Origin of the sequence: Halorubrum sp. SP3 (assembly GCF_005435195.1) — an archaeon.
GTDB classification, from domain to species: domain Archaea; phylum Halobacteriota; class Halobacteria; order Halobacteriales; family Haloferacaceae; genus Halorubrum; species Halorubrum sodomense.
This window is the reverse complement of the sequence record NZ_SGTU01000005.1, coordinates 56,826-112,591: the sequence shown is the minus strand read 5'-3', so window position 1 is coordinate 112,591 and position 55,766 is coordinate 56,826. Positions and strand designations below refer to the sequence as shown.

Here is a 55,766-nt window from a genome sequence, read left to right as displayed (position 1 = left end):
GCGTCGCCGTCGCGGTCGGCTTTCACCTCGTTCAGCCGGTCGCGCTGGTTCTGCTCCTGGTCGGGGTCGACCTCTTCGAGGTCCATCTCCGGCTCCTCGTCCACCTCGAACTCGTTGACGCCGACGATGATCCGCTCGCCCGCCTCGATCTCCCGCTGGCGCTCGAAGGCGACATCCTGGATCTGCCGCTGGACCCAGCCGCTCTCGACGGCCTCCAGCATCCCGCCGCGGCGGTCCACCTCCTCGATGATCTCGAAGGCGTCCTCCTCGATCCCGTCGGTGAGGCTCTCGACGTAGTACGACCCCGCGAGCGGGTCGATCGTGTCGGCCGCGCCCGACTCGTGAGCGAGGATCTGCTGGGTGCGGAGCGCGGTGCGGACGGACTTCTCGGTCGGGAGCGCGAGCGCCTCGTCTTTCCCGTTCGTGTGGAGGCTCTGGGTCCCGCCGAGGACGGCCGCGAGCGCCTGATAGGAGACGCGGACGACGTTGTTCTCGATCTGCTGGGCGGTGAGCGTCGAGCCGCCGGTCTGGGTGTGGAACTTGAGCTGTTTCGACTTGGGGTTCTCGGCGCCGAACCGCTCCTCCATGATCTGGGCCCACATCCGGCGGGCGGCGCGGAACTTCGCGGCCTCCTCGAAGATGTTGTTGTGGGCGTTGAAGAAGAAGGAGAGCTGGGGGGCGAACTCGTCGACGTCGAGCCCGGCGTCGAGGGCCGCCTCGACGTACTCGATGCCGTCACCGAGGGTGAAGGCGATCTCCTGGGCCGCGGTCGAGCCCGCCTCGCGGATGTGGTACCCCGAGATGGAGATGGTGTTGAAGTTCGGCGTCTCGGCCGCGCAGAACTCGAAGATGTCCGTGATCAGCCGCATCGACTGCTTCGGCGGATAGATGTAGAGGTTCCGCGCGATGTACTCCTTCATGATGTCGTTCTGGATCGTCCCGCGGAGCTGCTCCCGCGGGACCCCCTGCTCGTCGCCCATCGCGACGTACATCGCGAGGAGGACGGCGGCGGGCGCGTTGATCGTCATCGACGTGGACACCTCGTCGAGCGGGATGCCGTCGAAGACGGTCTCGAAGTCGTCGAGCGTGTCGATGGCGACGCCCGAGCGGCCGACCTCGCCCTCGGCCATCGCGGCGTCGGAGTCGTATCCCATCTGCGTCGGGAGGTCGAACGCCATCGAGAGGCCCGACGAGCCCTCGTCGATGAGGTACTGGAAGCGCTCGTTGGTCTCCGCGGCGGTGCCCATTCCGGCGTACTGGCGCATCGTCCACAGGCGCCCGCGGTGCATCGTCGAGTAGACGCCGCGGGTGTACGGCTCCTCGCCGGGGTAGCCGAGGTCCTCGCGGTAGTCGGTCTCCACGTCGGCGGGGGTGTAGAGGGGGTCGACCTCCTGCCCGCCGGTGTCGGTGGTGAACGTCTCCTCGCGCTCCCCGAACCGGTCGACCGTCTCGCCATAGGTTCCGTCCTCCCACGACTCCTTGGCCTCCCGGATCGCGGCGAGTTCCTCAGGGTCGTACATTACTGAATCGGTCGACCGAACGGGACTTAACGCTTTTCAGGGCGGACCCGGTCGACCGCGGGTCACCGCGCCGCTTCCCCGCCGACCCGATTTAAGTGTCGCGCGTCCGAGGCGCGGGCATGGACGTGCTCACAGATCCCGCGCGCCGGTTTCTGACCGCGACGGCGCCGGAGCACACCCGGATCCAGTCGGAGATGGCCGACCTCGCCGCCGAGTGGGGATTCCCGATCATCGGCCCCGAGGCGGGGGCGGTCCTCCGCCTGCTCGCGCGGCTGACGGACGCGGAGCGCGTCTTCGAGTTCGGGTCCGGGTTCGGCTACTCCGCCACGTGGTTCCTCCGCGGCGGGGCCGAGCGCGTGATCTGCACCGAGTTCGACGCCGACGAGGCCGAGCGGGGCGTGGCGTTCGCCGCCGATTACGGCTACGCGGACCGCGTCACCTTCGAGGTCGGCGACGCGATGGAGACGATAGACCGCTACGAGGGCCCCTTCGACGTGGTCCTGATCGACCACCAGAAGGGGCGGTACGCCGACGCCTACCGGGCGGTCCTCCCGAAGGTCCGGACCGGGGGCGTGATCGTCGCCGACAACGTCACCCGCGGCCCCATCGACTTCGAGGCCCTCGTCGCGCACTTCGAGGCGGGCGAGCCGCTCCCGGACGCGGCCGTGGACGCCGAGACCCGCGGCATCGGCGAGTACCTCGGCACCGTCCGCTCGGACGACGCGGTGGAGACCGCGGTCCTCCCGGTCGGCTCCGGGATCGCCGTTTCGACGGTCGTCCGGTGAAACCGAACGAAACGGTTATCATGTCGAATTGAAAACATCAACTCGGATGGAGGGACCGGACGGAACCGACGACGGCGAGGGACCGCGAGCGGCGTCGCTCGTGCGCGTCCTCGCCGTCGACGACGAGTCGGGGTTCGCCGACGCGGCGGCCTCGCGCCTCGAGGCGCGCGACGACCGGACCGAGGTGGTGGCGGTCGAGGGCGCCGAGGCGGCGCTGGACGCGCTGTCGTCGGCCTCGTTCGACTGCGTGGTGTCCGGCTACGAACTGGCCGAGGCCGACGGCGTCGGGCTGCTGGAGACCGTCCGCGACCGACACGGCGACGTGCCGTTCGTGCTGTTCACCGGGTCCGGGTCGGAGGCGGTCGCCAGCGAGGCGATCTCCGCCGGCGTCGACGAGTACGTCCGGCGGGACGAGCCCGCGGACCCGTACGCGCAGCTCGCGAGCGCGGTCGAGGGCGTGGTCTCGCAGGCGCGCGGCGACCGCCGCCTGGCCGCGCACCTGGAGCGCACCACCGACGCGTTCTGTCAGGTCGACTCGGAGTGGCGGCTGACCTACCTCAACGAGCGGGCGGCGAGGTTCCTGGAGCGCGACGCGGAGACGGTGCTCGGCGAGCGGATCTGGGAGCTGTTCCCGGAGGTCGTCGGCACCGAGGCCGAGGCGGCGCTCCGCGAGGTCGCCGAGACCGGTGAGGCGAGCCGGCTGGAACACCACGTCGACCGCCTCGGCGCCGACCTCGTCGTGAACGCGTACCCGACCGCCGGCGGCCTGGCGCTGTACTTCCGCGACGTGACGGAGCGCCGGGAGCGCGAACGGGAGCTCCGGGAGCTCTCCGAGCGGCTTCAGCTGGCCGTCGAGGGGGCCGACGTCGGCGTCTGGGACTGGAACGTACGGACCGACGAGGTGCGGTTCGACGACCGGTGGGCCGCGATGCTCGGCCACGACACCGACGAGATCGACTTCGACCTGTCGACGTGGGAGGACCGCGTCCACCCCGACGACATCGGCGACGCCTGGGACGCCATCGAGGCCCACTTCGCCGGCGAGACGGACCTCTATCAGTGCGACTTCCGGATGCGGACGAAGTCGGGCGACTGGAAGTGGATCCGGGACCGGGGTCGGGTCGTCGAGCGGACGGACGACGGCGAGCCGCTCCGGGCCGTCGGCATCCACATCGACGTCACCGAGGAGAAGGCCCGCCAGCGCGACCTCGAGCGGTACCGTCGCATCGTCGACGAACTGCCGGAGTCCGTGTGTATCTACGACGCCGACGGCCGCATCGCGCTCGCGAACGACCACACCGGTGACGTGCTCGAGGCCGATCCGGAGGCGCTCGTCGGCCGCGAGAGCCGGCTCGTCGACCGCATTCGAGCCGCGGGCGACGGCGACCGGTACGACGCGCTCGTCGACGGCGACCGCAAGTCGATGACCGGGACGGTCGAGGTCGACCTGCCGAGGCAGTCCGGGGCGATCGTCGACTACGGGCTGACCCGGCTCGTCATCGACGGGGAGTTCGACGGCGTGGTCGGCATCTCCCGCGACGTGACGGACGAGCGCCGGCGGCAGCGGCGGCTCGAACGCACCACGGCCCGGCTGGAGGCGCTGTTCGAGCGCTCGCCGGACATGATCGACATCCACGACGAGTCCGGGGAGATCGTCGACGCCAACCGGGCGATGACGGAGGCGCTCAGCTACGACCGCGAGGAGCTCGTCGGGATGGACGTCTGGGAGGTCGACGCCGAGCTCGAGCCGGAGGAGGGCGTGCGGCTCTGGGAGGACCTGGAAATGGACGAGACGGTCCGGCTGGAGACGACGTTCGCCCGCGCCGACGGCTCGACGTTCCCGGCCGAGGTCCACGTGCGGCGCATCGACGTCCAGGGCGAGGACCGGTTCCTGGCGAGCAGCCGCGACATCTCCGAGCGCAGGGCGTACGAGCGCCGCATCGAGCGGGAGAACGAGCGGCTCGACGAGTTCGCCTCGATCGTCTCCCACGACCTCCGGAACCCCCTCAACGTCCTCTCTGGGTACCTCCGGCTCGCCCGTGAGACGGGGACCGACTCCTACTTCGACCGCTGCGAGCGCGCGCTCGACGAGATGGAGGGGCTCATCGAGGACGTGCTCGCGCTCGCCAGGCAGGGCGAAGCGGTCGGCTCGTTCGAGCGCGTCCACCTCGGCGAACTGGCCGCCCGCTACGGCGACGACGCGTTCGGATCGACCGACGGCGAGGACCCGTTCGGCGGCGACGCGGGCGGCGGCGGAGCGGAGACCGCGCCGATCGAGGTCGCGGTGGAGGCCGACGGCGAGATCTGCGCCGACCCCGGCCGGGTCCGGCAGCTCTTCGGGAACTTGTTCCGGAACGCCGCCGAACACGGCGGCGAGCGCGTCGTCGTCGGCGACCTCTCCGACGGCTTCTACGTCGCGGACGACGGGCCCGGGATCGACCCGGACGAACGGGACACGGTGTTCGAGAGCGGCTACACCACCTCCGAGACGGGCACCGGCTTCGGGCTCGCCATCGTCCAGCGCATCGTCGAGGCGCACGGCTGGGCGGTCGAGGTCACGGCGGGCGAACGCGGCGGCGCCCGGTTCGAATTCACCGGAGTCGACCGGCCTGAATCGAGCGCCGAGGAGACGGAGCCGCCGGGCGCCGAGGAGACGGAGCCGCCGGCCGACGCGTCCGGCCGGTCCGCGGAGGAGGCGGGGTCGCAGGACTGACCGGCCGGAGCGCGGATACGACCGTGTGCGGCGACGAACGAGCGCGAAAAGCGAAGTACCGGAGAGGGTGAGGACCGACTCAGAACGCGCCGGGGTAGACGCTCACGTCGGCGTGGAGCCCCTCGCGGAGCGCGCTGTGGACGTGACAGATGCCCTCGGCGCGCTCGGCGATGTCGGCGGCGGTCTCGTCGTCGAGGTCGGCCTCGACGTGGACGTCGAACGCGATCGATTCGAGGTCGTCGTCCTCGTCGAGTTCGGCGCTCGCGTCGATCTGGACCTTCCCGAGTTCCTCCTCGCCGCGCTGGCTTCCGCCGACGCGGAGCGCGGGGAGATAACAGGAAGCGTACGTCGCGACGAGCGCCGCGTTCGGGTTCGGCCCCGTCTCGTCCGTCGCGTCGATCCGGAGGTCGAACTCGCCGACCTGACTGGTACTGGCGTACCCCGCTTCGGAAACCGTGGACGTCTCGATGTCTGCCATAGTCGAGTGTCGATCAGTCCCCCCGCCGCTAAAGGCTGCCGACACGGGGCGTCGCTGCCGGCGAGGAGAGCGGTCGACATCGTCGGACGAAAGTCGGAGAACCGCCGAGTCGGACCGTCGACGCCGGGCCCGTCAGTCCAGCGTGTACGTCTCGTCGCCGTCGAGCACGACGGGTTCGGCGGCGGCGCCCGCGGCCTTCACCTCGTTGACGAACTCGCGGGTCTCGATCTCGATCGGCCCGAACGAGTCGTAGTGCATCGGGAAGACGACGTCGGCGCCTACCCAGTCGGCAGCGATGCCGGCGCCCGCGGGCCCCATCGTGAAGTGGTCGCCGGCGGGCAGAGCGGCCGCGTCCGGTTCGAGGTACGGCGCGATCACGTCGACCATCTCGGACATGAGTCCGGTGTCGCCGGCGTGATAGAACGTGGTACAGTCCGGGTCGGACTCCTGGGTCGGCTTCTTGTCGCCGATCACGAACCCGGTCGGCATGCCGGCCGAGTAGTCGGGGTCGTTCTCGATCCCGTTCGAGTGGTCCGCGCGGACCATCGTCACCCACGCGTCGCCGCACTCGACGGTGCCGCCGATGTTCATCCCGCCGGCCGGGAGGGCGTGTTCGAGGCCGAAGTTCTCCTGGACGTACGCGGTCAGCTCCGGGGTCGCGACCACGGTGGCGTCCTCGAACTCGGCCGCGTCCGAGATATGGTCCGCGTGCCCGTGAGTCAGGAGGAGGTAATCGGGGTCGATGTCCGCGGGGTCGACGTCGGTCTTCGGGTTGTCGAAGAACGGGTCGATGAGCAGCTCCGTGTCCTCGACGACGACGTGCCACGTGGAGTGGCCGTGCCAGGTGAGTTCCATGGTACGTTCGGTACATCTCGGCGCGGCGTAATAAAACTCGACGCCGCGGAACTCGTCGCCCGCCGGCGAAAGCAATTAACATGGACGAACGCGAACGCCGATCAGATGCCCTCCGAGACCAGCGACCCAGGCGACCCGCCGGCCGCCTGCCCCGCCTGCGGCGAGGCGGTGCCGGCCGGGGCGAGTTTCTGCCCCGACTGCGGTGCCGACCTCGGCGACCCGGACGACCCCGCGTACTGTTCCGCGTGCGGCGAGGCGTTCGACGACGGCGACCGGTTCTGTTCGAACTGCGGCGCGTCGCGGTCGGGCGGTGAACGCCTCGCGTCCGAGCCGACGGGCCGCACGCCCGAGGAGTCGGACGGGCCGGACTCGTCCACGTCGCGCTCGGCGTCGACCCCGGTCGAGAGCGAGCGCGCCTTCCGCCGTCGGGTTCAGGACCACCTCGACGCCGGGTGGGATGTCGAGCGGGACGACGGCGACCGCGTCGTCCTCGTCGACCGCGGTATCGGCTCCGTCGGCGTCCACGTCCTGCTGTTCATCTTCACTAGCGGTATCGGGAACGTGCTGTACGGCTGGTGGCACTACTCGAAGCTGGCGGAGCGGCGCCGGCTCGTCCGCGGCGACGAGGCGCCGGCGCTCGCCCCGTCGAGCGTCGAGGACGCGGGGCGGACGGAGGCGGCTACCGCCTACGTCCTGACCGGGCTGCTGTTGCTTATCGGCGGCCTGATCGGCTACTTCGCCGCGACGAGCGGTTCCCCGCCCGCCGCGCTGGTCGGACTCGCGTTCGCCGGTCTCGGCCTCGGCGTCGCCCCGCCGGTCCGCCGGCGCCTCGACCGTCGCCACGGAATCACGGCGTTCGGCCGGCAGAAGACGGTCGACCACCGGATCGTCCGGCCGCCCGAGTCCGTCGACGAGCCCTGCGTCGTCTGCGGCGAGGCGTTCGAGCGCGGCCTCGTCAGGCGGCGCCGCGACGAGACGGTCGCCGCGGGCGTTCCGGTTCGCACCCACTCGATCCGCCACAACCACTACTGCGTCGACTGCGCGCGGTCGGAGGTGTTCGGCGGGGACGGCGGGGCACCGCCGCTCGACGACCTCGCGATCGGTGACGGACGCCTGAGCGACTTCGACGTCGCGGAGGGCGACACCCCGGACGACGAGAAAGCCGCGGAGACGACCGGCTCGGCGGAGTGACTCGGCGGGATCCACCCGTCGCGGTCGTCGCTTGCCTCTCCGGGAACGCTTTTCGGGCGGCCGCCCGTTCGCTCGCGTATGTACCGCGCACGGTTCCGCGACCCGGCCGGATCGATCCGCGAGGGAGAGTACGACCCGGCGACGGACACCGTCGCCTTCGGCGGCGACGAGTACGCGTTTTCCGACCCCGACGTCGACGTGCTCGCCCCGACCGACCCCTCCAAGATCGTCTGTATCGGGCGCAACTACGCCGACCACGCCGCCGAACTCGGCAACGACGTGCCGGACCGCCCGCTGCTCTTCCTGAAGCCGCCGAACGCGGTGGCGAGCCACGGCGACACCGTGACCGTCCCCGCCGGCAAAGAGCGGATCGACTGGGAGGCGGAGTTCGCGGTCGTGATCGGCGAGCAGTGTAAGGCGGTCGACGCCGCCGACGCGATGGACGTCGTCGCCGGGTTCACCTGTATGAACGACGTGTCGAACCGCGACGACCAGAACCGCGAGCAGAACTGGGTGCGCGGGAAGGCGTTCGACGGCGCCGCGCCGCTGGGCCCCGTCCTCGCCACGCCGGACGAGGTGCCGGACGACGCGGGCGTCGAGCTCCGCGTCAACGGCGAGACGAAGCAGTCGAGCGACCGCGAGCACATGATCTTCGACGTGCCGACGCTGATCGAGGAGATCACGACGTACCTCACGCTCGAGCCGGGCGACGTCATCGCGACGGGGACGCCCGAGGGGGTCGGCGCGCTCTCCGACGGCGACACCGTCGAGGTCGAAATCGAGGGCGTCGGCACCCTCGAACACGACGTTCGGATCCCCTGAGCACCGCTCGCCGTTCGGAGGACTCCCAGTTGTTGCGGCTCGGTACCACACCTCGTTTCCGGTGAACGCTTATGTGGCAGCCCCCAGAGTCGGAGGTATGGAGACCTGTTCGTTCGTCGCCGGTTCGTGACGGTACCGCCGCGGCGCGACGCGGCCGCCCCGCTTCGCGAGGCGGAGCCCGTCGCCCGCGCCGCAGAGCCGCGACCGGAGCGCGAGACGCTCCCCTCTCCGGGCCGACGCGAGCGCCCGACCGAATGTCACGAGACGACGCTACGACGAACGAGACCGCCGAATCGATCGAAACCGACGCTCACGCGGACGACGACGCGCACACAGACGACTCCGGCTCCTCCGTCCTCGAGTCCGCCGCTCCGGACGCGTCCCCCGCCGTCGTCGCGGCGCGGGCCGACGACGACCTCCCGGACACGGCCGAGATCCGGGACCTCGCCGCCGCGGCCGGCTACGCGGTGGTCGGCGAAGTGACCCAGCGGCGCCGCGAGGACCCGACCTACGACCTCGGCCGCGGGAAGGCAGAGGATCTGATGCGGCTCGCGGCCGAGACCGACGCCGAGGCCGTGGTCTACGACGGGAGCCTCTCGCCGGGACAGACGTTCTCGCTCGGCGACCTGCTCCCGACCGGGACCGCGGTGATCGACCGCCCTCGGCTCGTCTTGGAGCTGTTCGCCGACGCCGCCGACTCCCGGGCGGCCAACCGCCAGCTGGAGCTGGCGCGCCTGCGCTACGAGCTGCCCCGGCTCCGGGAGGCGATCGCCCGCGACTCCGGCGAGGACGTGCGCCTCCGGCCGGAGGGCGACAGCCGCGTCCTTGACGTCGAGAAGCGGATCGAGTCCGCCGAGCGCGCGCTCGACGAGATCGCCGACGACCGCGCCGGCCGGCGGGCGGAGCGCCGCGACGCCGGGTTCGACCTCGTCGCGCTGGCGGGGTACACCAACGCCGGGAAGTCGGCGCTCGCGCGCCGGCTCGCCGACGAGTCGGACGACCCCGAGTTCGGGGACGAAGCCGCGCCTCGCGACGCCGACCTCACCGACGCCAGCGAGGGAGGCCCGGCGGACGGGGACGGAGCGCTCGCGGTCGCGGACCGCCCGTTCGAGACGCTCGCCACGACGACGCGGCGGGCGACGGTCGGCGGGCGACGCGCCCTCGTCACCGACACCGTCGGCTTCCTCGACGGGCTCCCCCACGAGGCGGTGCGCTCGTTCCGGACGACCATCGACGCGATCCGAGCGGCCGACTGCGCGCTGCTCGTCGCCGACGCGAGCGACGACCCCGCGGACCTCCGCCGGAAGCTCCGCGCGTCGCTGTCCGCGATCGAGGCGACCGAGGGGCCGGTGATCCCCGTGCTGTCGAAGGCCGACGAGGTCGGACCCGACGGGCTCGCGGCCGCGGTGGCGGCCTACGAGGGCGCGGTCGCCGACTTGGACCCGCGGGGCGCCCCCGTCGTCAACGCCCTCCGGTCGCCGATTCCGGTCAGCGTCCGCGACGGGACGGGGCTCGGCGACCTCGCCGACGCGGTCGCGGACGCGCTCCCGACCGCGACGGCGTCCGTCGAGGCCCCGAACGGCGGCGCCGCGCAGGCCGCGCTCTCGTGGGCGTACGACCGCGGCGTCGTCGCGGACGTCGGCTACGGGAGCGAGACCATCGCCGTCGAGCTCGCGGGCCGCCCCGCCGTCGTCGCCGAGGCGGAGCGGCGGCTAGCGGGGGGCGAGAGGGACCGCGGCGAGGGCGGGCGCGTCGACGGCGAGAGGGACCGCGGCGAGGGCGGGCGCGTCGACGGCGAGAGGGACCGCGGCGAGGGCGACGACGGCGGCCCGTCCGGCGGTCAAGACCACGCTTAAGCCCGCCCGTCCCCGACCCGGTGGCATGGAACCACGGGATCTCTCCGATCACTCGCCGTACGTGCCCGGGCGGGGCGTCGAGGAGGTCGCCCGCGAGCGCGGGCTCGACCCCGACGACCTGATCAAGCTCTCCTCGAACGAGAACCCGCACGGGCCGAGCCCGGCGGCCGTCGAGGCGATCCGCGAACACGCCGACCGGGTGAACCAGTACCCGAAGTCCTCGCACACGGACCTCACCGCGAAGATCGCCGAGCGGTGGGGCGTCGACGACGAGCAGGTGTGGGTGTCGCCGGGCGCCGACGGCTCGATCGACTACCTCTCGCGCGCCGCCCTCGAGCCGGGCGACGAGGCGCTGGTGCCCAGCCCCGGCTTCGCCTACTACGCGATGTCCACCCGATACCACCACGGCGAGGTAACGGAGTACGCACTCACCCCCGACGACGGCTTCGCGCAGGACGCGGAGACCGTCCTGCGCGCCTACGGCGGCGAGCGGATCGTCTACGTCACCTCCCCGCACAACCCCTCCGGTTCCACGATGCCCCTCGACGAGGTCGAGGCGATCGCGGACGCGACCGCGCCGGAGACGCTCGTCGTCGTCGACGAGGCGTACGGCGAGTTCGCCGACGTGGACAGCGCGATCCCGCTCGTCGACGAGCGCGACGACGTGGCCGTCCTCCGCACCTTCTCGAAGGCGTACGGCCTCGCGGGGCTCCGGATCGGCTACAGCGTCGTCCCCGAGGCGTGGGGCGAGGCGTACGCCCGCGTCAACACGCCGTTCGCGGCCAACGAACTCGCCTGCCGCGCCGCGCTCGCCGCGCTCGACGACGCGGACCACGTCGAGCAGTCGGTCGAGACGGCGCGCTGGGCCCGCGAGCACATCGAGAGCGAACTCGACGCGCCCACCGTCGACTCCGCGGGCAACTTCGTCCTCGCCGCGGTCGGTGACGGCGAGCGCGTCGCCGAGGCGGCCCAGGAGCGCGGCGTCATCATCCGCGACTGCACCTCGTTCGGGCTCCCGGAACACGTCCGGATCTCGACCGGGACTCGCGAGGAGACCCGCGAGGCCGTCGACCTGCTCAACGAGACGCTGGCGGATCTCGAACTCGGTGTCCGCGCGTGAGCGGTGAGGGAAACGAGTCCGCTGACGGCTCCCGCACCGACCGCGCCGACCGCGTCGCCGTGACGGGAACCCCGGGCACGGGCAAGACGACGGCGACGGCGCTGCTCGACGGAGAGTACGACGTGATCCACCTCAACGACCGGATCAAGTCCGACGACGACCTCTGGAGCGAGCGCGACGACGACCGCGACACGCTCGTCGCCGACCTCGACGCGGTCCGCGCCGACCTGGGCGACTGGGCCGGCGTCCTCGACTCGCACCTGGCGCACCGGTTCGACGTCGACCGCGTCGTCGTACTGCGCTGTCACCCCGAGACGATCGAGTCCCGGCTCCGCGAGCGCGGCGAGTCGCCCGAGACCGCCGCCGAGAACGCCGAGAGCGAGGCGCTCGACGTGATCCTCTCGGAGGCGGTCGCCGAGCACGGCGCCGAGAACGTCTACGAGGTCGACGCGACCGACCGCGACCCCGAGGCGGTGGCCGACGCGATCCGCGCGGCGGTCGAGGGGGAGCGCGAGCCCAGCGCCGGCACCGTGGACTTCATCGATTATATATGAGCCGGCCGCGACCGTCGAGACGGTAGATGACCCTCGACCAGTACCGGTCCGTGGCGGACCGCCTCCTCGGCCCGTGGGTGTCGACGGCCGACAGGCTCGGCCTCTCGCCCGACCAGGTGAGCGTGATCGCCTTCCTCGTCGCCGTCGCGGCCGCCGGGGCCTTCGCCGCCGGGTCGGCGCCGCTGTACGCGGCCGGCGCGCTCCTCGTCCTCCTCAACGGCTGGCTCGACGTGGTCGACGGGGCGCTCGCCCGCCACCAGGGAGTCGCCTCCGACGGCGGCGACTTCCTCGACCACGTCCTCGACCGCTACGCCGACGTGGCGATCATCGCGGGGCTCACGGCCGGAATCGAGGCGTACGCGCTCGGCTTCGCCGCCGTCACGGGCGTCCTCCTCACCTCCTACCTCGGCACGCAGATCCAGGCGGTCGGCATCGGGCGCGAGTACGGCGGGCTGCTCGGCCGCGCCGACCGCCTCGCGCTGGCGGGGATCGTCGGCGTCGTCGCCGCGGTGTACTCGGCGCCAGTCGTCGCCGGGCTCAACGTCGTCGGCCTCCTGCTCGCGCTGTTCGCCGCCGTCGGGCACCTCACCGCGGTCCAGCGGTTCCTCGGCGCCTGGCGGGACCTGTGAACTACCCTACCCTACTCGCTCACGGCTGACGCCGTTCGCTCCTTGAGGGCGGGGGCTTAGCGCCTATATCAAGCTAATCCCCGCGGCGACCCTGCCTCCGCCGCGGCTTCAGAACGGCGCGTCGGTCGAGCGGCCGCCCGCGCTCGCGTCCCCCGTTCCGCTCGTCGGATTCGATCCGACGCCGAACGACTCCCCTCCCTCGGCCTCCACGTCGCCCGTTTCGAGGTACGACTCCTCCAGCTCCGCGAGCCGGTCGTTCACCGCCTCGCTCTGGTCGTGCATCGGGGCCGCGCGGACCCGGACCAGGTCGTACTCGTGGCGGTCGGAGAGCCCGTTCCACGCCCGGAACGCGCCGATCGTCAGCGTGTGCGTCTGCGGGCAGAACGCGGTCGTCGGTGTGAACTCCGCCCGGAGGACGCGGTCGACCTCGCCGCCGTCGACCGCGTCCTCGTCCACCTGGGCGGGGTCGACCGCGTCGGAGGCGCCGGCGCGCTCGACTGCGTAGCGGAAGCCGGCGTCCCCGTGGCGCGTGTCCAGGTTCAGCCGCGCGAGGTTGTAGTCGAACGTCATGTCGTACACCGTCCGCTCCTCGAAACAGTCGCGGGTGAGCCGGTGGAAGGCGAGGTGGTCCGCTCCCGCGAGCACGTCGTGCCCGTCGAGGAACTCGCCGGGTCGCGGGAGGTTCTCCGCGACGAACTCGTCGTAGCCGTCGAACAGGTCGTCGTCGTCGCCGAAGGGAGACGGGAAGCCGGGCATGCGCGTGCGTTGGTACGCCGCCCGGGTACCCCTGACCCCGCAGATGTTCGGGCCGTCGCCGGCGGCCGGCCCTCAGCCGCTCTCGTCCGAGCGCGAACGCAGGGTCGCCGCCCGCTCGTGGACGGCGTTGACGGCGTCGCGGACGACCGGCTCGTCGACCTCGAACGCAGCTGCGGCGTACGCGATCGACAACCGGACGGCGAGGTACGTCATTCGGATCTCCTCGTCGGCGCCGGCGATCCTCGGCGGGACGCCCCGCCTTCCGGTCTGCGACTCGTCGAATCCGTCGGTGATCGCGTACAGGTCGGCGTACAGTCGAGCCGCCTCCGGGAGCTCGAACGACGCGATCCGACCGCCGGGCCCGTCGAAGTGGTAGGCGTCGGGACGGTTTCGGGCCTCGCGCACGATTCGGTGGCCGTCGTCGTACGCCTCGATCACGGTTTCGCTGTCGTCGGTCACGTGAAGCGGCCTCGCCGGACGCCTCACGCAACGAGGGAACGATTTAAAAGTGTCCGGTCGGAACGGGAGGTATGCCCACTTTCGAGCTGAACCTCTCGGACGACGTGTACGCGGAGTTTCAGCAGCTGGCGGACGAGGAGTTCGTCTCCGAGGAGCAGGCCGCGGAGGACCTCATCGCGTCCGGCATCGAGGCGTACAACGTGAGCGTCGTCGACGACGACCCACGCGACGAGATGCTCGACGGCGCCGAGAACAACATGTTCGACACCGCGGAGGACCCGGGCAGCATCGAAGACGACCGGCTCTGAGACGCCGTCGCGCGCTCTGTGTTCTCGTTTTTTTCGGTTCAGTACCCCAGCCCGAGCAGCCGGTTCGCCGACAGCGTCGCCAGCCCGAGCGCCATCACGCAGGCGAGCAGGCCGAACGCGACGGGCCACCCCGCGGCGTCGGAGACGGCGCCGACGACGACGCTGCCGGTGGCGCCGGTCACCATGTACGCGGTCCGGACGAGCCCGAAGCCGGCGCCCCGTTCCGAGTCGGACAACAGGTCCATGAACCGCGACTGGACCGGCGCACCCCACGACATCGCGAGGCCGACGAACCCCACCCCTGCGACCGTGACCGGCAGCCCCAGGTCGAGCGTCGCGGCCGCGACGAGCGTCCCGTAGCCGACGACGCCGGCGCCCATCGTCACCATCGCGGTGGCGTCGCGACCGATCCGGTCGGACACCGAGCCGGTCACCGGCTGGGTGCCGCCGTGGACGAGGAAGTACACGGAGAACAGCAGCGCCGACAGCGCGCTCGACAGGCCGGTCCCGAACTCGAGGAACGTGGGCAGGAAGGAGGCGGTCGCCTGCCACGTGAACGCGCCCATCGTCGCCAGCGCGGTCGTATAGAGGATCCGCGGCCGTGAGAGCAGTTCGACGAGCGGCCCCAGCGCGAACCGCTCCCCCATCGGCTGGTCGGGACGGAGGGGCTCGGTCGGCCGGACCTTCCACGCGAACAGGAGGAACACGGGCACCGCGACGACGGCGCCGAGGAGGACGCCGGCGCGCCAGCCGTACCGCGACCCGACGAGCGCGGCGGCCGGCGGCGCGGCGAGCCCCGCGAGCGGCCCGCCGGCGACGTGGACGCCGACGGCGCGGCCGGTGTCCTCGAACTGCCGCGTCAGGAACGTCGTCGCGACCGAGTAGTGGAGGCCGGCGCCCACGCCCAGCGCGGCCGCGAACAGCCCGAACGCGAGCATCGACGGCGACGCGGCGAGGAGGACGGAGGCGACCGCGGTGGCGCCGACGGCGGCGAGGATGACGCGGCGCTCGCCGTAGCGGTCGCCGAGGACGCCGGAGGGGAACTGCGTCAGCGCGTACGTGAGCCACATCCCGCTGAGCGCGAGCCCGACGGTGCCGTTGGTCACGTCGAACCGGGTCGTGATCTCCGGCACGAGCGGGCTGACGACGAGCCGCGCCACCATCGTCCCCGTGAACGCGAGCGTACAGAGCGCGAGCGCCGTGTGTTCGTACCGCCAGTTCACGGTCGCCGTTCCCGACACGGGTCAAAGCGGCTTCCGATCGCGGTCAGACGGGCCGGGTGTCGGGCGGCGGTCGCCCCCGACGCCCGCGTCTCCACCGTCCCGGGCTCACTCCGCCGCGAACCGGATCGGGTAGTCGGTGAGGTTCTCGTAGCCGTCCTCGGTGACGACGACGAGGTCCTCGATCCGGACGCCGCCGACCTCGGGGTCGTAGAGGCCGGGCTCGACGGTGATCACGTGCCCCGGTTCCAGCTCCTCACCGCCGTTCGCCAGCCGCGGCGACTCGTGGACGTCGAGGCCGATCCCGTGGCCGGTCGAGTGGATGAACCCCGTCTCGGTCTCGGGATCGGTCCGGAAAGTGGGTTCCCCGGCCTCCTCGTACACCTCGCAGGCGGCGGCGTGGACCTCCTCGCCGGTGGCGCCGGGCTCGACCGCGTCGAGCGCGGCGTCCAGCGCCCGCTCGGTGAGGTCGTACCACTCGCGGAGCGCCTCGCCCGGCTCGCCGACGCAGAACGTCCGCGTCATGTCGGCGTTGTACTTCGTCGCCTTCGACCGCGGGAAGATGTCGACGATGACCGCCTCGTTCGCGCGGAGCGGGCCCGAGCCGCGGTCGTGCGGGTCCGCGGCCTGCGCGCCGCCGGCGACGATCGTCTCGTCGAGCGCACAGCCGTGTCGCAGGAGGGTCACCTCGATCTCCTCGGTCACGCGTTCGCTCGTCAGCGGTTCGCCATCGCGGAGCAGGGTGCCGGGCTCGACGCCGCCGTTTGCGGGGATGTCCTCGCCAGCCACGTCGGCTCCGGCGATCAGGGCCTCCGCGGCCCGCATCGCCGCCTCGTTGGCGCGCTGTGCCTCACGGATCGCGTCGATCTCGTCGTCGGTCTTCACCGCCCGGACCGCCTGAAGGCGGTCGTCGGTGTCGACGGTGACCTCGACGCCCCGCTCGCGGAGGGCGTCGGCGGTGCCGACCGGGCCGCGGGGCGGCATCGAGACGGCGTCGACGCCCTTGTCGCGGACGAACGCCGCGTACATGTCGTTCTTCTCCTCGCGACTGCCGTACTCGTAGTCGTAGTCGGCGTGGCGTTCCACCGTGTCGGCCGTCGCCTCCGACTTCGCGCGGCCGTACTCCAACCCGCTGACGAGGACGTGGACCTCGCCGTCAGCGTACAGCGTGAGGAACGGGTCGTGCCCGGTGAACCCGGAGAGGTACAGCTGGTTGGCGTCCTCCTGCGAGGCGTCGAGCAGGTAGCCGTCCGCGTCGATGTCGGCGAGGCGGTCGTCGAGTCGCGTTCGGTTCATACCCGAACTGCTCGGGCGAGGCCCAAATCGATTGCCCTCGCGGAACCCTCGGGGGTCCGGCGTCGAACCGTCCGAGCAGGCGGGAATCTCACGGGGGCCGGCTGACCGACGCGTCGGTCGCGTCCGTCTCCGTCCGTCTGCCGGGACCGCCGCAACGGCCTTTGGCGTGGGGCTCGTATCGGTGGTATGAGCGAAACCGGCGAGCGCGACGCGGCCGACGGCTCGACGCCGACCGACCCCGACGAACTGACCGACGCGGAGTGGCGCGAGCGGCTCTCCGAGGAGGAGTACCGCGTGCTTCGCGAGAGCGGCACGGAGGCGAAGTTCTCCGGGGAGTACGTCGACCACCTCCCCGACGACGGGGAGTACCGCTGTGCCGGCTGCGGCACGGTGCTGTTCGACGCCGAGACGAAGTACGAGTCCGGCTGCGGCTGGCCCGCCTTCTACGCCGCCGAGGAGGAGTCCGTGACGACGACGGTCGACACCAGCCACGGGATGCGCCGGACCGAGGTCCGGTGTGCGAACTGCGACTCGCACCTCGGCCACGTGTTCGACGACGGCCCCGAGCCCACCGGGAAGCGGTTCTGTATCAACTCGGTCGCGATGGAGTACGACGACGAGTAGCTCGGACGGCAGGACCGGGCCGGGATCGGGGGCGCGGTGGATCCCGTCCGGTCAGGCGTCACAGAGCGGGAGCCGGACGACGAAGACGGCGCCCTTCGGCTCGTTGTCCTCGATCCGCGCGTCGCCGCCGTAGATCTCGACGAGCGATCGGACCAGGTAGAGCCCGATCCCGGCGCCCGGGCTGTCGAGCCCCTTCTCGCCCTTCCCGAATATCTCGTGGCGCTGGTCCTCGGGGATCCCCGGTCCGTTGTCCGCGATCCGCACCTCCGCGACGCCGTCGGCCTCGTCGACCGTCGCGGACACAGTCACCTTCGGCGGGGTCTCGTCGTTGTGCTGGACCGCGTTCCGCAGGAGGTTCCGGAACACCGAACTCAGCATCTCGTCGCCGACGATGTCCGCCTCCGGGAACGACCCCTCGACCGTGAAGACGGCCTCGGAGTACGCCGACCGGACCTCTTCGACCTGCTGTGAGAGAACCCGGTCGAGCGAAACGCGGCTCGGCTCGGCGTCCTCTCGAAGCATCACCTCCGCGAGGTCCCGGACCGTCGTCGTGAGCGAGACGGCGCTCTCCGTGTTCCGCTTGATCACGTCGAGGTACTCTTTCCCCTCCTCGTCGACGTGGTCGTCGAGCAGTTCGGCGTACGCGCCGACGAGCTGGAGGTCGTTGCGGATGTCGTGGCGCATCACCTGGTTCAACAGCTGTAGGTCGTCTCGCTGCCGCTTGAGACGCTCTTCGGGGCTGAGATCCCCATCCGCGTCCGCCTCGCGGTCCGGTTTAGCGTTCGCCTCCTCGCTCATGAGGATCTGTACGCTCCCCCGTCGCTTTTACGTACCGGTCGCTCCCGACGCGTCCTCCCGACGGCGGGGTTACATCCCCTCGTCGAGCAGCTCGCGGGCGACGATGTTCTTCTGAATCTCCGTGGTGCCCTCGTAGATCTGAGTAATCTTCGCGTCGCGGTAGAGCCGCTCGATGTCGTGGTCGTTGACGAAGCCGGCGCCCCCGTGGACCTGGACCGCCTCGTCGGCGACCTCGACCGCGGTGCGCGAGGCGAACTCCTTGGCCATCGACGCGAGCGCGGTGAGGTCGCCGGCCTCGTTGTCGACCGCCCACGCCGAGCGGTAGGTGAGCCAGCGGGCGGCCTCGGTGTTCGTGTGCATCTCCGCGAGCTTGTGTTTGATCGCCTGGAAGTCGCTGATCGGGCGGTCGAACTGCTCGCGCTCCTCGGCGTACTCCAACGCGCGCTCGGCGGCGCCGCGGGCGATGCCGACGCCCTGCGCCGCGACCGCGGTGCGGGTCTCGTCGAAGAACTGCATCAGCTGGAGGAACCCCATCCCGCGCTGGCCGATCAGGTTCTCCTCGGGCACCCGTACGTCGTCGAACCTGAGTTCCGCGGTGTCGCTCGCGCGGATCCCGAGCTTCCCGGTGATCTTGTCGCGGGTGAGCCCGTCGCGGTCGCCCTCGACGAGGATCTGCGAATAGCCGGAGTAGCGGTCGTCGACCTCGGGGTCCGTCTCGCAGACGACGACGAAGTAGTCCGCGACGGTGCCGTTCGTGATCCACATCTTCGAGCCGTTGATCACCCACTCGTCGCCGTCCTTCTCCGCGGCGCTGCCGCTCCGTTCCGAGGCGCTTCGCGCCTCGCGTTTCTCGGCGCGCGTCGCGACCGAGGTGACGTCCGAACCCGCCTGCGGCTCCGAGATGGCCGAGCCCATCACCGCGTCGCCCGCGGTCACCTCGGGGAGGACGCGCTCCTTCTGTGCCTCCGTGCCGAACTCCATCAGCGCCTCGGCGCCGAAGCCGGCGCTGGAGATACAGAGCCCGATCCCCGGGTCGGCGGCGAACAGCTCCTCGGTGAGGATCGCGTTCTCCAGCGAGGAGTAGCCGATCCCGCCGTACTCGACCGGGACGTGCGGCGCGAGCAGCCCCATGTCGGCCGCCTTCTCCATCACCTCGTGGGGGTACGCCTCGTCGACGTCGTACTCCGTCGCGACCGGTCGGATCTCCTCGTCCGCGAACTTCCGCACCTCCTCGCGAAGCTGTTTCTGTTCGTCGGTCAGTTGGAACTCCATGTCCCGACGAACAGGATCGAACGTGATAATCGTTGGCGAACGGCGATGAATTCGAGAAGAGTTGTTCGTTTATTTGTGCCGCGTTTCCGGCGGCGGAGCGATCCGAGACCGCCGCTCAGTACTCGCGCTCCTCGCGCACCTCGTAGTGGCGCGCGCGGTCGTCGTACCGCTTCAGCACCTCGCGGGCCGCCGGCGGAACGTGCGCCTCCCGGTACTCCTCGCCCGCGAACCGCTTCACCGACTCGACCGAGTCGAACCGGAGGATCGTGACGAACTCGACCTCGTCGGCGTCGGCCTCGCGGCGGAGTATTCGAGCGCCCCGGTAGCCGTCGTTGTCCGCGTCCGCGAACGAGGGGAGGATCTCCTCACGGAGCAGTCGCTCGTACTTGTCCGCGTTCTCCCGAGTCGTCCAGCCGTGCCAGATCCTGTCGATCATCGGCCCTCCACGAACTCGGTCATCGGCCCTCCACGAACGCCGCGATCCGGTCGGTCGCCTCCTTCAGCTCGCGCATCGAGGTCGCGTACGAGACTCGGAGGTGGCCCTCGCCGCCCGCGCCGAAGACGGAGCCGGGGACGACCGCGACGCCCTCCGCCTCCAGCAGCGCCTCGGCGAACGCCTCGTCGTCGCCGCCGCACTCGGGGAACGCGTAGAACGCGCCGCCCGGCTCGAACGTGTCGAGGCCCATCTCGTTGAACCGGGAGACGACCAGCCGCCGCCGGCGGTCGTACTCCTCGACCATCTCCGTCACCTCGTCGTCGCACCGGTCGAGCGCCTCGATGGCGGCGTACTGCGGCGTCGTCGGCGCCGACAGCATCGTGTACTGGTGGATGCGGTTCATCGCGTCGATGGCGTCGGTCGGGCCCAGCGCGTACCCCAGTCGGAGTCCGGTCATCGCGTACGCCTTCGAGAAGCCGTTGACGACGACGGTCCGCTCGCGCATCCCCGGCTGCGTCGCGATCGAGGCGTGGTCCGTCCCGTAGGTGAGCGCGGCGTAGATCTCGTCGGCGACGACGCGGAGGTCCTCGTCGCGGCAGAACGCGGCCACCTCGGCCAACTGCTCGTCGGTCATCGTCGCGCCCGTGGGGTTGTTCGGGTAACAGCACACCAGCAGGTCGGCGTCGCCGGCGCCCGCGGCCTCCAACGCCTCGCGGGTGAGCGCGAAGTCGTCCGCGGCCCGCGTGGGCACCGTCAGCTGCTCGCCGCCGGCGAGCTCGATTCCGGGGCCGTAGGAGATGTACGTCGGCTCGTGGACGGCGACCGTGTCGCCGGGGTCGACCAGGGCCCGGAACGCGAGGTCGACCGCCTCGCTCGCGCCGGTGGTGACCAGTATCTCCGACTCCGGCTCGTACGACTGATCGTAGCGCTCGTGGTGGTCGGCGATCCGCTCGCGGAGCGCCGCCATCCCGCGGTTCGCGGTGTATGAGGTCTTCCCGCGTTCGAGCGAGTCGATCGCCGCGGTCCGGGCGGTCCACGGGGCCGAGAAGTCCGGCTCGCCGACGCCCAGCGAGATGACGTCGTCGCGCGCCTCCGCGAGCTCGAAGAACTTCCGGATCCCCGACTCCGGGAGGGTGCGCGCGCGGTCCGAGAGCCTCATGGCGACACGGAGAGGCGGTCGTCGTCGTCGCCGTCCTCGAACCGGATCCCGCCGTCCTTGTACGTCTCCATGATGTAGTGGGTCACCGTCTGGGTCACCGCCGGCATCGGCGCGACCTGCTCGGAGATGAACTCGGAGACATCCTGCATGTTCTCGCCGAGCACCTCGACGGCGAAGTCGTAGTCGCCGGAAACGAGGTGTAAGGCGTCGACCGCGGGGAACTTCGCGATTCGGTCGGCCACCTGCTCGTACCCCGTTTCGCGGTCGAGCTCGACGTTGATCTCGACGACCGCGCGGATCTTCCCCTCGTCGACGCGGTCCCAGTCGATCACGGCCTGGTAGCCGTGGACGACGCGGTTCGACTCCAGCGCGTCGATCGCGTCCGCCACCGCCGCCGCGTCGAGGCCCGTCTGGGCCGCGATGTCGTCGATGTCCTCGCGGGCGTTCCGCGCCAACACGTCGAGTACCTCGCGCTCGGCGTCCATACCTCACGATCGCGCGGGGGCGGTTTATGAGTAGCGACGGGCGCAACACGGACGAGCGGCGGGGCGTCGGGTGCGTGCGCCCCGAACGCTTTTCAGTGGTACCACTGTATCACACAATATGAGCACCGACACAGACGCGGGCGACGACCGGATGGAGAAGATCAACGTCCGGGTTCCGAAGTCCCTGCTGGACCGTATCGACGAGGAGTGGGAACGGCGGGGGTACGCGAGTAAGTCCGAAGCGATCCGCGACGCGCTGCGCGACTGGGTGGACCCGTCGGTGACGCTCTCCGAGGAGACGCTGTCTGATTTGGCGGAGAGCCGCGAGCAGGCGGACCGCGACGAGACGGTGTCGGCCGACGAGGGACGCGAGCGACTGGGCCTGGATGACTGAGGTCGAGTACACCGAACAGGCGCTCTCTCACCTCGAATCACTCGATCCGCAAGCCGCCGACCGGATTATGAACAAGGTCGACGAGGCGACGGGGTGGACCGAGCACCGGTTGGAACCGCTCTCCGGCTACCGTACCACAAGCTCCGAGCCGGAGACTACCGAGCCATCGTCACGTGGGACCGGAGCGCCGACCTCATCCGCGTCGAGGCCGTCGGTCACCGCCGGAACGTGTACGACCGACACCTCCCGCCCTGACCGCTCACTGCTGCTCCTCTCCCTCTCCTTCCGGCATCCCCACGGCTTTCCGCGTGGCGCGAGATCGGTGACCCATGGCTTCCAACACCACCGGCGGACGCGAGACGTTCGACGTCGGCGGCGAACTGACAGTCAACCGCCTCGGCTTCGGCGCGATGCGGGTCACGGGCGAGGATATCGTCGGCCGCCCGGACGACGAGGCGGCGGCGAAGGACGTGCTCCGGCGCGCCGTCGACCGCGGCGTCGACTTCGTCGACACCGCCGACTCCTACGGCCCGGGCGTCTCGGAGCGGCTCATCGGCGAGGCGTTGGGCGACCCCGACGACGTCGTCGTCGCCTCGAAGGCCGGACTGCTCCGCAACCGCGAGGGCGACTGGCTCCCCCACGGCGACCCGGACTTCCTGAAGAACCAGGTGCTGTGTAGCCTCGACCGGCTCGGCACGGACACCATCGACCTCTACCAGTACCACCGGCCGGACCCGGACACCGACTTCGAGGAGTCGGTCCACGCGTTCGCGGAGATGAAGGACGCCGGCCAGGTCGCCCACGTCGGCCTCTCGAACGTCACCGTCGAGCAGCTGGAGACGGCGACGGAGATCGTCGATATCGCCACCGTCCAGAACCGTTACAACGTCGGCCACCGCGACGACGAGGACGTGCTGCGCGCCTGCGAGCGCCGCGACGTCGGCTTCATCCCGTGGGGCCCGATGTACGCAGTCGACGAGGGGGACGCCGGCGACGCGCTGGACGAGGTCGCGGAGCGCCGCGACGCCACGCCGCATCAGGTCGCGCTCGCGTGGCTGCTCGACCACTCCGACGTGACGCTCCCGATCCCGGGCACGTCGAGCGTCGAGCACCTCGACTCGAACCTCGCCGCCGCGGATCTGACGCTCACCGACGAGGACCTGGCGACGCTGAACGCCGTCGACCCGCAGTGAGCGAACGGCTCGGTCGACGACCGACGACCGCTACCCGACGGTCTCGATCCCGGCCATCTCGGCGACCTTCAGCGCGGTCGCGACGTTGAACGCGAGCCCCAGCGGCGCGGCGACGACCGCGGCCGCGACCGCGCCGCCGGGGCCGGCGTGCGCGAGGAGGCTCACGGGGACCGAACAGAGCGCCGTGACGACCGCGACGGCGAGGAAGAAGCCGAGCGGTCGGTGTTCGTCCACGAGCGCCCGCGCCCGCCGCGCAGCGGACTCGATCCCGCGGTCCTCCAGGGCGATGACGTAGACGGTCGGGAAGTACAGGTACGAGACGACGAGCGCCGCGAGGACCGCGACCACGAACAGCGGCGGGACGACGACCAGCGGGAGGAACAGCGCGACGAGCGCGGCGACCACGAGCGCTTCGAGGAGGATCATCCGGACGCCGAACCGCCGGACGCCGGCGGTGAAGTCGAACCGACCGGTCGTGATCCCGGCCGCGATGCTCCCGAAATACCCCGCGCTCAACGCGCCGGAGACGACGACGTACGCGCCGATCAGGGGGACGAGGAGCGGCAGCGGATCGACGGCCCCGAACGGGAGCGACACCGTCACGCCGCCGCCGCGCGGCGCGTCGACGAAGCTCCAGAGGTCGTACCGGTAGACGGGGAACGAGGCGCGGAGCGAGACCCCGTTCGTCCGTCCCGTCGCGAGCAGTTCCCGGGCGCGGAACAGCGCCGTAGCCAGCGGGACGAGCGCGAGCGGAAACAGCCGCCCGAGGTGCGAGGCGGTTCGTTCGACGAGCGATTCCGGCGAGTCGGGATCTGAGCGATCGCTGGAGGGCTGCGCCATAGCGGCGGTTCGCGTTCCGGCCTCAAAAACGTCGGCCGGCCGCGACGGTCGTTCGCACGGGCGAGCGGGTCCGACGTCTGCCCCGTCGCCGTCGGCCGCGCCCTACGCCTCGAACGGGTTCGTCAGTTCGACCGTCTCCTCGCGGTCGGGGCCGACGCCGACGGCGTAGACCGGGGTGTCGATCTCGTCGGCGACGAACTCCAGGTACTCGCGGGCCGCCTCGGGTAAGGCGTCGTAGCCCGCCTCGGCGACCGCGGCCGAGTCGAACGGCTCCCACGTGTCGAGGGTCTCGTAGACCGGCTCGCAGCGCTCCCAGCGGTCGGTGGTGGTGGGCACGGTGTCGAGCGCTTCTCCGTCCAGTTCGTAGCCAGTACACACCTTCAGCTCGTCGAGCCCGGCGAGCACGTCGACGTGGTTGACCGCCACCCCGGTGAACCCGGAGACGCGCGCGGCGTGGCGGAGCATCGGGAGGTCGAGCCAGCCGATCCGGCGCGGGCGCCCGGTGACGGTGCCGAACTCGCCGCCCCTCTCGCGGATCTCGTCGGCGAGCGCCTCCTCGTCGGCGTCGCCGTCGAGCTCGGTCGGCATCGGCCCCTCGCCCACTCGCGAGAGGTACGCCTTCACGATGCCGACGACCTCGCCGGCGCCGACGGTCGTGACGCCGACGCCCGAGCCGACCGCCGCGGCGCCGGCGGTCGGGTTCGAGGAGGTGACGAACGGGTAGTTCCCGTGGTCGACGTCGATGTGGGTCCCCTGCGCGCCCTCGAAGAGGATCTCGTCGCCCGCCTCCCGGCGGCGGTGGAGGTAGTCGGAGCAGTTGACGGTCATCCCCTCGTCGGCGAGGCGCTCGCCGATCGCGGCGAACTCCTCGTGGAGCGCGTCGACGTCGAACGCCTCGGCGCGGTCGTCGCCGCCGGACTGCGTCCGGCTGCCGGGGGCGCTCTGCGCCTCGCTGCCCGTGAGGTCGATCCCGTACACGTCCTCGACGAGCGCGCGCTTCTGCGGGACGACGTACTCGAGCTTCTCGCGGAGCGCGTCGGGGTCGAGCAGGTCGGCGACCCGGATCCCGCGACGCCCGGCTTTGTCCTCGTAGGTCGGGCCGATGCCGCGGCCGGTCGTGCCGACCTCGTCGCCCGCGTCGTCGTCGGCCTTGACCTCCTCTTCGATCCCGTCCAGCACGCGGTGATACGGCATGATGACGTGGGCGCGGCGGGCGACTCGCACGTCCGGATCGAGCCCCCGTTCGCGCAGGTCGTCGATCTCGGTGAACAGCGTGTTCGGGTTGACGACGCAGCCGTTTCCGAGGACGCCGACCGTGCCTCGGACCGCGCCGCTGGGAACCAGCGAGAGCTTGTACTCCGCGCCGCCTTCGACGACGGTGTGACCGGCGTTGTCGCCGCCCTGATAACGGACTACGACGTCCGCGTCCCCTCCCCATCGGTCGACGAGCGCGCCCTTGCCCTCGTCGCCGAGCTGGGAGCCGACGATGGTGAGTGTCATACGACCTGCCGATTCCCGGCGGGGGGTAAAACCGATTACGGTCTGGGACCACGAGACCACCACAGACATGGATCACAAACACGATACACTGATGGGAATACTCCCGTTCGTGTATTTACTCGACTTCGCTCCGCGGCGTCAGCTTCGGTCTCCTCCGTCGCGGTACGGTCCCCGTCCGCCGTGGCGGGATCGAACACGTTAACTACTGTCACGTCAAAGCATTCGGTCACGCGATCTACCGGGTCCGTGCCGGCCGCCGACAGCAACTTTTAAACGGGGGCATGACGAGTTAACATGTGCCATGATAGATCGACTAGAGAAAGAGGTAGACATGCTGGAGCGTCACCTCCAGGTCCTACGGATGGTCATCGAAAACGAGCCGATCGGCATCGTGAAGATGTCGAACGAGACCGGCTACCCGCACCACAAGGTGCGGTACTCGCTGCGCGTCCTCGAGGAGGAGAACCTCATCGAGCCGTCCAGCCAGGGCGCGATCACCACGGAGCGGACCCACGAGTTCGTCGACGAGCTCGACGAGAAGCTCGACGAGACCGTCGAGAAGCTCGGCTCCATGCGGATCGACGACGCCGCCGAGCTCGAGAACTGACCGGAATTCCGATTTCGCCCGCCGACGTGACTGCCGCGCTTTCGCTCCCCGCGTAGCCGCGAGTCCGAACCGCTCGGCGGCAGCTACAGGTCCGGAACCGTCATGTGGAACCCGCCGTCGCGCGCCTCGACGAGACACAGGTGGAACCCCTGCTTGCGGGAGAGCTTCACGAAGCTCGCTCGCTTCGACCGGCTGAACAGGCCGCCGCCGACCGCGTCGCTCGCGGTCTCTAACGCCCCCGGCTCGAAGAAGCTCTCCGTCACCGCGAACGCTCCGGCGAACGTCTCGTTCGAGGCCGCGATGTCGCGCCCGTTCTCGACGAGCGACTCCAGCGTTCCCTCCGGCGTGGGGTCCCGGCTGTCGTTCAGGTCGGCGACGAACAGCGGGTGGCCCATCCGGTCGCGCAACACGAGGTCGAACGCCCGCTGCTCGCGGACCTCCTCGCCGCCCTCGCGGAGTTCGATCGACACCGTCCCGCCGATCTCGGCGCGGTCGACCTCGGGCAGCGCGTCGTAGAGGTCGCGGAGGGTCCCCTCGTTGCCCGTGCCGCGGACCTCGAACGGGAGGTCCTCGACGAGCCAGCGGGTGAAGCCGTACTCGATGGTGTCCGCTAAGAACTCCTCGAACGGCTGTCCGTCGACCGCGAGGCCGTCCGTCTCGAAGCTCGTGTGGTGTTCGACCCGGAGGTTCTCGCGGAGCGCCTCGCGGTCGACGCTTCCCTCGTGGGCGTCGGCCAGCGTCGCGCCCTCCTTCGAGTCGTACCTGATGAACAGGTTCGTCCCGTTCCGGGCCTCGGACGGCGTGAGCGTCCGGTCCGCGTCCGGGAGCCGTTCCCTCGCGTTCGAGAGCTCGCGACGGAGGCGGTCGCGCTCCTCCCTGAGGTCGTCCACGTCCGATTCGAGCCGCTGGACCTCGTCGGCCAACTCGTCGCGTTCCGTCTCGATCTCGTCCCGCTCGGCGGCCAGCCGGTCGCGTTCGTCGGCGAGCGACTGCCGCTCCGTCTCCGTCTCCTCGAGCGCCGTCTCGAGCTTCCGGACCCGCTCGGGGGCCGCGTCGCTCGACGCGTCGCGCCCCTCGCGCTTCGAGACCGCCGACGGCCCCGACGCCGACTGGGCGGTCGAGCGCGGCGACGGCGACCCGCCGGCCTCGCTCGACTCGCTCCGTTCGGACCGACCGCGGTCGTCAGCCGACCGAGAGCGCCCCGACGATCCGGTGCGTCGGTCGTCGGTCGTTCGGGGCTCGCCGCCCGCTTCGGAGGGGTCGAGCGCCGGAATCGACTTCTCTTCCCGCCACTCGGCCTCCTCCGAGAAGACGTCTTCCGCGTCCGGCGCGTCGCCGGCGTTCGAGTCGGCGGCGCCCGCTGTCGGGCCTCGGTCGGAGTCCCTCGGCGGCCGTCGCCCGGGGTCGGGCGCGCCTGCCTCCTCGGTGTCCCGGTCGGCGGACTCGGCGTCTCCGATCTGAACCGCACCGGACGTCGGCGCGTCGTCCGCATCCGTGGCCTCCCCGCTCGCATCGGCGTCGTCGGATTCGTCCGCGACGGGGCCCGCGTCGGCGCCCGTCGGCTCATCCCCTCGGGTCGGCGCCGTCGAGTCGCCGTCTCGGCCGGCGCTCGAGGCGGAGCCGACGGCGCGCGGCGGATCGTCGTCGCCTCGATCCGCGGTCTCCGTTTCGTCGTCACTCCCGATGCCCGCAGTCTCGTCGTCACTCCCGACGCCCGCAGTCTCGTCAATCGGCTCTCCGTCCGCGGCGGCGGTCGATCGATGCGGTTCGGTCGGGTCAGTCGAGTCGGTCGAGTCGGTCGGGTCAGTCGAGTCGGTAGTGCCGCTCGCCTCGCCCGCACCGTCTCCGTCCGGGAGGTCGCGAACGTCGAGTTCGACCTCGTACACGGTGTAGATGCCGACCTCGTCGGCGGCGAGGTCGAACGCCTCGTCGCCCGTCTCCAGCCGCCTCGCGTTGCCGACGTACGCCGCCGCCATCGACTCGCCGCCCGTGTAGGCGACGTAGTAGTCGCCCGAGAGGACGTTCTCCGACAGCTCGATGTAGCCGGTGAATCCGCCCTGCGAGAGCTTGCGGTCCGCCTCTGCCAGCGGCGTGTCCTTGGTGTAGTACTTCGCCCGCGGCTCGCCGTCGAGCTCCTGCATCGCGAAGAGCACCGGGAGCGCGTCGTCCGGGGCCCGGTAGACGGTCCCCGAGGCGTCGGCGAAGGCGTCGAGCGTCGCGTCCGCGACGCCGACGACGCGCCCGCCGACGAAGAACAGCCAACCGGTCCCGTCGGTCGCCGCACCGGAGAACCCGTCGTCGACGATCCGACGGAGCCCCGCGAACCCGTCCGAAAACGAGCGGTCGTCCCACTCGGCGATCGCTTCCCGTCGCTGTGCGTCCATCCTGCGTTTACGTCGCCAACACCGACCCAAATACCTTCCGGAGCGTGAGACGGCCGTCTGACGCCTCGACTCCGGGTCCGCGTCGAACGACGGCGGTTCCGTTCGACCGCTCGACGGTCCGAACCGCTCAGTCGCCGTCGACGGCGGCGATCGCCTCCCGACCGAGGTCGACGACGTCTTCGGGGAGGTCGCTCGCCGCGAGCTCCTCGGGGGTGTACCACCGCCACTGCGTCGGGTCGACCTCGTCGTCGCCGTCGGGAGCGATCGCTCGGGAGTCGACCCGGGCGTAGTAGAGGTGGTCGACGTGCTGGTGGCCCACCGACCCGTCTTCGTGAACGTTGATGTCGTGGAGCATGAGGTGGGCCGGCTCCGGGAGCCCGCGGGTGTTCGGGCCCGTAATCTCCGACGCCGTCGCGATCAGCTCGGGGGTCAGCCCCGTCTCCTCGCGGACCTCGCGGCGCGCGGCCTCGTGGGGGAGCTCGTCGCGGTCGACGTGGCCCCCCGGCGGCAGCGTGATCCCGAGCCGCTCGTGCTGGTGAAGGGCGGTCGCCCCGTCGTTGACGATGTACGTCGTCGCCGTGAAGTGGCGAGTCGTCTCCATACGGTGGGGTGGCGACGCGCCGCCTTCGCGGTTTCGGCTCCCGACCGCGCCGGGCCGAGGGGCCGGACAGCGGACGTTCCCCCGGCGACGCGAACGACTTTGGCGTTCCCTCCTAACGGTCGTCCATGCCACGGATAAACGCGGACGACCTGTCGTGGACGACGCCCGACGCCGACGACGCCGCCTGGCGGCGGAAGCAGCTGGCCGAGGCGGCGGGCGGCGACGCCCTCGGCTGTAGCCTCTACGAGCTGCCGGCGGGGGAGCGCTCGTGGCCGTACCACTACCACACGGCCAACGAGGAGGCCCTGTACGTCCTCGCGGGCGAGGGGACGCTGCGTCTGGACGACGAGGCGCACCCGCTTCGACCGGGGGAGTACGCCGCGTTCCCCGCCGACGCCTCGGGCGCGCACCGGGTCGTCAACGACGGCGACGAGGTCCTGCGCTACCTCGTCGTCTCGACGATGCGCGAGCCCGACGTGACCGTGTACCCGGACTCAGAGACGTTCGGCGTGTACGTCGGCTCGCCGCCCGGCGGCCGCGAGGAGCGGTCGCTGTCGGGGTACTATCGGATCGGCGACGAGGTGGACTACTGGGAGGGCGAAAGAGGCGATTGAAACCGGGAGCGACCTCCGAACGCCGCGACGCCCGGACGCGGAGCGACGCGTCAGTTCAGCGCGACCGAGTCCTCGGCCTCGAGGAGCTCGTGGTACCGGTTCCGGATGGTGACCTCGCTGATGTTCGCGACCTCGCTGACCTCGCTCTGGGTCACCTTCTCGTTGACGAGCAGCGAGGCGGCGTAGACGGCGGCGGCGGCGAGCCCGACCGGTGACTTCCCGGAGTGGATCCCCTGTTCTTTCGCCGTGTCGAGCAGGCCGCGTGCGCGCCGCTCGGCCTCGTCGGAGAGGCCGAGGTCGGAGGCGAACCGCGGGACGTAGCTCTCGGGGTCGGCGGGCTGGATCTCCAGCTTGAGCTCGCGGACGACGTAGCGGTACGTCCGGGCGATCTCGTCCTTCTCGACGCGGGAGACGCCCGCGATCTCGTCGAGGCTGCGCGGCGTCCCCGCCTGCCGGGCGGCGGCGTACAGCGACGCCGTCGAGACGCCCTCGATGGAGCGGCCGGGGAGCAGGTCCTCGTCGAGCGCGCGGCGGTAGATGACGGAGGCGGTCTCGCGGACGTTGTCCGGAAGGCCGAGGGCGCTGGCCATGCGGTCGATCTCGCCGAGCGCCTGCTTGAGGTTACGCTCCTTGGAGTCGCGGGTGCGGAACCGCTCGTTCCAGGTGCGGAGCCGCTGCATCTTCTCGCGCTGGCGGCTGGACAGCGACTTGCCGTAGGCGTCTTTGTCCTGCCAGCCGATGTTCGTCGAGAGCCCCTTGTCGTGCATCATGTTCGTCGTCGGGGCCCCGACCCGCGACTTGTTGTCCTTCTCCTTGGAGTCGAACGCACGCCACTCCGGCCCGCGGTCGATCTCGTCCTCCTCGACGACGAGCCCGCAGTCGACACAGACGGTCTCGCCGTGCTCCGTGTCGGTCGCTAACTGGCCGCCGCACTCCGGGCACTGCAGCTCCTCTGTCTCGCTCTCCGACTCGGTCTCGCTCTCGTCCTGCTCGGTCGTGTACGTTCGAAGGTTCTCGCTCATTGGTTTGGTGCGTGGAGGGAAAGACGAAACCGAGAGACGGATCTCGGTGTTTTCCTCACCCTACGGTAAGGGATCCGAATACTTAAATGTTCGTGTGTTTGGCGTCCCAGGGACACGCCCGAAACCGCCGTGTACAACCCTGTACAATTCGGGATTGCCGATCGAGTCGACTGAGCGGCGACGAGCGGGTAATCGACGGCTTCTGAGCGAGGTATAGTATATAGGCGTTTCGCGGGCGTTCGGGTGCCATCCGGAACGAGCGCACCGGCCGTCAGTCGCCGGCCGCGACCGCCGCCGCCGCGCCGGCGAGACCGCCGACGGTCACGCTCAGTCCCGTGACGAGAACGAGGGCCGCGACGAGGTCGGGCCCGGCGGACACGCCCGTCGCCTGCGACACCGGAATCCCGTCGGCGTCCGATATCGGAACGGCCCCGTCGGCCGCGTGGCGAGTGAGCGGCACGCGCGAGATCCACCGCAGCGCGAGCATCGTCGGGAGGTACCCCAGCGCCGTACCCGCCCCGGTCACGGCCCCCGTCAGCGGGTCGGTGGTCCCGAGGTACCGGACCGCGCCCGCACCGGCGACTCCGATCACCGCCACGACCCCGCGGAGCGGCCACAGCGCGGCGTCCGCCTGTACCAGCGGCCGGCCGAAAATCGTGGTCCCCAGTCCGGGGCCCGTTCGTATCCGAACCCAGTGCGCGTCGAAGAGGAACCAGATCGCGCCCTCGACCGCGGAGATCGGACCCCCGACCGTCCACCGAGCCACCTCCGAACCGCCGGGCGTCACGCCGGCGGTCACGAGACCGATCCAGGCCGACGCCAGTCCGAGCAGCGCCGCGCCGCTCCCGGAGGCGACGACGACCGGCAGCCAGCCCGCGGGGAGGGTCACGAGCGAGCGGACGGTAGTCCGTTCGGTTGTCGGCATCTCGGACCCCGTTACCTAGTGAGCAGTATATGCCTTGTCGCGGTGCCGGCCGCAAGCCGTATTCGGGTGCGCACCGATCGACGACTATGGCGCGCGAAGTGACGCACGAGGAGCGCGGACCGGCGATACTCGACGAGTCCGACGCCGGCGACGACGGCCTGATCTACGTCTGTCAGTGCGGTCTGTCGGACGCGAAGCCGCTCTGTGACGGCTCGCACAACGCGACCGCCGACGAGGCGGACGGCGTCGTGTACAAGTACTCGAACGACGACGCCGACGGGGAGCGCCGGGAGGTCGGCGAAATCGACGGCGAGCGGCGGGGAGTCAACAGCGAGCGGCGGGAAATCGACGGAAACGACGACGCGGACCGGTAGCGGATGCGGCGGCGGGCGTTCAGAGCACGCCCATCTCCCCGAGCCGCTCGGGGAGGTACGTGTCGGTAACGAAGTCCAGCCCGCGGCTCGCGAGCGACTGCTGTTCGGACTTCTTCCCGATGTCGAGCTGGAGTTCGATCTGCTCCTCCCAGTAGTCGGTCTGGAATCGCGGGTCCTCCAGCTCCGATTCGAGGGCGTTCACGTCCGAGTCGGACAGCGGGTCCGAGGGGAGGTCGTACTCGACGATGTCCTCCGGTTGGATCCCGATGAACCGCGCCTCGGGGGTCGCGAGGTACTTCGAGAGGTGCGCCGACTTGATCGAGCCGTACGCCACGGAGCCGTAGATCCGGTACGACCACGGGTCGCCGTCGGTGAACACCACCACCGGGAGGTCCAGCTCGTCGCGGAAGCGCTTCGTCAGGCGGCGCGTCGCGCGGGCGGGCTGCCCGCCCAGGTGGACGACCAGGGCGTCGTGCGCCTCGTCGAACCCGTTCTCGACGAGCCGGTCGCGCATGCCGCCGGTCTCCACGCAGAGGACGAACTCCGCGTCGTTGTCAAGGAACTCGATGGTGTCGGGATTGTTGGGGATCTGGTAGCCGCCCTGGCCGACGTCGAGCTGACAGTGGATCTCGCGGTCGCCGCGGTTGGTCTGCTCGCGGATCTCCAGCGGCCCCATCACCTTCGCGCCCGACTCCTCCGGTCGCATGTGGAAGTCCTCGCGGGTGACCCCGGTGACGATTTCGAGGTCCTCCACGAGGTCGTTCGACTCGTCTTGGCTCTTGAACTGCGCCTCGTCGTTGTTCCACGACTCCGAGAGGTAGTACAGCTCACGCAGCGTCGACGAGCGGTCGTCGTCGAGCTGGTTCGCGAGGAACTCGATCGTGTACGCCGCCTTCAGCAGCTTGCGCGCGCCCCGAACCGAGTTGGCGCTTCGCGTCGAGGTGCGGTCGCCGTAGGTCCAGACGCCGCTCGCTTCGTCGTACTCGATGTTGCTCTTCGTCCGCGTGGGAAGCGTCATCTCCGGGATGTCGCCGGCCGCGAACTGGTCGTAGAAGTCCGCCGCCAGGTCGATCAGCTCGTCTCGTGCGTCGCTTTCGGTCGTCATTTAGGCGTTCACCGTGAGTTTCTCGGTCTCCACGCCGCCGACGCTGACCTCGAACTCGGGGTCGCCGTCGACCGCGTACGTCAGTTCCCGCTCGTCGCCCGAGGGCACCTCGGGCTTCCACTGGACGAACCACTCGCCGTCCATGTCCACCACCGTGCCGTCCGACAGATCGGTCGGCTCCGTCGAGACGATGTCGGTGATCTCCAACGCCTCGTTCACGTCCGAGTGGTTCTCGACGACGAGCGTCACCGTCTCGCCGTTTACCTCGCGCTCGACGCTGACGTTGTTCATGATCCGCGCCAAGGCGCCGTCGATGTCGGGCCGCGGCCGGCCCGTCACCTCCGAGACCTTGTCGGCCATCTCGGGGAGGATCCTGCCGAGCACGTCCTGCTTCTCCCGGCGCTGCTGCATCGAGCGCCGCTTGTTGAGGAACGACTTCAGCTCGCGGGCGGCCTCCCGCACCGCGAGCTCGATCTCGTCTTCGATCGCCGGGACGTTCGCGAGCGCGTCCTTCGACTCGCTCGTGAACGGGACGTTCGTGGAGGCGACGTGAATGCTAATGACGGCCGGGCCGTTGGGGAGCCCCGAGCCGCCGGGCTGATCGAGCCCGTAGTTGCGCCACCCGATCCGCTTTATCACGTCCGTCGTCGCGCAGGCGCCGCGCTGGTAAACGAGCGGGACGCGGTTCGCAAACCGGAGCAGTTCCACGGACCCGTCCGCCGGAATCTCGCCGCCGTACGCGATGCCGGCCTCGACGATGAACGGGTCGCCGCCGTGGACCTCGGCGTCGCGGGTCGCGGCCGCGTAGAAGTCGGCGTCGTACTCCTTCCGGAGCCCGGCCTCGACCAACTCGGCGGTGATCGGCGCGAGGCAGTCGGTCGGCGGCGCGAGGATGTCGGTCGTCCGCATCGCGTCGAGCAGGTCGGCGGCCGCGTCGCGGCTGCCCGCGATCGCCTTCACCTTCGGCGGGTCGTCGGGGACCCTTCGCGCCCGCGACCAGAACGCCTCGACGACGTTCTCGCGCGCGGTCTCGCCGAACGTCGCGTCGCGCTGCTCGGCGACGAACGACGCCGCGTCCGCGACGAGCCGTTCGAGGTCGTCGCGGGTGATCCGGAACGCGTCGCCGTCGAGGTTCTCGAACCGGCGCGCGAGCGCCTCGGCCATCGCCTGAACCGCGGCGTCGTCCTTGCGCGTCGACGTCGCCTCGTCGACGAGCGCGTAGGCGTCCGCGACGAGCGTCGACTCGTCCGCGTCGTCACCGCTTTCGGTGTCCCCGCCCGAATCGGTGGCCTCGTCCTCGTCACCGCCGAGCCCCGTCACCGCCCGCCACGCGGCGTCGACCGCGTTCTCGCGGACGGTGCCGCCGAACGTCTTGTCGGTGTCGTTCTCGACCGTCTCCGCGACGGTGTCCACGACCTCCGCGAGCTCGGAGCGGGTGATTCGGTCGCTGTTCCCAACCGTCTCCGCGACGCCCTCCGCGAAGGCGGTCGTCGCTTCCGCGCCCTTGTTCGCGACGGCCTCGCTCACCGCGCTCGCGACGTCGCGGTCGTCGCGGGCGCGCGGCGGCGACCACGCGAGTTCGCGGCCGTAGTAGCCGTCACGGAAGTTGTCGATCACGCTGTCGGCGGTCTTCTTGCCGACCCGCGTGAACTCCTCCTGGAGGAACCCGGAGACGGAGTACGACTCGGTCGCCTCCAGCATCTTGATCAGCGCGCCGAGTTCGACGCCGTGCGGGTGCGGGCGGATCTCCTCCGTCTCCGCCGGCAGCTCGTCGGTCGCGCGCTCGAACTTCAGCGGCTCGTCGAGCCCGGGCTCGCGCAGCTCCAGCCGCGCGTGGGGGTTGACGACCGCGGTGTGTTTCACGTAGTCGTGGAGCTGCTGGCGGGCGCGCATGTTCGCCTCCATCTCCAGCTCGATTCGGGTGCCGTGCGGGCGGTCCCACGTCGTCTCCTCGTCTGCCTTGATCTCCGGCTCGTTGGTGTCCGTGTCGATGATGAGCTCGAAGTACTGCGCCCGCGACTGCCCCTTCGGGCGCGAAGTGATCTTCGCCGGCTGGCCGGAAGTGAGCTGAGAGTACAGTACAGCCGCTGAAATCCCGATCCCCTGTTGACCGCGATTTTGTTCACGAGTGTGAAACCTTGAACCATACAAGAGCTTCCCGAAAACTTTCGGCAGCTGCTCTTTTGTGATGCCCGGCCCGTTGTCCTCGATGACGACCCGGTAGTAGTCGCCCACCTCCTCGATCTCGATGTAGATGTCGGGGAGATATCCGGCCTCCTCAGTCGCGTCGAGGGCGTTGTCGACCGCCTCCTTGACGGCGGTGACGAGCCCGCGGGCGCCCGAGTCGAACCCGAGCATGTGTTTGTTCTTCTCGAAGAACTCGGCGATGGAGATCTCGCGCTGGCCCTCGGCCAGCTCCTCCGCGATCCCCTCCTCGTCGCCGATCGTCGACTGGAAGGACGTCATTCGGTACTCCCTCCTTTCACCGAGGCACCTAAAAACGCACCGCCGGCGCGGTGAAAGTGGATCCCGGCGTCAGACGGCGTCTCGTCGCCCCGATAGAGAACTTCTCTCACGAGCGGGTAACGTCCGATCCGGCCGACAGGTTTCTCCCCCTGACGCCCCTTCGGTACCTCATGGCAGACTGGACGACCGACGAGATGCCGCGATTGGACGGGAAGACGGTGGTCGTCACGGGGGCGAACAGCGGGCTCGGCTACGCGGGGACCCGCGCGTTCGCCGCCCGGGGTGCGACCGTCGTGATGGCGTGTCGGAGCGTCGACCGCGGCGAGGCGGCGGCCCGCGAGATCCGCGCCGACGCGGGGGGCGAGGTTGGCGGCGACCTCGACGTCCGCGAGTGCGACCTCGCCTCGCTCGACTCGGTCGAGGCGTTCGCTGACGGCCTCGCCGCCGACTACGACGCCGTCGACGTCTGCTGTAACAACGCCGGCGTGATGGCGATTCCCCGCAGCGAGACCGAGGACGGGTTCGAGACGCAGTTCGGCGTCAACCATCTCGGGCATTTCGCGCTCACCGGGCGGTTGTTCCCGCTGCTCGAAGCGGCCGACGGCGTCGGCGGCGACGCCCGCGTCGTCACCCAGTCGTCGGGGGCCCACGAGCAGGGCGAGATGGACTTCGCCGACCTCAACTGGGAGGAGTCGTACGGCAAGTGGAAGGCGTACGGGCGCAGTAAGCTCGCGAACCTGCTGTTCGCCTACGAGTTCCAGCGGCGCCTCGACGCGGCGAACGGCGAGAGCGACGAGCCCGACGAGCCCGGGATCCGCAGCGTCGCCTGCCACCCCGGCTACACGGACACGAACCTCCAGATGCGGACCGCCGAGGAGAGCGGCAACCCCCTCATGAAGGTCGGGATGAAGGCCGCGAACGCGGTGCTGGGACAAGACCCCGAGATCGGCGTCGAGCCCATGCTGTTCGCGGCGACGGCCGACGTCGACGGCGGGGCCTACGTCGAGCCCGGCGGCCTCATGAACATGCGCGGCCACCCGACCGTCGGCCGCTCGAACGACGCCTCCTACGACCGCGGGGACGCCCGGAAGCTCTGGGAGTACTCGACCGAGGCGACCGGCGTCGAGTACCCGGTGTAAGCCGTCCCCTCACGGGTCCGCGGCGTCAGTGGAGCGTTCCCTCCCGGACGTGCGCGTCGTGCGCGAACAGCGCGTATCCCACGTCGACCGCGCGGTAGCCGGTCTCGGCGGCGATCTCGCGGATCGGCCCGATCATCGTCACGTAGTCGGCGGCGTCAAACGACTCTTTGCGGCCGTCAAGGTAGCCGAGCCGCTCCAGCGACGCCCAGACGCGCGTGTCGACGACGGCGTGGCGGTCGCCGTCGAGCGCGGCGACCACGCACGACGCCGTCGGCGCCTTGAATCCGGAGAGCCCGGTTATCAGGTGGATCGCGGAGAAGTCGCCGTCGACGGCGCGGGCGTTGCGCGTCACCTCCCGACACCGAGACTCGGGGTTCTTCTCGACGTGGTAGGCGCTCCGCGTCGACGACTCGTAGGCGATCTCGTACAGCTGGTCGCGCGTCAGGTGTCCCTGCGAGCGGTACGCCTCGCCGAACTCGTCGAGCCGTTCGGGAAGGACGCCCTGCGTCTCGGCGTAGCGGTCGAGGTTCTCGTCGACGAACGCGTCGAGGTCGGCGGCCTCCATGCGCGCCGTTTCCGGCTCGGCGACCAAAACGGCGGCGCCGCCGCTTGGGGTGATAATATACGCGGAACGCGTTTCGAGAGCTGTCCGAGTTCGCCGGTAGCGGATGCCGCCGGACGGGTTACAGCCGAGTGAGGTTCGTCGCGCGCGGACCCTTGTCCGCCTCCTCGATCTCGAACTCTACCTCCTGTCCCTCCTCGAGGTCCGGGCCGCCGACGTCTTCCATGTGGAAGAACACGTCCTCGTCAGCGTCGTCAGTCTCGATGAATCCGTAGCCGCCGGTGTCGTTGAAGAAGTCGACCTTACCTGTCGCCATCGCATCCAAACCGTCTCCCGACGTGGTGATAAGTGTTGCGTGCCGCGCTCGCGGCGGAGAACTCGACACGATTTCGACGCAAACCCGGAATGAGGTTTCGATCCGAAATTTCATCCTCGTTCAGACTTTGGTTTCGAATGGGAAAGCGCACTAAGGGAGTAGCCCCTAGTACTAACCAAGATGAGTACCAGAACCACCCACCTCGACGTCACGGGAATGAGCTGTGCCAACTGCTCGGCGACCGTCGGTGACGCCGTGGGGTCGCTCGACGGCGTCACGCGGGCGGACGCGAACTACGCGACCGACGAGGCGACCGTCGAGTACGACCCGGAGGCGACGTCGCTCGCGGCGATCTACGACGCGATCGAGGGCGCGGGCTACGGAGCGGTCTCCGAGACGGCGACCGTGGCGATCACCGACATGTCGTGCGCGAACTGCGCGGACGCCAACCGCGAGGCGCTCGAGTCCGTGCCCGGCGTCGTCGACGCCGACGTGAACTACGCGACCGACGAGGCGCAGGTCCGGTACAATCCCGCCGACACGTCGCTTTCGGCGCTGTACGACGCCGTCGAGGACGCGGGCTACTCGCCGGTCCGCGAGGACGGCGACGGCGCCGGTGAGTCCGACGGGGACGGCGACGGATCGGGCGAGAGCGCGCGCGACGCGGCCCGGAACGCCGAGATCCGCAAACAGCGTCGGCTGACGCTGTTCGGCGCCGCGCTGGCCGCGCCGCTCCTCTTCCTCCTCGTCGACAACCTCCTCCTCGGGGGCCGAATCGCCCCGGACCGGGTCTTCGGCGTCGGGATCCACTGGGTCGCGTTCGCGCTCGCGACGCCCGTCCAAGTCGTGCTCGGCCGGCCGTTCTACGTGAACTCCTACAAGGCGCTCGTCACGAACGGTCGCGCCAACATGGACGTGCTGATCGCGCTGGGATCGACGACGGCGTACGTCTACTCCGTCGCCGTCCTCCTCGACGCGGTCGCCGGGAGCGTCTACTTCGACACGGCGGCGCTCATCCTCGTCTTCATCACCCTCGGCAACTACCTCGAGGCCCGCTCGAAGGGACAGGCGGGGGAGGCGCTCCGAAAGCTGCTGGAGATGGAGGCCGACACCGCCACGCTCGTCGACGAGGACGGGACCGAACGGGAGGTCCCGATCGACGAGGTCGAGGTCGGCGACCGGATGAAGGTCCGGCCCGGCGAGCGGATCCCGACCGACGGCGTCGTCGTCGAGGGGCAGTCCGCCGTCGACGAGTCGATGGTGACCGGCGAGTCCGTTCCGGTCGAGAAGACCGAGGGCGACGAGGTCGTCGGGTCCACCGTCAACGAGAACGGCCTCCTCGTCGTCGAGGCGACGAAGGTCGGTGCGGACACCGCCTTACAGCAGATCGTCCAGACGGTGAAGGAGGCGCAGTCCCGCCAGCCCGACATCCAGAACCTCGCGGACCGAATCTCCGCGTACTTCGTGCCCGCGGTCATCGCGAACGCGGTGTTCTGGGGCGTCGTCTGGTTCGCGTTCCCCCAGACGCTCGCCGCGTTCGTCGACTGGCTCCCGCTGTGGGGCCAGGTCGCGGGCGGCCCCGCAGTGGTCGGTGGAACCGTCTCGACATTCGAGTTCGCGGTCGTCGTCTTCGCCTCGTCGGTCCTGATCGCCTGCCCGTGTGCCCTCGGGCTCGCGACGCCGGCGGCGACGATGGTCGGAACCACCATCGGCGCGCAACACGGCGTCCTGTTCAAGGGCGGCGACGTCCTCGAGCGCGCGAAGGACGTCGACACCGTCGTCTTCGACAAGACGGGGACGCTCACGAGAGGCGAGATGGAGCTCACGGACGTGGTCGCGGTCGGCGAGCTCCCCGACGGCGGCGCGGTCGCCGAGCGCGGCGACGCGGCGACCGACGACGGTTCTGCGGGGACCGGCGACGGCGCCGCGACCGGCGCGCTGGCCGACGAGGACGAGGTCCTCCGGCTCGCCGCGAGCGCGGAGCGCGGCAGCGAACACCCCCTCGCCCGCGCCATCGTCGACGGCGCCGAGGCGCGCGGCCTCGAACTCGGTGACCCCGCCGACTTCGAGAACGTCCCCGGTCACGGGGTGAGGGCCACCGTCGAGGGCGACGAGGTGCTGGTCGGCAACCGGAAGCTGCTGCGCGACGCGGGGATCGACCCCTCGCCCGCCGCCGAGACGATGGAACGCTTAGAGAGCGAGGGGAAGACGGCGATGCTCGTCGCCCGGATCCGGGCCGGCGCGGACGACGGGGAGCTCCTCGGCGTCGTCGCCGACGCGGACACGGTGAAGCCGAGCGCGGAGACGGCGGTGAGCCAGCTCCGCGAGCGCGGCGTCGACGTGATGCTGATCACGGGCGACAACGAGCGCACGGCCCGTGCGGTCGCAGAGCAGGTCGGCATCGACCCCGACGACGTCCGCGCCGGCGTCCTCCCGGAGGACAAGTCCGACGCGGTCGAGGCGATCCAGGCCGACGGCCGCCGGGCGATGATGGTGGGCGACGGCGTCAACGACGCCCCGGCGCTCGCGGTCGCGTACGTCGGCACCGCCATCGGCTCCGGGACCGACGTGGCCATCGAGGCCGCCGACGTGACGCTGATGCGCGACGACCCGCTCGACGTGGTGAAGGCGATCCGCGTCTCCGACGCCACCCTCCAGAAGATCAGACAGAACCTCGTGTGGGCGCTCGGCTACAACACCGCGATGATCCCGCTCGCCTCGCTCGGGCTGCTCCAGCCCGTCCTCGCGGCCGGGGCGATGGCGGTCTCCTCCGTCTCCGTCCTCACCAACAGCCTCCTGTTCCGCCGGTACGACCCCGACGGCGACTACGCGCTCCTCGGGTTTCTCCGGCGCTGATCGGCCGTCGACCGACCGCGGGTTTCCCCGTCCTGACGGCGCTCCCGAAGCCCCAAGACGGCGCGGGGCGTACGACGGCACATGTCGACCCTCCTCGTCGTCGGCGGTAGCGGCTTCATCGGACGCGGCGTCTGTCGGTTCGCGGTCCGCGACGACCACGAGGTCCGCAGCGTCTCGCGGGGCGGCCGCCCCGACGTCGACGCCGAGTGGGCGGACGCCGTCTCGTGGACGAGCGCCGACCTGTTCCGCCCGAACGCGTGGCGCGACCGACTCGACGGCGTCGACGCCGTCGTCCACTCGGTCGGGACGCTCACCGAGTCGCCGAGCGACGGGGTCACCTTCGAGCGCGTCAACGGCGACGCGGCCGTGCTCACGGCGCTGGAGGCGGAACGCGCCGGCGTCGACGCCTTCGTCTTCCTCTCCGCCGCGGCGAAGCCGCCCGGCGTCCGGAACGCCTATCTGACGGCCAAGCGCCGCGCAGAGACCTCCGTCGCCGACCTCGACCTCGACGCCGTCATCCTCCGGCCGGGACCGGTGTACGGCGAGGGCCAACCGCACCTCCCCGGGGTCGCGGACCGGTTCCTCCGGTTCGTCGCGAGCGCGCCGCCGATCGCGTCCCGGCTCGGCGAGTCGCGACCGCTCTCCGTCGACACCGTCGCGAGGGCGACGTATCGGGCCGCGCTGAATCCGGACGCACGGCTGCTCGACGTCTCGGACATCCGAGAGCTCGCTCGGTGACCGACCGACCGGAAGCGGGGTGCCGACTCAGCGCGCGCCGCGCTCCCTCGCGATCTCCAGCGAGATGAAGAAGCCGAAGTACGCCGGGATCCCGGCGAGCATGAACATGTACAGCACCCACTGCGGAGCCGCGGAGAAGGCGAAGTCGTACAGCAGCGACACGAGCCCCACCCACGCGAACGCGAACAGCAGGTCCTGGACCATTCCGGTGCCGTTCTCGCTGAGCACGTTCCGGGCGCGGTCAGCGACGCTGGGGTCGGGCGAGGCGTCGTCCGGCGTCTCCGCGGCGTCCGTGTCGGGCATGAGGTGAGTGTGTGAGAGGGGGTACGTCGGTGTTGCGGAATCGCGCGGGGTCGGCCGCGCGATCGAGGCGTTCAGTCCTCGTCGAGGTAGTCGACGACGAGGACGGGGACGTGCGTCGAGCGCAGGGTGCGCTCCGTGACGCTGCCCAAGAGCGCGCGCCTGACGCCGGCCCGGCCGTGGCTCCCCATCACGATGAGGTCGATCCCGTTGTCCTCCGCGTAGTCGGCGATCACTTTGTGCGGCCGGCCGCCGGAGACGTGTTCGACGACGTCGACGCCACGCTCGGCACCGTGGTCGGCGACCACGCCGGTCGCCTCGTCCGCCTGGTCTTTCAGCTCGCCCATCTCGTCGAACCGACCCTGCTTGAGCCGGTCGACCTGCTCGGTCCCGAGGCTGAAGTTCACCGAGTCGATGTCGACCACGTACAGCGCGTGGACCTCGGCGTCGTACCGCTCCGCGAGGTCGAGCGCGTGGTCGACGGCGGCCTCCGCGACGTCGCTTCCGTCGGTGGGAACGAGGATGCGTTCGTACATTACCGCTCCGCCTCCGTGGAGTCGTCGTCAGCGCGGTCGCTCTCGGCGGCCGCGTCGTCAACTGCGCGGCCGCCGTCTGCGGCCGCGTCGTCAACTGCGCGGCCGCCGTCTGTCGCCACGTCCTCGCCGCCGTCCGCGGCGACGACGTCCTCGGCGGTCTCCTGTTGACTCATCGGCTCGGGGCTGTGACACTGCCGGACGATGCGCTTCGTCTCCAGCGACGGTTCGTCGGTCGCCATCGAGACGACGATGGTGACGACGAACACGATCGGGAGCGTGATGAGCGCCGAGCCGATGGCGGGCATCCACGTCGCGAGCCCGGTCGACAGCGGCGCCTCGAGCGAGCCGATGTACGTCGGGACGATCTGGTTGATCATCGGGATCGACCAGAGCGTCAGCCCGGTGGTCATGCCGGCCAGCGCCCCCTGTCGGTTGGCGTTCTCCCACCACATGCCGAGGAAGAACATCGGGAACAGCACGGAGCCGGCGAGCGAGAACGCGTATCCCACGAGCGCCGCGATCGAGGACGCGGGATTCAGCGCGGCCAGCGTCGTCAGCGCGCCCAGCGCGACGATCGAGAGGCGGCCGACGAGGATCTGCTGGCGCTGCGTCGCGTCCTCGTTGATGATGTTGGTGTAGATGTCGTGGCTGATCGCCGACGAGCCGGCGATGAACAGCCCGGCGACCGTCGCGATGGCCGCGGCGATACCGCCCGCCGCGACGATGCCGACGAACCAGTCCGGGAGGCCGGACAGCTGCGCCGCCAGCACGACGATGACCTCGCTGGCCGCGCTCGTCATGCCGGGGTCGCCGTACGTCGCGCCGACGTTCTGCGAGTAGAGGTCGGTGCCGAACGCCGCGAACGCCGGGGCGCTCCAGTAGAGGATACAGATGAAAAACAGCCCCCAGACCGTCGACCAGCGAGCCGTCCGCTCGCTCTCGACCGTGTAGAACCGGACGAGGACGTGCGGAAGCCCGCAGGTGCCGACGATGAGCGAGAACGTCGTGGCGACCCAGAGGTAGTAGCTCGAACCCGCGAACGGCTCGGAGAACTCGCTGCCGAGCTGGCTGATCAGCGCGCCGTACTCGAGCTGCGGCAGCACCGTGGAGTAGCCGTTGGTGTAGCCGACGACGAACAGTCCGACGACGAACGCGAGGATGAGGATGACGTACTGGACCGCCTGGTTCTTCGTGGCGCCCAGCATGCCGGACAGCGTCAGGTAGCCGACGGTGACGACCATCATCGCGACGACCATCACCTGGTACCCGTCTAAGCCGGGGATGAGGCCGCCGTAGTTACCGAAGATGTACAGGCCGACCAAGGCCATCCCCTTCGCCTGTCCGATGGCGTAGACGAAGCCGATGAGGAACGTCGTCACCGCCGCGATGGCGCGCGCGGTGTCGGAGTTGAACCGGTCGCCGACGAAGTCCGGCGCCGTGTACTTCCCGAACCGGCGCAGCTGCGCGGCGAGGAAGATGAGCAGGATGAAGTAGCCCGTCGTCCAGCCGACGACGAACACCAGCCCGTAGAAGCCGGCCAGCGCGATCGACGCCGCCATCCCGAGATACGACGCCGCGGACATCCAGTTCGCGCCGATCGCCATCCCGTTCTCGACGTTCCCGATGGACCGGCCGGCGACCCACATGTCGTCGGTGTCGGCCACGCGGAAGACGAACCCGATCGTCAGGAACAGGCCCAGCATTCCGATCACGAGCAGCGCCGGCCCGATCTTGAACGAGATGTCGAGGGCCTCCGGGAGGAGTTCGCTCTGGAGGAGCAGCGAACGTCCCGTCATTCGTCGGTCCCTCCGTCGGTCGCGGCGACGTCAGTGTGCTCGATCCCGTACTTCTCGTCGAGCGCGTCCCGCTTGCGCGAGTACCAGAACGCCAAGATCAGCGCGCTGGTCGGCGCGCCGAACGCGACGAGGAAGTAGTGGAGCGGGAACTGTAAGATCGGCATCGTCTGCGTCATCGCCTCGGGCGCGAGCCGAGTCAGGGTCACCGGCCCCCATACCGCGAGGACCCAGATCGCGAACCCCGTCCAGACGATGCGGAGGTGATCGCGCATGTACGGCGTGCTCGGGTTCAGGATGTTCACCTCCGCTCCGAGGTAATCGGTATCCTTGTGCGTCTGTGCGGCTCCCGCGGAAGCGACGCCGCCATCAGTGGCCACGTCATCGGTTGCGCGGCCACCGTCGGCCGCCGCGTCGCCGGTTGCGCGGCCACCGTCGGCCGCCGCGTCGTCCGAACTTCGTGAGTTATCGTTTGTCATGTGTTGTGGTGTGTATTATCGTGATTCGTTTGTGCGATTTTATCGTGATATTCGTGCGCCGTGCCGTGCGCTCCGTCCGTGTTGGTCGCCTCGAAAACGGGCCGCCGAGCGCTACTCGGCGTCGGCCTTCTGTTGGATCTCCTCGACAATCTCGGGGTTCCGGAGCGTGCTCGTGTTCCCGAGCTCCTCGCCGTCCGCGATGTTCTCGAGCAGGCGACGCATGATCTTCCCGGACCGGGTCTTCGGCAGGTCCGGCGTGAACACGACCTGCTCGGGGCGGGCGATCGGCCCGATGGCGTCCTCGACGCCCCCGACGATCGCCTCGCGGAGTTCGTCGGTGCCCTCGTAGCCGTCCTCGGTGGTGACGTAGGCGTACACCGCCTCGCCTTTGATCTCGTGGTTCCCGCCGACGACGGCGGCCTCCGCGACGCCTTCCACGCCGACGATCGCCGACTCGATCTCCATCGTCCCCAGCCGGTGGCCGGAGACGTTGAGCACGTCGTCGACGCGTCCGAGAACGGTGATGTACCCGTCGTCGTCGATCTTCGCGCCGTCCTCCGGGAAGTACACCCAGTCGTCGGGATCGTCGCTGTCGGTGTCGGAGTACTCCGCCCAGTACTCCTCGATGTAGCGCTCGTCGTTGTTGTACAGCGTCCGGAGCATGCCGGGCCACGGCTTCTGTACCGTGAGGTATCCGGCCTTTCCGGGCTCTACCTCGTCGCCGAGCGTGTCGAGGATCTGGACGTCCAGCCCCGGCAGCGGCGGCCCCGCGGCGCCGGGCTTCATGTCCTTGACGCCGGGGAGCGTCGTCACCATCATCCCGCCGGTCTCGGTCTGCCACCACGTGTCCACGATCGGGCACTCCTCGTTCCCGATGTGCTGGTAGTACCACTTCCACGCCCGCGGGTTGATCGGCTCGCCGACCGTGCCGAGCAGCCGCAGCGAGGAGAGGTCGTGGCGGTCGGGGAACTCCGAACCCCACTTCATGAACGCGCGGATCGCGGTCGGCGCGGTGTACAGCTGGGTCGCGTCGTGTTCCTCGACGATCTCCCAGAGCCGGTCGCGCTCCGGGTGGTCCGGCGTCCCCTCGTACATCATCGTCGTCGTGCCGAGCGAGAGCGGCCCGTAGACGATGTACGAGTGGCCGGTGATCCAGCCGATGTCGGCCGAACAGAAGTAGGTGTCATCGGGCTTGATGTCGAGGACCGACTGCGAGGTCCACGACACCCACGACATGTAGCCGCCGGTCGTGTGTTTCACGCCCTTCGGCTTGCCGGTCGTCCCCGAGGTGTACATCAGGAACAGCATGTCCTCGGCGTCGCGGGTGACCGGCTCGACCTCGGCGCCCTCGTGGGCCGCGACGAGGTCGTCGTAATCGATCTGGTCGTCGCCGAGGTCGTGGCCGAAGTCGTCGCCGTTCGGGCCGAGCCGGTCGACGACGACCGTTGTCGTCTCGTGGTCGACGCCCGCGAGCCCCTCGTTCGCCTTGTCGAGGTGGTCGAGCGGGTCGCCGCGACGGTAGTAGCCGTCGCAGGTGACGAGGTACTCCGACTCCGCGGCGTTCATCCGCGTCGCGAGCGCGTCGGCCGAGAACCCGGCGAACACGACGCTGTGGGGCGCGCCGATGCGCGCGCACGCCAACATCGCGATCGGCAGTTCCGGGATCATCGGCATGTACATCGTGACCACGTCGTCCTCCTCGACGCCCTGCTCCCGAAGGGCGGCCGCGAACTCGTTCACCTCGCGGTGGAGTTCCTCGTAGGTGTACGTGCGGTCGTCCTCGTCGACGGGTTCACCGACCCACTCGATGGCGGCCTCGTCGCCGCGCTCGTCGAGGTGTCGGTCGAGGCAGTTCGCCGACGCGTTCAGTTCACCGCCCGTGAACCACTCGTAGAAGGGCGGGTTGCCGTCGTCGAGCACCTGGTCGTAGTCGGTTTCCCACTCCAGCAGGTCGGCGGCCGCCTCCCAACACTCGGGCCAGTTCTCGTCGAACTCCTCGTAGATTTCCGGGTCGGAGACGTTCGCCTGCTCGACGAACGACTCCGACGGCTCGAATACTTCCTGTTCCGCTAATCTCGCTTCCAGTTGGCCGTCTCCCTCTGTCATGGTACGGTCGTACTCAACCAATATCGCCATATAAACGCTGACGCTAAATACGAAAAATCGTGACAGACTGGTGCCGATCTGTCCGGGTCGCCGGGCTCACCCGTTGCGGACCGCGCGCTCGTCGCCGTCCCGGACCGATCGCTCCGTACCGTCCTCGAAGACGCCGTCGAGCAGGGCGCGCTGGGCCTTCCGGAGGTGGTTGTGGAACGTCGGCGACGAGACGTCCATGGCGTCTGCGACCTCCTCGGCGGTGCTGCCGCGCGGCCAGTCGAAGTAGCCGCCGTGGTACGCCGCGGACAGCGCGGCCCACTGGCGGTCGGTGAACCTGTCGGCGATCCCGTCTCGCAGCGACGACTCCGTGCGCGGCGAGCGCGCGACCGACTCCTTGCTGGCGAGTCGAACGTCCGCGAAGCGGTCGCGGAGACCGTCCGCGACGGGCCTCACGTTCGTGCCCTCGGGGAAATCTGCGGCGACGCGGACGCGGCCGTCGGCGGCGGACGCCTCGCGGACCGTCGCGCCGCGGTCGACGAGCGCCCGGACCAGCGATCCGGCGGCGAGGCGCACCGACGCCGAGCAGCCGTCCTCGCGGGTCTCGATCACTCGGAAGTCGGAGACGCCCGGCGCCGCCTCGACGGCGGCCGCGAAGTCCTGCGGGCGTGCCCCGTCGACGGAGAGGTACGCCCGGGAGACCTCGTCGTCGACGTCGACGGTCGACGCCAACTGGATCCGGCAGTCGAGTCGCTCGCTCGCCCGCGCGAGGAACGCGGCGTCGTCCCTCGTGTGGAATTCGACCTCGGTGACCGCGTCCGAGTGGAGCAGCTCCCGCCATCGGTCCGCGGTGATCGCCCGACCGAGACACCGTCCGAGGACGGCGAGCGCCCGGCGCTCGGTCCCGCCGACGGGATCGTCGTCGGCCGCGACGACGCAGAGCGCCCCGTGAACGACGCCCTCGTAGGCCGCCGGGACCGCGACCGCGGGCCGGCCCCTCGTTCCCTGGTGACCGTCGGTCGCGGTCGGCGTGCGGTCCGCTATCGCGTCCGACCACGGTCCCTCGGCGGTCGCGCCCCGGTCCGCGAGCGTCTCTCGGTCGACGCCCGCGGTCGCGGCCACGTCGGCCGGCTCGCCCCCGACCGCCCGACGGACGACCCAGGCCTCGGCCCAGCGATCGCTCTCGAGGACGCCCGCGGGGACGGCCGCGACGGGATCTCCCGATTCGGGGTCCGCGAGCGCCTCGAACCCCGCCAAGGCGGTCGTTCCGGTCCGCTCCGCCGCGGCGGCGTCCTCCTCGCCGGCTATCGCGGCCGCGAGCGCCTCGCCGTCGAGCGGATCGAGGTACGGGTCGAGCGTGCCGAGCGACTCCCAACCGCCGGCGTCGCGGACCGCCCGCGGGTCGACGTCGCGCTCGACGAGTAACCGCCGAGCGAACGTCTTCCGAAGGGCGCTCGGGGTGACCCGCTCGTCGGGCGCGGCGTCGGTGCGGTCGGCGGCCCGCGCGGCGGTCTCGCTCACGATCATCTGGACGCGACGCGGCGAGACGCCGACGTACGGGTCGTCGTCGTCGAGTCCCTCGCTCGTCGCGTACCGATCGAGGTCGGCGGCCAGCGAGGCCGAAACGACGGTCTCGCGGTCGATCGGGTCGTCTCCGGGTCCCGTCGACTCCGCGGCGTCTCCCTCGTCGCCGCCGATCGCGGGCACCGCGAGGATTCGAACGCCCGCGACCGACTCCGCCTCGCGGAGGTGCCGGGGGGCGACGCGGGGTATCTCTCCGGTGCGGAGCCCCGCCTCGCCGGCCAGCCTGACGACGAGCGCCGCGCGATACGTCTCCGCGGCGGTGACGAGCGCGCCGTAGGCGTCCGCGTCGAGGGCGTCGACCATTCGTTTCGGATAGCAATAAGCAGACGAAACTAAACTGTTCCGGAAGTTCGCTCCTCGCCGCGGTCGTTCGGACACGCGCGGCGAGACGCCGTCGTCGGGCGTATCATCCGCGTACTCGTTTCGTTATCTCATCAGATCCCGAAACGGTCGCGGTCCGGCGTCGAGACGCTCCGACGGGAGGAGACCGAATCCCGCGAGACCGTCAGTCGTCCCCCCTTCGGACGGTCGACTCGATTTCGCCCACGACCTCCGGGTTACGGAGCGCGCTCACGTCTCCGAACTCCTCGCCGCGGGCGATGTCCTCCAGCAGTCGTCGCATGATCTTCCCCGAGCGCGTCTTCGGGAGTTCCGGGGTGAACACGATCCGATCCGGGCGAGCCACGTCTCCCACCGCGCTCGCGAGTCGGTCCGCGATGGCGTCGCGGAGCCTCTCGTCCGGCTCCACGTCGCCTTTCGTCGTCACGTACGCCACGATCTGCCCGTCGTCGTCACCGACGACCGCGGCCTCGGTCACTCCCTCGGCGTCGACGATGGCCGCCTCCAGCTCGCCGGTGTTGAAACGCTGTGCCCGGACGTTGATCACGTCGTCGACGCGGCCGAGGATCGCGACGTAGCCGTCCTCGTCGACGGCCGCGCCGTCGCCGGTCCGGTAGCGCCAGCCGTCCTCGCCGTTCAGCCAGTACTCCCGCAGGTAGCGCTCGTCGCCCTCGCGCAGCCCGCGGAGCATCCCGGGCCACGGGGACGCCAGCGTGAGGTACCCCGACTCGCCGGGGTCGACCGGCTCCCCGTCCTCGTCGACGACGCGGGCGTCGATACCCGGGAGCGGCGGGCCGACCTTCCCCGGTTTCATCGGGGTGATCCCGGGGAGCGTGGCGAGCGCGATGGCCCCGGTCTCGGTCTGCCACCACGTGTCGACGACGGGGGCGTCGCCCCCGCCGACGTGCTCGCGGTACCAGCGCCACGCCTTCGGCGTGATCGACTCGCCGACGGTCCCCAACAGCCGGATCGACGAGAGGTCGTGCGACTCGGGGTACTCCGCGCCCCACTTCATGAACGACCGGATCGCGGTCGGGGAGGTGTAAAAGACGGTGACCGCGTTGCGCTCGATCAGGTCCCAGACGCGGTCGCGGTCGGGGTAGTCGGGCGACCCCTCGTACAGCACGGTCGTCGTGCCGGTCGCGAGCGGGCCGTACACCCCGTAGGAGTGACCGGTGATCCAGCCGATGTCGGCGGCGCACCAGTAGGTGTCGTCGGGGCGCACGTCGAGGACGTTCCGCGTCGTCCACGCGACGTGCGCGAGGTAGCCGCCCGTGGCGTGTTCGACGCCCTTCGGTCGCCCGGTCGTCCCCGAGGTGTACATCACGAACAGCAGGTCGGTCGCGTCGCGCGCGACCGGTTCGACCGTCTCGCCGTCGTGCGCGTCGACGAGCGCGCCGTACTCGTGTTCGTCGTCGCCCAGCGAGACGGCGAGCTCGTCGCCGAGCCGGTCGACGACGACCGCGGCCGACAGCTCCCCCTCGGCGCGGATCCGAGCGTTGTCCGCCTTCGACTTCTGGTTGAACGCGTCCTCCCGGCGGTAGTAGCCGTCGCAGGTGATCAGGTACTCGGAGTCGGCCGCGTCGATCCGGGTCGCGAGCGCCTCCGCGGACAGGCCCGCGAAGACGACGTTGTGCGGCGCGCCGATGCGCGCGCACGCCAGCATCGCGATCGGCAGCTCCGGGATCATCGGCAGGTACAGCGTGACCACGTCGTCCTCCTCGACGCCGAGGTCGCGGAGCCCGGCCGCGACCGCGTTCACCTCCCGGTGGAGGTCGAGGTACGTGTACGACCGGCGCTCGCCGCGCTTCCCGAACCACCGGATCGCGAGCTGGTTCCGGCGGTCGTCGAGGTGGCGGTCGACGCAGTTCGCCGCCGCGTTGAGCCGCCCGTCGGGGAACCACTCGTAGAAGGGGGGCTCGGAGTCGTCGAGGACGGTCTCGTACTCCCGGTCCCACGTCAGCAGGTCGGCGGCCGCGCCCCACGCCTCCGGCCCCTCCCGGTCGAACCGCTCGTACACCGCGGGGTCGCTCGCGGCGGCCCGACCGCGAAATTCCGCCGGCGGCTCGACGGCGTCGCCGTCAGCACCCCCGAACGCTCGCCACCCGTCGACTCCGACGTCGTCCATGATACCAGTTCGCAATCCAAGGGATGTATACTTTGTCCGGATCCCCGCCGGCTGAGGGTGACCGGCCCCCCGCCAGTAGGGGGCGATTGAGCCCCTGCCCCATGGAAGTAATCGGCTCCCTGCCGAGTGGAACGGCCGGGACGCCGATGCGGACCGGCCGGCGGCGTCCCGTTCGTCCCGCGGATCCGAGAGAGCGTCAACCATTGCCGTCTCCGGGGAGCAACGCCATGACTCGCCACTACGGGGCCTCTTACCCGTGAACCGACCGGACGAGGGGTATGGACACGGAGTTCGCCTACTGGGTACCGAACGTCAGCGGCGGGCTGGTCGTCTCCGACTGGGAGATGGACACCGACTGGACGTACGAGTACAACCTCGACCTGGCGCGGACGGCGGAGGACGTCGGCTTCGACTACGCGCTCGCGCAGGCCCGGTTCTTCGGGAGCTACGGCGCCGACCGCCAGTTGGAGGCGCTGTCGACCGCGAACGCGCTGGCGGCGCAGACCGATACCCTCCACGTCATCGGCGCCGTCCACCCCGGGCTGTGGGAGCCCGGCCCGCTGGCGAACTTCATCGCCACCGCCGACCGCATCAGCGACGGCCGCTTCTCGATCAACGTCGTCTCCGGGTGGTTCAAAGGCGAGTTCACCGGGTTCGGCCGGTCGTGGCTCGCCCACGACGAGCGGTACGCCCGCTCCGAGGAGTTCATCGAGGCGATGAAGGCGCTGTGGACGGAGGAGCGCGCCACCTACGACGGCCGGTTCTACACGATCGGCCGCGACATCGACGGCTTCGAGGGCGCGCCGCTGGAGCCGAAGCCGGTCCAGGAGCCGTACCCGCAGGTGTTCCAGGGCGGCAACTCGCAGGCGGCCCGGAAGATGGCCGCGCGCAACGCCGACGTGCTGTTCATCAACGGCGGGAGCCTTCAGGAGATCCGCGCCGTGATCGAGGACGTCGAGGAGTACGCCGCGGAGTTCGACACGGAGCCGCCGCGGTTCGCGGCGAACGCCTTCGTCATCCAGCGCGACACCGAGGCCGCGGCGAAGGAGACGCTAGAGGGAATCATCGAGAACGCGACCGACGAGGCGGTCGAGGCGTTCCGGGAACAGGTGAAACAGGCCGGGCAGTCGTCCGCCGAAGGCGAGGGGATGTGGGCCGACTCCGACGTAGAGGACCTGGTCCAGTACAACGACGGGTTCAAGACCGGACTCATCGGGACCGACGATCAGATCGTCGAGCGGATCCGGAAGCTCGACGCGATCGGGATCGACATCGTGCTCGCCGGGTTCCTCCACTACGACGAGGAACTGGAGCGGTTCGGCGAGACGATCATCCCGCGGGTCGAGGAGGCCGACCCGCTCGATCTCGACGAGATCGAAGGGGGCGACGAGGTCGAAGAGATCGCCGGCGCGCAGGTGGCGCGGTGACCGACGCGACCGGCGTCCTCGGGATCGCGGGCAGCGTCTCGACCGAGTCGAAGACCCGCAGCGCGGTCGAGACCGCGCTCGAGGCGGCCGATTCGGCCGGCGACGGGGTCGAGACGGAGGTGCTCCACCTCGCGGAGTACGACCTCGTCACCGCGGACGGACGCGGGCTCGACGAGTACGAAGGCGACACCGCGGCCGCGCTCGAACGGATCGTCGCGGCCGACGCCTACGTCGTCGGTACGCCGGTCTACCGCGGCTCCCACTCCGGGGCGCTGAAGAACCTGCTCGACATGGTCCCGCGCGGCATGTGGCAGGCCGACGTCGCGCCGTTCGAGGACGCCGCGGTCGGGCTCGTCGCCACCGGCGCGACGGATCACCACTACCTCGCGGTCGATCAGGAGCTCCGACCCGTCTTCGCCTTCTTCGGCGCCCACGTCGTCGACGGCGTGTACGCGAGCGACGACGACTTCGAGTCCCGCGAGGTGGCGGACGACGCCGTCCGAGAGCGGCTGGAAACCCTCGGGGCCGCGACCGTCGACCTCTCGCGGGCGATAGAGGAGAGCGACGCGCTCGGGTCGCTCGGTCCGCAGTTCTGAGCCGGAGCCGTCCCACCGGCCCGCAGCGAACCGGACCCGGTCGCGTCGTCGAGGCGACCCCTCACGCCGACTCGGCGGGCGCGATTTCGGCCGCCTTCGCGCGGGCCCGAGAGACGATGGAGGGCTTCGCCTCGAAGTCCACCGTCACCTGGTCGCCCGCGTACGTCTCCTCCGCGACGTACCCGTGGTCGTGGACCCACGAGACGAGGCTCATCGCGTCGTCCGAGACGGGGAGGACGAGTCGCTCGCGCTCCCAGTCGGGGAGCTCGCCCTCGACGCGGTCACGGAGTTCGGCCACCCCGGCCCCGGTCTTCGCCGAGACCGCGATCGGATCGGGCGCGACGCCCGAGAGGGCGGCGCGCTTGTCCGCGAGTTCGCCGGGTTCCAGCCGGTCGATCTTGTTGAACACCGTGACGACGGGCGCCTCGTTGCGCTCGTAGAGGGTGTCGTGGCTCGTGACGAGCTTCTCGCGCATCTCCGCGACCGGCTCGCTGGCGTCGACGACGAGCAGCACGAGGTCGGCCCGGTAGACGGAGTCGAGCGTCGACTCGAACGACTCTACGAGCCAGTGCGGGAGGTCCGAGATGAACCCCACCGTGTCGGTGAGGAGGACGTCGCGCTTCTCCATCTCCGCCCGGCGCGTCGTGGTGCCGAGCGTCGTGAACAGCATGTCCTGCGACTCGGCGGTGGTGTCGAGGTCGCGGTGGCGGTCGGCGTTCTCGTCGACCGCCAGCTCGTCCGCGAGCCGGCGCATCAGCGTCGACTTCCCGGCGTTGGTGTAGCCGGCGAGGGCGACCAGGTCGAAGCCGGACTCGCGGCGCTGCTCGCGGCGCGCCTCCTCCTTCTCCGCGATCGACTCCAGCTCGTCGCGGATCTCGGATATCTGGCGTTTGATGTCGCGCTCGACGCTCTCGTCGTACTCGCCCAGCCCCATGAACCCCGGCCGCTCGTCGCGCTTCGCGAGGCTCGCCTTCGCCTCCGCTCGGGGGAGCTCGTACCGCAGCTCCGCGAGCTCGACCTGGAGCTGCGCCTTCCGCGTGTTCGCGCGCTGCCCGAAGATCTCGAGGATGAGCGTGAAGCGGTCGACCACCTCGACGCCCTCCGGGAGCTTCCCGCCGACGTTGAACGTCTGGTACGGGCCCACGTCGTTGTCGACGATCACCGCCTCGGCGCCGGTCCGGCGGACCAGGTCGCGGAGCTCCGCGACCTTCCCCTCGCCGAACATGAAGGCGGCGTCCTCAGTGCGGGTCTGCGTGAGTTCGTCGACCACCTCGTAGCCGGCGGCGGCCGCGAGCTGCCGGATCTCGGATAGGTCGGCCTCGCCGGAATCGACGCGCTTGGCGACGACCGCTCGGCGCATTCCGGTGATCGGTTCCCCGTCGCTGCCCAACTCCCCGTCGCTACCCGGCTCCCCGGCACCGCCGCTCATGGAAGGGGATCGCGGGCGGCGTTCGCGGCGTGATGTGCTGCCTGCACTGTTTCGGCCCCGTCTACGCCCTCGACGTATTTAAAATCGGGCTGGAGGGCGCGTTCGCCGCGGGTCGAGGCCCGCGGGGTCGGCGACCCGCGGCTTCAGTCGCGGGCTCGCCGGTGAGCGCCGCCCGTCTCCGCCACCGACCGAACCGTCGAGTCAGTCTCGCAGGCCCTCCACGACGGCCGCGATCCGGTCGATCGCGGCGTCGACGTCGGCCTCGTCGACGTCGAGGTGCGTGGTGAACCGCGTCGTGTAGTCGTCGAATTCGACACAGCCGACGCCGGCCTCCTTACACGCCGCGTAGAGCGACTCGGCCGGGATGCCGGCGTCCTCGGTGTGGGCCACGACGATGTTGGTGTCGGGCGCGGGCGCGTCGACGCCGTCGAGCGCGTCGAGACCGGCCGCGAGTCGCTCGGCGTTGGCGTGGTCCTCGGCGAGGCGGTCGACGTTCTCCAGCGCGCGGAGCCCGGGCGCCGCGATGATGCCCGCCTGGCGCATCCCGCCGCCGAACAGCTTGCGGACGCGGCGCGCATCCTGGATAAACGACTCGTCTCCGGCGAGGATCGAGCCCACGGGCGCGCCGAGTCCCTTCGAGAGGCAGAAGGTGACGCTGTCGACGGGGGCGACGATCTCGCTCGCGTCGACGCCGAGCGCGACCGCGGCGTTGAACACGCGCGCGCCGTCGAGGTGAATCGGCACGTCGGCATCGCGTGCGGCCTCGGCCGCGGCCGCGATCCGATCGACGGGGATCGCCTTGCCGCCGCGGTAGTTGTGCGTGTTCTCCAGGCTGAGGAGCCCGGTACCGGGGCGGTGGAGGTCCTCGTCGACGAGCCCCTCGCGGACGGCGTCGGGCGTCGGGACGCAGCGCTCGCCGGCGTCTATCGTCCGCGTCTGGACGCCGGAGAGCTTGGCCGCGCCCGCCAGTTCCCACCGGTAGATGTGCGACTCGCGCTCTAAGAGGAGCTCCTGGCCCGGTTCCGTGTGGCCGTGGACCGCGATCTGGTTCGCCATCGTTCCAGAGGGGACGTACAGCGCGGCCTCGGTGCCGACCGCCTCGGCCGCCCGGCGTTCCAGCTCGTTGACGGTCGGGTCGTCGCGGTACACGTCGTCGCCGACCTCGGCGGTCGCGGCCGCCTCGCGCATCTCCGCCGAGGGCGCCGTGACGGTGTCGGACCGCAGGTCGATGAAGTCGTCGGACATCCGTTACGGGTCGTTCCGCGGCGGCGGACATATATCTCGCGCTCGACGAACGGCCGCGGCGACGGGGAGAGTTCGGCGGTTCCGCGTCCGGTCCCGGCGGTTCCGCGCGAGTCGGCCCGGTTTCGCGTCCGGTCCCTTCTTAACGGCCGGGATCGATCCGTCGCGTATGGCAACGGAAGCCGCGCCAGACGACGCAGCCGACGCACCGGACGCCTACGACGCCCTCCTCGACCGGGTCCAGCGGTGGAACGCGGTCGGCAGCGCCTCCGGGGTCCTCGGCTGGGACCAGCAGGTGATGATGCCCGAGGGCGGCACGCCCGCCCGGTCGAAGCAGCTCTCGGCGCTCTCCTCCGTCCACCACGACATGGTCACCGCCGACGAGACGGGCGAGCTGCTCGACGAGCTCGACGACGCCGACCTCACCGACGAGCAGGCGGCGGTCGTCCGCGAGGTCCGCCGCGAGTACGAGCGCGCCGACGCCGTCCCGGTCGAGCTCGTCGAGGAGATCTCCGAGACGGGTTCCGAGGCGCTCCAAGCGTGGGAGGAGGCGAAGGCCGAAGACGAGTTCGAGACGTTCGCGCCCTACCTGGAGAAGCACGTCGAGCTGAAGCGAGAGTACGCCGAGCACATCGACCCCGACCGCGACCCCTACGAGGTCCTCTTCGAGGAGTTCGAGCCGTGCCTCTCGATGGAGCGCGCGGAGTCGATCCTCACCGAGCTCCGGGAGGCGCTCGTCCCGATGATAGAGGCGATCCGCGAGTCGGATGTCGACCTCGCGGTCGACACCTTCGAGGGGACGTTCCCCGAGGAGACGCAGGAAGCGCTCTCCCGTGACGCGCTGGAG

52 protein-coding genes and 2 pseudogenes (2 of these 54 cut by a window edge) are annotated in these 55,766 nt (G+C 70.4%); 22 read left to right on the top strand and 32 right to left on the bottom strand.

What is annotated here, in order from left to right; genetic code table 11:
• Window positions 1-1,520, bottom strand: partial view of a methylmalonyl-CoA mutase gene (locus EXE42_RS05665; protein ID WP_137694421.1) — the 5' portion only. The gene continues 154 nt to the left of window position 1, outside the view; 1,520 of the gene's 1,674 nt are visible here — the first part of the coding sequence; the start codon lies at window positions 1,518-1,520; its stop codon lies off the left edge, out of view.
• 119 nt (window positions 1,521-1,639) lie between these two features.
• Here EXE42_RS05665 and EXE42_RS05660 point away from each other — a divergent pair, with 119 nt between their 5' ends.
• Entirely contained in the window at window positions 1,640-2,305 is a 666-nt protein-coding gene (locus EXE42_RS05660) for an O-methyltransferase (protein WP_137706070.1), read from the top strand.
• 46 nt (window positions 2,306-2,351) lie between these two features.
• A complete protein-coding gene (locus tag EXE42_RS05655) occupies window positions 2,352-5,018 on the top strand; it encodes a PAS domain S-box protein (protein ID WP_137706069.1) in 2,667 nt (888 codons plus the stop codon).
• Window positions 5,019-5,097: 79 nt separating this feature from the next.
• Here EXE42_RS05655 and EXE42_RS05650 read toward each other — a convergent pair whose 3' ends face one another.
• Both EXE42_RS05650 and EXE42_RS05645 read right to left on the bottom strand, forming a co-directional pair.
• Window positions 5,098-5,496 (bottom strand): OsmC family protein, encoded by a 399-nt coding sequence (locus tag EXE42_RS05650; protein ID WP_092922253.1) that lies wholly within the window; start codon window positions 5,494-5,496, stop codon window positions 5,098-5,100.
• 132 nt (window positions 5,497-5,628) lie between these two features.
• Window positions 5,629-6,351: a metal-dependent hydrolase gene (locus EXE42_RS05645; RefSeq protein ID WP_092922256.1), complete on the bottom strand. Its 723-nt coding sequence runs from the start codon at window positions 6,349-6,351 to the stop codon at window positions 5,629-5,631.
• Between the two features lie 105 nt (window positions 6,352-6,456).
• On the opposite strand from EXE42_RS05645, the gene EXE42_RS05640 reads away from it, so the two are divergent.
• From EXE42_RS05640 to EXE42_RS05615, 6 genes are all read left to right on the top strand, one after another.
• Window positions 6,457-7,542 carry a zinc ribbon domain-containing protein gene (locus tag EXE42_RS05640; protein WP_137706068.1) on the top strand — a complete coding sequence of 362 codons (1,086 nt, stop codon included), beginning with the start codon at window positions 6,457-6,459 and terminating at the stop codon, window positions 7,540-7,542.
• 78 nt (window positions 7,543-7,620) lie between these two features.
• Window positions 7,621-8,364 (top strand): fumarylacetoacetate hydrolase family protein, encoded by a 744-nt coding sequence (locus EXE42_RS05635; RefSeq protein WP_092922262.1) that lies wholly within the window; start codon window positions 7,621-7,623, stop codon window positions 8,362-8,364.
• 254 nt (window positions 8,365-8,618) lie between these two features.
• A complete protein-coding gene (locus tag EXE42_RS05630; RefSeq protein ID WP_137706067.1) occupies window positions 8,619-10,220 on the top strand; it encodes a GTPase in 1,602 nt (533 codons plus the stop codon).
• A 25-nt stretch (window positions 10,221-10,245) separates the two neighbouring features.
• Entirely contained in the window at window positions 10,246-11,340 is a 1,095-nt protein-coding gene (hisC, locus tag EXE42_RS05625) for a histidinol-phosphate transaminase (protein ID WP_137706066.1), read from the top strand.
• Window positions 11,337-11,894, top strand: a complete 558-nt coding sequence (locus EXE42_RS05620; protein WP_137706065.1) for an adenylate kinase family protein — start codon at window positions 11,337-11,339, stop codon at window positions 11,892-11,894. The genes hisC and EXE42_RS05620 overlap by 4 nt, the downstream gene beginning before the upstream one ends.
• A 26-nt stretch (window positions 11,895-11,920) precedes the next feature.
• Entirely contained in the window at window positions 11,921-12,523 is a 603-nt protein-coding gene (locus EXE42_RS05615) for a CDP-alcohol phosphatidyltransferase family protein (protein WP_137706064.1), read from the top strand.
• Between the two features lie 108 nt (window positions 12,524-12,631).
• On the opposite strand, the gene EXE42_RS05610 is transcribed toward EXE42_RS05615, so the two are convergent.
• Complete coding sequence (locus EXE42_RS05610) at window positions 12,632-13,279, bottom strand: hypothetical protein (protein ID WP_137706063.1); 648 nt, start codon at window positions 13,277-13,279, stop codon at window positions 12,632-12,634.
• Window positions 13,280-13,351: 72 nt separating this feature from the next.
• The gene (locus EXE42_RS05605) at window positions 13,352-13,738 is read right to left on the bottom strand and encodes a hypothetical protein (RefSeq protein ID WP_092922279.1); all 387 of its coding nucleotides are present in this window, start codon (window positions 13,736-13,738) and stop codon (window positions 13,352-13,354) included.
• Between the two features lie 71 nt (window positions 13,739-13,809).
• On the opposite strand from EXE42_RS05605, the gene EXE42_RS05600 reads away from it, so the two are divergent.
• Window positions 13,810-14,046, top strand: coding sequence for a hypothetical protein (locus EXE42_RS05600; RefSeq protein ID WP_008442562.1), 237 nt, complete (start codon window positions 13,810-13,812; stop codon window positions 14,044-14,046).
• 38 nt (window positions 14,047-14,084) lie between these two features.
• Here the strand turns inward: EXE42_RS05600 and EXE42_RS05595 are convergent, their stop codons facing one another.
• Both EXE42_RS05595 and EXE42_RS05590 read right to left on the bottom strand, forming a co-directional pair.
• Entirely contained in the window at window positions 14,085-15,269 is a 1,185-nt protein-coding gene (locus EXE42_RS05595) for an MFS transporter (RefSeq protein WP_092923240.1), read from the bottom strand.
• Window positions 15,270-15,374: 105 nt separating this feature from the next.
• Window positions 15,375-16,562 carry a Xaa-Pro peptidase family protein gene (locus EXE42_RS05590; protein ID WP_137706062.1) on the bottom strand — a complete coding sequence of 396 codons (1,188 nt, stop codon included), beginning with the start codon at window positions 16,560-16,562 and terminating at the stop codon, window positions 15,375-15,377.
• A 186-nt stretch (window positions 16,563-16,748) separates the two neighbouring features.
• Between EXE42_RS05590 and msrB the strand changes: the two genes are divergently transcribed.
• Window positions 16,749-17,186: a peptide-methionine (R)-S-oxide reductase MsrB gene (gene msrB, locus EXE42_RS05585; protein ID WP_137693345.1), complete on the top strand. Its 438-nt coding sequence runs from the start codon at window positions 16,749-16,751 to the stop codon at window positions 17,184-17,186.
• A gap of 51 nt (window positions 17,187-17,237) precedes the next feature.
• Here the strand turns inward: msrB and EXE42_RS05580 are convergent, their stop codons facing one another.
• The 5 genes from EXE42_RS05580 to EXE42_RS05560 all read right to left on the bottom strand — a co-directional run bounded on the left by EXE42_RS05580 (window position 17,238) and on the right by EXE42_RS05560 (window position 21,336).
• Window positions 17,238-17,984: a sensor histidine kinase KdpD gene (locus EXE42_RS05580; RefSeq protein WP_137706061.1), complete on the bottom strand. Its 747-nt coding sequence runs from the start codon at window positions 17,982-17,984 to the stop codon at window positions 17,238-17,240.
• Between the two features lie 69 nt (window positions 17,985-18,053).
• Complete coding sequence (locus EXE42_RS05575) at window positions 18,054-19,256, bottom strand: acyl-CoA dehydrogenase family protein (RefSeq protein ID WP_137706060.1); 1,203 nt, start codon at window positions 19,254-19,256, stop codon at window positions 18,054-18,056.
• 115 nt (window positions 19,257-19,371) lie between these two features.
• Window positions 19,372-19,692 (bottom strand): antibiotic biosynthesis monooxygenase, encoded by a 321-nt coding sequence (locus EXE42_RS05570; RefSeq protein ID WP_137706059.1) that lies wholly within the window; start codon window positions 19,690-19,692, stop codon window positions 19,372-19,374.
• Window positions 19,693-19,711: 19 nt separating this feature from the next.
• Window positions 19,712-20,851 carry a pyridoxal phosphate-dependent aminotransferase gene (locus EXE42_RS05565; RefSeq protein WP_137693342.1) on the bottom strand — a complete coding sequence of 380 codons (1,140 nt, stop codon included), beginning with the start codon at window positions 20,849-20,851 and terminating at the stop codon, window positions 19,712-19,714.
• Entirely contained in the window at window positions 20,848-21,336 is a 489-nt protein-coding gene (locus tag EXE42_RS05560; protein WP_137693341.1) for an Lrp/AsnC family transcriptional regulator, read from the bottom strand. Before EXE42_RS05560 ends, EXE42_RS05565 begins: the two co-directional genes overlap by 4 nt.
• 118 nt (window positions 21,337-21,454) lie before the next feature.
• Here EXE42_RS05560 and EXE42_RS05555 point away from each other — a divergent pair, with 118 nt between their 5' ends.
• From EXE42_RS05555 to EXE42_RS05545, 3 genes and pseudogenes are all read left to right on the top strand, one after another.
• Window positions 21,455-21,730: a ribbon-helix-helix domain-containing protein gene (locus EXE42_RS05555; protein WP_137706058.1), complete on the top strand. Its 276-nt coding sequence runs from the start codon at window positions 21,455-21,457 to the stop codon at window positions 21,728-21,730.
• A pseudogene (locus EXE42_RS20760) lies at window positions 21,723-21,985 on the top strand (type II toxin-antitoxin system RelE/ParE family toxin). Before EXE42_RS05555 ends, EXE42_RS20760 begins: the two are co-directional and overlap by 8 nt.
• A 74-nt stretch (window positions 21,986-22,059) precedes the next feature.
• On the top strand, window positions 22,060-22,923 hold the full coding sequence (locus tag EXE42_RS05545; protein ID WP_137706057.1) for an aldo/keto reductase: 864 nt from the start codon (window positions 22,060-22,062) through the stop codon (window positions 22,921-22,923).
• A gap of 30 nt (window positions 22,924-22,953) precedes the next feature.
• Here the strand turns inward: EXE42_RS05545 and EXE42_RS05540 are convergent, their stop codons facing one another.
• Both EXE42_RS05540 and EXE42_RS05535 read right to left on the bottom strand, forming a co-directional pair.
• A complete protein-coding gene (locus EXE42_RS05540) occupies window positions 22,954-23,763 on the bottom strand; it encodes a hypothetical protein (protein ID WP_137706056.1) in 810 nt (269 codons plus the stop codon).
• 102 nt (window positions 23,764-23,865) lie between these two features.
• Complete coding sequence (locus tag EXE42_RS05535) at window positions 23,866-25,263, bottom strand: adenylosuccinate synthase (RefSeq protein WP_137706055.1); 1,398 nt, start codon at window positions 25,261-25,263, stop codon at window positions 23,866-23,868.
• 301 nt (window positions 25,264-25,564) lie between these two features.
• Here EXE42_RS05535 and EXE42_RS05530 point away from each other — a divergent pair, with 301 nt between their 5' ends.
• Entirely contained in the window at window positions 25,565-25,870 is a 306-nt protein-coding gene (locus tag EXE42_RS05530; protein WP_004595838.1) for a hypothetical protein, read from the top strand.
• A gap of 83 nt (window positions 25,871-25,953) precedes the next feature.
• On the opposite strand, the gene EXE42_RS05525 is transcribed toward EXE42_RS05530, so the two are convergent.
• Window positions 25,954-28,254 (bottom strand): hypothetical protein, encoded by a 2,301-nt coding sequence (locus tag EXE42_RS05525; RefSeq protein ID WP_137706054.1) that lies wholly within the window; start codon window positions 28,252-28,254, stop codon window positions 25,954-25,956.
• Window positions 28,255-28,381: 127 nt separating this feature from the next.
• A complete protein-coding gene (locus EXE42_RS05520; RefSeq protein ID WP_092922321.1) occupies window positions 28,382-28,855 on the bottom strand; it encodes an NUDIX hydrolase in 474 nt (157 codons plus the stop codon).
• A 125-nt stretch (window positions 28,856-28,980) separates the two neighbouring features.
• On the opposite strand from EXE42_RS05520, the gene EXE42_RS05515 reads away from it, so the two are divergent.
• On the top strand, window positions 28,981-29,469 hold the full coding sequence (locus EXE42_RS05515) for a cupin domain-containing protein (protein WP_137706053.1): 489 nt from the start codon (window positions 28,981-28,983) through the stop codon (window positions 29,467-29,469).
• Window positions 29,470-29,519: 50 nt separating this feature from the next.
• Here the strand turns inward: EXE42_RS05515 and EXE42_RS05510 are convergent, their stop codons facing one another.
• The gene (locus tag EXE42_RS05510; RefSeq protein WP_092922328.1) at window positions 29,520-30,491 is read right to left on the bottom strand and encodes a transcription initiation factor IIB family protein; all 972 of its coding nucleotides are present in this window, start codon (window positions 30,489-30,491) and stop codon (window positions 29,520-29,522) included.
• A 271-nt stretch (window positions 30,492-30,762) separates the two neighbouring features.
• Window positions 30,763-31,416, bottom strand: a complete 654-nt coding sequence (locus EXE42_RS05505; RefSeq protein ID WP_092922331.1) for a hypothetical protein — start codon at window positions 31,414-31,416, stop codon at window positions 30,763-30,765.
• An 86-nt stretch (window positions 31,417-31,502) separates the two neighbouring features.
• On the opposite strand from EXE42_RS05505, the gene EXE42_RS05500 reads away from it, so the two are divergent.
• Window positions 31,503-31,790, top strand: a complete 288-nt coding sequence (locus EXE42_RS05500; protein WP_137706052.1) for a CDGSH iron-sulfur domain-containing protein — start codon at window positions 31,503-31,505, stop codon at window positions 31,788-31,790.
• 19 nt (window positions 31,791-31,809) lie between these two features.
• Here the strand turns inward: EXE42_RS05500 and EXE42_RS05495 are convergent, their stop codons facing one another.
• Together EXE42_RS05495 and EXE42_RS05490 are read right to left on the bottom strand one after the other, a co-directional pair.
• Window positions 31,810-32,895: a DNA topoisomerase IV subunit A gene (locus EXE42_RS05495; RefSeq protein WP_092922337.1), complete on the bottom strand. Its 1,086-nt coding sequence runs from the start codon at window positions 32,893-32,895 to the stop codon at window positions 31,810-31,812.
• Window positions 32,896-35,361, bottom strand: coding sequence for a DNA topoisomerase VI subunit B (locus EXE42_RS05490; RefSeq protein ID WP_137706051.1), 2,466 nt, complete (start codon window positions 35,359-35,361; stop codon window positions 32,896-32,898). It lies immediately after the preceding gene.
• Window positions 35,362-35,531: 170 nt separating this feature from the next.
• Between EXE42_RS05490 and EXE42_RS05485 the strand changes: the two genes are divergently transcribed.
• Window positions 35,532-36,500, top strand: a complete 969-nt coding sequence (locus EXE42_RS05485) for an oxidoreductase (protein ID WP_137706050.1) — start codon at window positions 35,532-35,534, stop codon at window positions 36,498-36,500.
• 25 nt (window positions 36,501-36,525) lie between these two features.
• Here EXE42_RS05485 and EXE42_RS05480 read toward each other — a convergent pair whose 3' ends face one another.
• Together EXE42_RS05480 and EXE42_RS05475 are read right to left on the bottom strand one after the other, a co-directional pair.
• On the bottom strand, window positions 36,526-37,065 hold the full coding sequence (locus tag EXE42_RS05480; protein WP_137706049.1) for a hypothetical protein: 540 nt from the start codon (window positions 37,063-37,065) through the stop codon (window positions 36,526-36,528).
• Between the two features lie 118 nt (window positions 37,066-37,183).
• Complete coding sequence (locus tag EXE42_RS05475) at window positions 37,184-37,378, bottom strand: cold-shock protein (protein ID WP_004045866.1); 195 nt, start codon at window positions 37,376-37,378, stop codon at window positions 37,184-37,186.
• Window positions 37,379-37,558: 180 nt separating this feature from the next.
• Between EXE42_RS05475 and EXE42_RS05470 the strand changes: the two genes are divergently transcribed.
• Window positions 37,559-40,234: an HAD-IC family P-type ATPase gene (locus EXE42_RS05470; RefSeq protein WP_092922349.1), complete on the top strand. Its 2,676-nt coding sequence runs from the start codon at window positions 37,559-37,561 to the stop codon at window positions 40,232-40,234.
• An 81-nt stretch (window positions 40,235-40,315) separates the two neighbouring features.
• A complete protein-coding gene (locus EXE42_RS05465) occupies window positions 40,316-40,972 on the top strand; it encodes an NAD(P)-dependent oxidoreductase (protein WP_092922352.1) in 657 nt (218 codons plus the stop codon).
• A 27-nt stretch (window positions 40,973-40,999) separates the two neighbouring features.
• Here the strand turns inward: EXE42_RS05465 and EXE42_RS05460 are convergent, their stop codons facing one another.
• The 7 genes from EXE42_RS05460 to acs (EXE42_RS05430) all read right to left on the bottom strand — a co-directional run bounded on the left by EXE42_RS05460 (window position 41,000) and on the right by acs (EXE42_RS05430) (window position 50,225).
• Window positions 41,000-41,275, bottom strand: coding sequence for a hypothetical protein (locus EXE42_RS05460; RefSeq protein ID WP_092922355.1), 276 nt, complete (start codon window positions 41,273-41,275; stop codon window positions 41,000-41,002).
• 71 nt (window positions 41,276-41,346) lie between these two features.
• Entirely contained in the window at window positions 41,347-41,808 is a 462-nt protein-coding gene (locus tag EXE42_RS05455; protein ID WP_092922358.1) for a universal stress protein, read from the bottom strand.
• A complete protein-coding gene (locus EXE42_RS05450) occupies window positions 41,808-43,604 on the bottom strand; it encodes a VC_2705 family sodium/solute symporter (protein ID WP_137706048.1) in 1,797 nt (598 codons plus the stop codon). Before EXE42_RS05450 ends, EXE42_RS05455 begins: the two co-directional genes overlap by 1 nt.
• Entirely contained in the window at window positions 43,601-44,080 is a 480-nt protein-coding gene (locus tag EXE42_RS05445; RefSeq protein WP_137693331.1) for a DUF4212 domain-containing protein, read from the bottom strand. The genes EXE42_RS05450 and EXE42_RS05445 overlap by 4 nt, the downstream gene beginning before the upstream one ends.
• Window positions 44,081-44,191: 111 nt before the next feature.
• Window positions 44,192-46,186 (bottom strand): acetate--CoA ligase, encoded by a 1,995-nt coding sequence (gene acs / locus EXE42_RS05440; protein WP_092922367.1) that lies wholly within the window; start codon window positions 46,184-46,186, stop codon window positions 44,192-44,194.
• Between the two features lie 96 nt (window positions 46,187-46,282).
• Entirely contained in the window at window positions 46,283-48,061 is a 1,779-nt protein-coding gene (locus tag EXE42_RS05435; protein WP_092922370.1) for a bacterio-opsin activator domain-containing protein, read from the bottom strand.
• 202 nt (window positions 48,062-48,263) lie between these two features.
• Entirely contained in the window at window positions 48,264-50,225 is a 1,962-nt protein-coding gene (gene acs / locus EXE42_RS05430; protein ID WP_137706047.1) for an acetate--CoA ligase, read from the bottom strand.
• Between the two features lie 278 nt (window positions 50,226-50,503).
• Between acs (EXE42_RS05430) and sfnG the strand changes: the two genes are divergently transcribed.
• Window positions 50,504-51,652 carry a dimethylsulfone monooxygenase SfnG gene (gene sfnG, locus EXE42_RS05425; protein WP_137706046.1) on the top strand — a complete coding sequence of 383 codons (1,149 nt, stop codon included), beginning with the start codon at window positions 50,504-50,506 and terminating at the stop codon, window positions 51,650-51,652.
• Complete coding sequence (locus EXE42_RS05420) at window positions 51,649-52,248, top strand: NADPH-dependent FMN reductase (RefSeq protein WP_137706045.1); 600 nt, start codon at window positions 51,649-51,651, stop codon at window positions 52,246-52,248. The genes sfnG and EXE42_RS05420 overlap by 4 nt, the downstream gene beginning before the upstream one ends.
• 61 nt (window positions 52,249-52,309) lie before the next feature.
• Here EXE42_RS05420 and hflX read toward each other — a convergent pair whose 3' ends face one another.
• From hflX to EXE42_RS05405, 3 genes and pseudogenes are all read right to left on the bottom strand, one after another.
• Window positions 52,310-53,677, bottom strand: a complete 1,368-nt coding sequence (gene hflX / locus EXE42_RS05415) for a GTPase HflX (RefSeq protein WP_137693327.1) — start codon at window positions 53,675-53,677, stop codon at window positions 52,310-52,312.
• Window positions 53,674-53,775 (bottom strand): annotated as a pseudogene (locus tag EXE42_RS20175) (DUF2209 domain-containing protein); the annotation flags it as partial. The pseudogene EXE42_RS20175 and the gene hflX, both read right to left, overlap by 4 nt.
• A 103-nt stretch (window positions 53,776-53,878) precedes the next feature.
• Complete coding sequence (locus tag EXE42_RS05405) at window positions 53,879-54,922, bottom strand: low specificity L-threonine aldolase (RefSeq protein WP_137706044.1); 1,044 nt, start codon at window positions 54,920-54,922, stop codon at window positions 53,879-53,881.
• A 166-nt stretch (window positions 54,923-55,088) separates the two neighbouring features.
• On the opposite strand from EXE42_RS05405, the gene EXE42_RS05400 reads away from it, so the two are divergent.
• Window positions 55,089-55,766, top strand: the 5' portion of a protein-coding gene (locus EXE42_RS05400) for a carboxypeptidase M32 (RefSeq protein WP_092922388.1). 849 nt of this gene lie beyond the right edge of the window; the window shows 678 of its 1,527 coding nt (coding positions 1-678); its start codon is at window positions 55,089-55,091; its stop codon lies off the right edge, out of view.

Bases quoted from the DNA above. Each gene is read 5' to 3' on its own strand.
- EXE42_RS05660 (WP_137706070.1), top strand. From the start codon at position 1,640: ATGGACGTGCTCACAGATCCCGCGCGCCGGTTTCTGACCGCGACGGCG.
- EXE42_RS05655 (WP_137706069.1), top strand. From the start codon at position 2,352: ATGGAGGGACCGGACGGAACCGACGACGGCGAGGGACCGCGAGCGGCG.
- EXE42_RS05650 (WP_092922253.1), bottom strand. From the start codon at position 5,496: ATGGCAGACATCGAGACGTCCACGGTTTCCGAAGCGGGGTACGCCAGT.
- EXE42_RS05645 (WP_092922256.1), bottom strand. From the start codon at position 6,351: ATGGAACTCACCTGGCACGGCCACTCCACGTGGCACGTCGTCGTCGAG.
- EXE42_RS05640 (WP_137706068.1), top strand. From the start codon at position 6,457: ATGCCCTCCGAGACCAGCGACCCAGGCGACCCGCCGGCCGCCTGCCCC.
- EXE42_RS05635 (WP_092922262.1), top strand. From the start codon at position 7,621: ATGTACCGCGCACGGTTCCGCGACCCGGCCGGATCGATCCGCGAGGGA.
- EXE42_RS05630 (WP_137706067.1), top strand. From the start codon at position 8,619: ATGTCACGAGACGACGCTACGACGAACGAGACCGCCGAATCGATCGAA.
- hisC (WP_137706066.1), top strand. From the start codon at position 10,246: ATGGAACCACGGGATCTCTCCGATCACTCGCCGTACGTGCCCGGGCGG.
- EXE42_RS05615 (WP_137706064.1), top strand. From the start codon at position 11,921: ATGACCCTCGACCAGTACCGGTCCGTGGCGGACCGCCTCCTCGGCCCG.
- EXE42_RS05610 (WP_137706063.1), bottom strand. From the start codon at position 13,279: ATGCCCGGCTTCCCGTCTCCCTTCGGCGACGACGACGACCTGTTCGAC.
- EXE42_RS05600 (WP_008442562.1), top strand. From the start codon at position 13,810: ATGCCCACTTTCGAGCTGAACCTCTCGGACGACGTGTACGCGGAGTTT.
- EXE42_RS05590 (WP_137706062.1), bottom strand. From the start codon at position 16,562: ATGAACCGAACGCGACTCGACGACCGCCTCGCCGACATCGACGCGGAC.
- msrB (WP_137693345.1), top strand. From the start codon at position 16,749: ATGAGCGAAACCGGCGAGCGCGACGCGGCCGACGGCTCGACGCCGACC.
- EXE42_RS05580 (WP_137706061.1), bottom strand. From the start codon at position 17,984: ATGAGCGAGGAGGCGAACGCTAAACCGGACCGCGAGGCGGACGCGGAT.
- EXE42_RS05575 (WP_137706060.1), bottom strand. From the start codon at position 19,256: ATGGAGTTCCAACTGACCGACGAACAGAAACAGCTTCGCGAGGAGGTG.
- EXE42_RS05570 (WP_137706059.1), bottom strand. From the start codon at position 19,692: ATGATCGACAGGATCTGGCACGGCTGGACGACTCGGGAGAACGCGGAC.
- EXE42_RS05565 (WP_137693342.1), bottom strand. From the start codon at position 20,851: ATGAGGCTCTCGGACCGCGCGCGCACCCTCCCGGAGTCGGGGATCCGG.
- EXE42_RS05560 (WP_137693341.1), bottom strand. From the start codon at position 21,336: ATGGACGCCGAGCGCGAGGTACTCGACGTGTTGGCGCGGAACGCCCGC.
- EXE42_RS05555 (WP_137706058.1), top strand. From the start codon at position 21,455: ATGAGCACCGACACAGACGCGGGCGACGACCGGATGGAGAAGATCAAC.
- EXE42_RS05545 (WP_137706057.1), top strand. From the start codon at position 22,060: ATGGCTTCCAACACCACCGGCGGACGCGAGACGTTCGACGTCGGCGGC.
- EXE42_RS05540 (WP_137706056.1), bottom strand. From the start codon at position 23,763: ATGGCGCAGCCCTCCAGCGATCGCTCAGATCCCGACTCGCCGGAATCG.
- EXE42_RS05535 (WP_137706055.1), bottom strand. From the start codon at position 25,263: ATGACACTCACCATCGTCGGCTCCCAGCTCGGCGACGAGGGCAAGGGC.
- EXE42_RS05530 (WP_004595838.1), top strand. From the start codon at position 25,565: ATGATAGATCGACTAGAGAAAGAGGTAGACATGCTGGAGCGTCACCTC.
- EXE42_RS05525 (WP_137706054.1), bottom strand. From the start codon at position 28,254: ATGGACGCACAGCGACGGGAAGCGATCGCCGAGTGGGACGACCGCTCG.
- EXE42_RS05520 (WP_092922321.1), bottom strand. From the start codon at position 28,855: ATGGAGACGACTCGCCACTTCACGGCGACGACGTACATCGTCAACGAC.
- EXE42_RS05515 (WP_137706053.1), top strand. From the start codon at position 28,981: ATGCCACGGATAAACGCGGACGACCTGTCGTGGACGACGCCCGACGCC.
- EXE42_RS05510 (WP_092922328.1), bottom strand. From the start codon at position 30,491: ATGAGCGAGAACCTTCGAACGTACACGACCGAGCAGGACGAGAGCGAG.
- EXE42_RS05505 (WP_092922331.1), bottom strand. From the start codon at position 31,416: ATGCCGACAACCGAACGGACTACCGTCCGCTCGCTCGTGACCCTCCCC.
- EXE42_RS05500 (WP_137706052.1), top strand. From the start codon at position 31,503: ATGGCGCGCGAAGTGACGCACGAGGAGCGCGGACCGGCGATACTCGAC.
- EXE42_RS05495 (WP_092922337.1), bottom strand. From the start codon at position 32,895: ATGACGACCGAAAGCGACGCACGAGACGAGCTGATCGACCTGGCGGCG.
- EXE42_RS05490 (WP_137706051.1), bottom strand. From the start codon at position 35,361: ATGACGTCCTTCCAGTCGACGATCGGCGACGAGGAGGGGATCGCGGAG.
- EXE42_RS05485 (WP_137706050.1), top strand. From the start codon at position 35,532: ATGGCAGACTGGACGACCGACGAGATGCCGCGATTGGACGGGAAGACG.
- EXE42_RS05480 (WP_137706049.1), bottom strand. From the start codon at position 37,065: ATGGAGGCCGCCGACCTCGACGCGTTCGTCGACGAGAACCTCGACCGC.
- EXE42_RS05475 (WP_004045866.1), bottom strand. From the start codon at position 37,378: ATGGCGACAGGTAAGGTCGACTTCTTCAACGACACCGGCGGCTACGGA.
- EXE42_RS05470 (WP_092922349.1), top strand. From the start codon at position 37,559: ATGAGTACCAGAACCACCCACCTCGACGTCACGGGAATGAGCTGTGCC.
- EXE42_RS05465 (WP_092922352.1), top strand. From the start codon at position 40,316: ATGTCGACCCTCCTCGTCGTCGGCGGTAGCGGCTTCATCGGACGCGGC.
- EXE42_RS05460 (WP_092922355.1), bottom strand. From the start codon at position 41,275: ATGCCCGACACGGACGCCGCGGAGACGCCGGACGACGCCTCGCCCGAC.
- EXE42_RS05455 (WP_092922358.1), bottom strand. From the start codon at position 41,808: ATGTACGAACGCATCCTCGTTCCCACCGACGGAAGCGACGTCGCGGAG.
- EXE42_RS05450 (WP_137706048.1), bottom strand. From the start codon at position 43,604: ATGACGGGACGTTCGCTGCTCCTCCAGAGCGAACTCCTCCCGGAGGCC.
- EXE42_RS05445 (WP_137693331.1), bottom strand. From the start codon at position 44,080: ATGACAAACGATAACTCACGAAGTTCGGACGACGCGGCGGCCGACGGT.
- acs (WP_092922367.1), bottom strand. From the start codon at position 46,186: ATGACAGAGGGAGACGGCCAACTGGAAGCGAGATTAGCGGAACAGGAA.
- EXE42_RS05435 (WP_092922370.1), bottom strand. From the start codon at position 48,061: ATGGTCGACGCCCTCGACGCGGACGCCTACGGCGCGCTCGTCACCGCC.
- acs (WP_137706047.1), bottom strand. From the start codon at position 50,225: ATGGACGACGTCGGAGTCGACGGGTGGCGAGCGTTCGGGGGTGCTGAC.
- sfnG (WP_137706046.1), top strand. From the start codon at position 50,504: ATGGACACGGAGTTCGCCTACTGGGTACCGAACGTCAGCGGCGGGCTG.
- hflX (WP_137693327.1), bottom strand. From the start codon at position 53,677: ATGAGCGGCGGTGCCGGGGAGCCGGGTAGCGACGGGGAGTTGGGCAGC.
- EXE42_RS05405 (WP_137706044.1), bottom strand. From the start codon at position 54,922: ATGTCCGACGACTTCATCGACCTGCGGTCCGACACCGTCACGGCGCCC.